46 protein-coding genes (1 of these 46 running past the window's edge) are annotated in these 57,671 nt (G+C 68.1%); 16 read left to right on the top strand and 30 right to left on the bottom strand.

Annotated elements, in window-relative coordinates:
• Positions 1-459, bottom strand: the 5' portion of a protein-coding gene (locus FMQ63_RS22360; protein WP_225909278.1) for a patatin-like phospholipase family protein. 486 nt of this gene lie to the left of the window's left edge; the window shows 459 of its 945 coding nt (coding positions 1-459); it begins with the start codon at positions 457-459; its stop codon lies beyond the left edge, outside the window.
• A 188-nt stretch (positions 460-647) separates the two neighbouring features.
• Here FMQ63_RS22360 and FMQ63_RS22355 point away from each other — a divergent pair, with 188 nt between their 5' ends.
• A complete protein-coding gene (locus FMQ63_RS22355; RefSeq protein ID WP_011553865.1) occupies positions 648-1,271 on the top strand; it encodes a nuclear transport factor 2 family protein in 624 nt (207 codons plus the stop codon).
• On the opposite strand, the gene FMQ63_RS22350 is transcribed toward FMQ63_RS22355, so the two are convergent.
• Genes FMQ63_RS22350 through FMQ63_RS22335 form a run of 4 tightly spaced genes read right to left on the bottom strand, consistent with a single transcriptional unit; the run spans position 1,259 to position 6,471 of the window.
• Positions 1,259-2,758, bottom strand: a complete 1,500-nt coding sequence (locus tag FMQ63_RS22350; RefSeq protein WP_011553866.1) for a phosphatase PAP2 family protein — start codon at positions 2,756-2,758, stop codon at positions 1,259-1,261. The two genes, FMQ63_RS22355 and FMQ63_RS22350, sit on opposite strands and share 13 nt — an antisense overlap.
• Positions 2,758-3,681: a fatty acid desaturase gene (locus FMQ63_RS22345; protein ID WP_020478087.1), complete on the bottom strand. Its 924-nt coding sequence runs from the start codon at positions 3,679-3,681 to the stop codon at positions 2,758-2,760. The genes FMQ63_RS22350 and FMQ63_RS22345 overlap by 1 nt, the downstream gene beginning before the upstream one ends.
• Entirely contained in the window at positions 3,665-4,624 is a 960-nt protein-coding gene (locus FMQ63_RS22340) for a Rieske 2Fe-2S domain-containing protein (RefSeq protein WP_011553868.1), read from the bottom strand. The genes FMQ63_RS22345 and FMQ63_RS22340 overlap by 17 nt, the downstream gene beginning before the upstream one ends.
• Before the next feature lie 53 nt (positions 4,625-4,677).
• On the bottom strand, positions 4,678-6,471 hold the full coding sequence (locus FMQ63_RS22335) for a thiamine pyrophosphate-requiring protein (protein ID WP_011553869.1): 1,794 nt from the start codon (positions 6,469-6,471) through the stop codon (positions 4,678-4,680).
• Positions 6,472-6,696: 225 nt separating this feature from the next.
• Here FMQ63_RS22335 and mbhE point away from each other — a divergent pair, with 225 nt between their 5' ends.
• From mbhE to FMQ63_RS22295, 8 genes are all read left to right on the top strand, one after another.
• The gene (gene mbhE / locus FMQ63_RS22330) at positions 6,697-9,006 is read left to right on the top strand and encodes a hydrogen gas-evolving membrane-bound hydrogenase subunit E (RefSeq protein WP_026114104.1); all 2,310 of its coding nucleotides are present in this window, start codon (positions 6,697-6,699) and stop codon (positions 9,004-9,006) included.
• The gene (locus tag FMQ63_RS22325; RefSeq protein ID WP_020478089.1) at positions 9,003-9,446 is read left to right on the top strand and encodes a Na+/H+ antiporter subunit B; all 444 of its coding nucleotides are present in this window, start codon (positions 9,003-9,005) and stop codon (positions 9,444-9,446) included. The genes mbhE and FMQ63_RS22325 overlap by 4 nt, the downstream gene beginning before the upstream one ends.
• A gap of 2 nt (positions 9,447-9,448) precedes the next feature.
• Positions 9,449-9,808, top strand: coding sequence for an NADH-quinone oxidoreductase subunit K (locus FMQ63_RS22320; RefSeq protein WP_011553870.1), 360 nt, complete (start codon positions 9,449-9,451; stop codon positions 9,806-9,808).
• A complete protein-coding gene (locus FMQ63_RS22315; RefSeq protein WP_011553871.1) occupies positions 9,805-11,310 on the top strand; it encodes a proton-conducting transporter membrane subunit in 1,506 nt (501 codons plus the stop codon). Before FMQ63_RS22320 ends, FMQ63_RS22315 begins: the two co-directional genes overlap by 4 nt.
• Positions 11,307-11,780: a Na+/H+ antiporter subunit E gene (locus FMQ63_RS22310; RefSeq protein ID WP_011553872.1), complete on the top strand. Its 474-nt coding sequence runs from the start codon at positions 11,307-11,309 to the stop codon at positions 11,778-11,780. The genes FMQ63_RS22315 and FMQ63_RS22310 overlap by 4 nt, the downstream gene beginning before the upstream one ends.
• Positions 11,777-12,058 carry a monovalent cation/H+ antiporter complex subunit F gene (locus FMQ63_RS22305; protein WP_011553873.1) on the top strand — a complete coding sequence of 94 codons (282 nt, stop codon included), beginning with the start codon at positions 11,777-11,779 and terminating at the stop codon, positions 12,056-12,058. The genes FMQ63_RS22310 and FMQ63_RS22305 overlap by 4 nt, the downstream gene beginning before the upstream one ends.
• Positions 12,055-12,426 (top strand): monovalent cation/H(+) antiporter subunit G, encoded by a 372-nt coding sequence (gene mnhG / locus FMQ63_RS22300; protein ID WP_011553874.1) that lies wholly within the window; start codon positions 12,055-12,057, stop codon positions 12,424-12,426. The genes FMQ63_RS22305 and mnhG overlap by 4 nt, the downstream gene beginning before the upstream one ends.
• Positions 12,427-12,636: 210 nt before the next feature.
• Entirely contained in the window at positions 12,637-13,194 is a 558-nt protein-coding gene (locus FMQ63_RS22295) for a hypothetical protein (RefSeq protein ID WP_011553875.1), read from the top strand.
• Positions 13,195-13,212: 18 nt separating this feature from the next.
• Here the strand turns inward: FMQ63_RS22295 and FMQ63_RS22290 are convergent, their stop codons facing one another.
• From FMQ63_RS22290 to FMQ63_RS22235, 12 genes are all read right to left on the bottom strand, one after another.
• On the bottom strand, positions 13,213-13,578 hold the full coding sequence (locus FMQ63_RS22290) for a cytochrome C oxidase subunit IV family protein (RefSeq protein WP_011553876.1): 366 nt from the start codon (positions 13,576-13,578) through the stop codon (positions 13,213-13,215).
• A 10-nt stretch (positions 13,579-13,588) separates the two neighbouring features.
• Complete coding sequence (locus FMQ63_RS22285; RefSeq protein WP_020478090.1) at positions 13,589-14,239, bottom strand: cytochrome c oxidase subunit 3; 651 nt, start codon at positions 14,237-14,239, stop codon at positions 13,589-13,591.
• Positions 14,229-15,866 (bottom strand): cytochrome c oxidase subunit I, encoded by a 1,638-nt coding sequence (gene ctaD, locus FMQ63_RS22280; protein WP_011553878.1) that lies wholly within the window; start codon positions 15,864-15,866, stop codon positions 14,229-14,231. Before ctaD ends, FMQ63_RS22285 begins: the two co-directional genes overlap by 11 nt.
• Positions 15,847-16,887: a cytochrome c oxidase subunit II gene (gene coxB / locus FMQ63_RS22275; protein ID WP_011553879.1), complete on the bottom strand. Its 1,041-nt coding sequence runs from the start codon at positions 16,885-16,887 to the stop codon at positions 15,847-15,849. Before coxB ends, ctaD begins: the two co-directional genes overlap by 20 nt.
• Positions 16,884-17,246 (bottom strand): hypothetical protein, encoded by a 363-nt coding sequence (locus FMQ63_RS22270; RefSeq protein ID WP_011553880.1) that lies wholly within the window; start codon positions 17,244-17,246, stop codon positions 16,884-16,886. Before FMQ63_RS22270 ends, coxB begins: the two co-directional genes overlap by 4 nt.
• On the bottom strand, positions 17,243-18,448 hold the full coding sequence (locus tag FMQ63_RS22265; RefSeq protein ID WP_011553881.1) for a hypothetical protein: 1,206 nt from the start codon (positions 18,446-18,448) through the stop codon (positions 17,243-17,245). The genes FMQ63_RS22270 and FMQ63_RS22265 overlap by 4 nt, the downstream gene beginning before the upstream one ends.
• Positions 18,445-19,125: a cytochrome c gene (locus FMQ63_RS22260; protein ID WP_011553882.1), complete on the bottom strand. Its 681-nt coding sequence runs from the start codon at positions 19,123-19,125 to the stop codon at positions 18,445-18,447. The genes FMQ63_RS22265 and FMQ63_RS22260 overlap by 4 nt, the downstream gene beginning before the upstream one ends.
• On the bottom strand, positions 19,122-19,649 hold the full coding sequence (locus FMQ63_RS22255) for a DUF3341 domain-containing protein (RefSeq protein ID WP_011553883.1): 528 nt from the start codon (positions 19,647-19,649) through the stop codon (positions 19,122-19,124). Before FMQ63_RS22255 ends, FMQ63_RS22260 begins: the two co-directional genes overlap by 4 nt.
• Positions 19,646-21,070, bottom strand: a complete 1,425-nt coding sequence (gene nrfD / locus FMQ63_RS22250; RefSeq protein ID WP_011553884.1) for an NrfD/PsrC family molybdoenzyme membrane anchor subunit — start codon at positions 21,068-21,070, stop codon at positions 19,646-19,648. The genes FMQ63_RS22255 and nrfD overlap by 4 nt, the downstream gene beginning before the upstream one ends.
• Positions 21,067-24,024, bottom strand: coding sequence for a Fe-S-cluster-containing hydrogenase (locus FMQ63_RS22245; RefSeq protein ID WP_216608997.1), 2,958 nt, complete (start codon positions 24,022-24,024; stop codon positions 21,067-21,069). Before FMQ63_RS22245 ends, nrfD begins: the two co-directional genes overlap by 4 nt.
• Positions 24,012-24,659 (bottom strand): cytochrome c3 family protein, encoded by a 648-nt coding sequence (locus tag FMQ63_RS22240; protein WP_011553886.1) that lies wholly within the window; start codon positions 24,657-24,659, stop codon positions 24,012-24,014. Before FMQ63_RS22240 ends, FMQ63_RS22245 begins: the two co-directional genes overlap by 13 nt.
• A 146-nt stretch (positions 24,660-24,805) precedes the next feature.
• Entirely contained in the window at positions 24,806-26,086 is a 1,281-nt protein-coding gene (locus FMQ63_RS22235) for a dicarboxylate/amino acid:cation symporter (RefSeq protein WP_011553887.1), read from the bottom strand.
• Positions 26,087-26,281: 195 nt separating this feature from the next.
• On the opposite strand from FMQ63_RS22235, the gene FMQ63_RS22230 reads away from it, so the two are divergent.
• The 4 genes from FMQ63_RS22230 to FMQ63_RS22215 all read left to right on the top strand — a co-directional run bounded on the left by FMQ63_RS22230 (position 26,282) and on the right by FMQ63_RS22215 (position 35,490).
• The gene (locus FMQ63_RS22230) at positions 26,282-27,388 is read left to right on the top strand and encodes an isopenicillin N synthase family oxygenase (RefSeq protein WP_171452284.1); all 1,107 of its coding nucleotides are present in this window, start codon (positions 26,282-26,284) and stop codon (positions 27,386-27,388) included.
• 560 nt (positions 27,389-27,948) lie between these two features.
• Entirely contained in the window at positions 27,949-30,537 is a 2,589-nt protein-coding gene (locus FMQ63_RS22225) for a response regulator (RefSeq protein ID WP_011553889.1), read from the top strand.
• Between the two features lie 87 nt (positions 30,538-30,624).
• Positions 30,625-31,890 carry an MFS transporter gene (locus FMQ63_RS22220; RefSeq protein ID WP_011553890.1) on the top strand — a complete coding sequence of 422 codons (1,266 nt, stop codon included), beginning with the start codon at positions 30,625-30,627 and terminating at the stop codon, positions 31,888-31,890.
• 96 nt (positions 31,891-31,986) lie between these two features.
• Positions 31,987-35,490 carry a pyruvate carboxylase gene (locus FMQ63_RS22215; RefSeq protein WP_020478091.1) on the top strand — a complete coding sequence of 1,168 codons (3,504 nt, stop codon included), beginning with the start codon at positions 31,987-31,989 and terminating at the stop codon, positions 35,488-35,490.
• 16 nt (positions 35,491-35,506) lie between these two features.
• Here the strand turns inward: FMQ63_RS22215 and FMQ63_RS22210 are convergent, their stop codons facing one another.
• The 10 genes from FMQ63_RS22210 to FMQ63_RS22165 form a co-directional block, all read right to left on the bottom strand.
• Entirely contained in the window at positions 35,507-35,977 is a 471-nt protein-coding gene (locus FMQ63_RS22210) for a spore coat U domain-containing protein (RefSeq protein WP_011553892.1), read from the bottom strand.
• Positions 35,955-38,210 carry a fimbria/pilus outer membrane usher protein gene (locus tag FMQ63_RS22205; RefSeq protein ID WP_228556465.1) on the bottom strand — a complete coding sequence of 752 codons (2,256 nt, stop codon included), beginning with the start codon at positions 38,208-38,210 and terminating at the stop codon, positions 35,955-35,957. The genes FMQ63_RS22210 and FMQ63_RS22205 overlap by 23 nt, the downstream gene beginning before the upstream one ends.
• A 109-nt stretch (positions 38,211-38,319) precedes the next feature.
• Positions 38,320-39,021, bottom strand: a complete 702-nt coding sequence (locus FMQ63_RS22200) for a molecular chaperone (RefSeq protein WP_225909280.1) — start codon at positions 39,019-39,021, stop codon at positions 38,320-38,322.
• Positions 39,022-39,103: 82 nt separating this feature from the next.
• Positions 39,104-39,643, bottom strand: a complete 540-nt coding sequence (pru, locus tag FMQ63_RS22195) for a fruiting body spore coat protein U (protein WP_026114105.1) — start codon at positions 39,641-39,643, stop codon at positions 39,104-39,106.
• Between the two features lie 457 nt (positions 39,644-40,100).
• Positions 40,101-41,900, bottom strand: a complete 1,800-nt coding sequence (locus FMQ63_RS22190; protein ID WP_011553896.1) for an N-acetylmuramoyl-L-alanine amidase — start codon at positions 41,898-41,900, stop codon at positions 40,101-40,103.
• Between the two features lie 85 nt (positions 41,901-41,985).
• A complete protein-coding gene (locus FMQ63_RS22185) occupies positions 41,986-42,750 on the bottom strand; it encodes a DUF3592 domain-containing protein (RefSeq protein WP_011553897.1) in 765 nt (254 codons plus the stop codon).
• Between the two features lie 49 nt (positions 42,751-42,799).
• Positions 42,800-43,933 (bottom strand): DUF3616 domain-containing protein, encoded by a 1,134-nt coding sequence (locus tag FMQ63_RS22180; RefSeq protein WP_011553898.1) that lies wholly within the window; start codon positions 43,931-43,933, stop codon positions 42,800-42,802.
• A gap of 106 nt (positions 43,934-44,039) precedes the next feature.
• The gene (locus tag FMQ63_RS22175; protein WP_225909282.1) at positions 44,040-45,407 is read right to left on the bottom strand and encodes a hypothetical protein; all 1,368 of its coding nucleotides are present in this window, start codon (positions 45,405-45,407) and stop codon (positions 44,040-44,042) included.
• Between the two features lie 289 nt (positions 45,408-45,696).
• The gene (locus tag FMQ63_RS37520; RefSeq protein ID WP_171452283.1) at positions 45,697-46,617 is read right to left on the bottom strand and encodes a hypothetical protein; all 921 of its coding nucleotides are present in this window, start codon (positions 46,615-46,617) and stop codon (positions 45,697-45,699) included.
• 43 nt (positions 46,618-46,660) lie between these two features.
• Positions 46,661-48,763 carry a pyridoxal-dependent decarboxylase gene (locus FMQ63_RS22165; RefSeq protein WP_020478093.1) on the bottom strand — a complete coding sequence of 701 codons (2,103 nt, stop codon included), beginning with the start codon at positions 48,761-48,763 and terminating at the stop codon, positions 46,661-46,663.
• Between the two features lie 494 nt (positions 48,764-49,257).
• On the opposite strand from FMQ63_RS22165, the gene FMQ63_RS22160 reads away from it, so the two are divergent.
• The 3 genes from FMQ63_RS22160 (at position 49,258) to acpP (ending at position 50,969) form a co-directional block, all read left to right on the top strand.
• Complete coding sequence (locus FMQ63_RS22160) at positions 49,258-49,815, top strand: sugar O-acetyltransferase (RefSeq protein WP_011553902.1); 558 nt, start codon at positions 49,258-49,260, stop codon at positions 49,813-49,815.
• A gap of 57 nt (positions 49,816-49,872) precedes the next feature.
• Positions 49,873-50,466, top strand: coding sequence for a DUF998 domain-containing protein (locus tag FMQ63_RS22155; RefSeq protein ID WP_011553903.1), 594 nt, complete (start codon positions 49,873-49,875; stop codon positions 50,464-50,466).
• Between the two features lie 170 nt (positions 50,467-50,636).
• Entirely contained in the window at positions 50,637-50,969 is a 333-nt protein-coding gene (gene acpP / locus FMQ63_RS22150) for an acyl carrier protein (protein ID WP_081436820.1), read from the top strand.
• A 74-nt stretch (positions 50,970-51,043) separates the two neighbouring features.
• Here the strand turns inward: acpP and FMQ63_RS22145 are convergent, their stop codons facing one another.
• The 3 genes from FMQ63_RS22145 to mutS all read right to left on the bottom strand — a co-directional run bounded on the left by FMQ63_RS22145 (position 51,044) and on the right by mutS (position 57,541).
• Entirely contained in the window at positions 51,044-51,868 is an 825-nt protein-coding gene (locus FMQ63_RS22145) for a hypothetical protein (protein WP_011553905.1), read from the bottom strand.
• 497 nt (positions 51,869-52,365) lie between these two features.
• The gene (locus FMQ63_RS22140; protein ID WP_225909283.1) at positions 52,366-54,315 is read right to left on the bottom strand and encodes an amidohydrolase; all 1,950 of its coding nucleotides are present in this window, start codon (positions 54,313-54,315) and stop codon (positions 52,366-52,368) included.
• 523 nt (positions 54,316-54,838) lie between these two features.
• The gene (gene mutS, locus FMQ63_RS22135) at positions 54,839-57,541 is read right to left on the bottom strand and encodes a DNA mismatch repair protein MutS (protein WP_171452285.1); all 2,703 of its coding nucleotides are present in this window, start codon (positions 57,539-57,541) and stop codon (positions 54,839-54,841) included.
• Positions 57,542-57,671 lie beyond the last annotated feature (130 nt).

The following is a 57,671-nucleotide window of genomic DNA, read 5'->3' as shown; positions in this document are numbered from 1 at the left end:
CGGCTCCCAGAGGATGGGCAACGTCGAGCTCTGCCAGACGGCGTCCAGGAAGTCCCTCGAGTCGCTGGGCACCAGCTCGTAGTTGCCAGAGACCAGGGACACGCGCCCCACGTGGGCGGGCACCCGAAAGCGGTGTCCGGCGAGGTGCCGCTGGATCAGCTCCCGCATGGGCGTGTTGTCGTACAGCCCCAGTTTGCGGAACAGGCCCACGCGCAGGGCGATGAGCGGCCACGGCAGCTTCCGGTAGAGGTCCGCCTCGCGGATGTTCAACCAGATGTCATTCAGCGCCCGGTAGGAGTGCTGGGCCAGCAGCGCGGCGTTCAGGGCCCCCACGGACACGCCGAAGATGCGCTCCCAGCGGAAGCCGTGGACCTCCCGGAGGACGCGCTCGGCGCCGACCTGGAAGGCTCCCTTGGCCCCACCGCCGGACAGTACGAGCGTTGCGGGACGATCCTTCATGGCACGCCTCCTGGGAAATGGACCTGGCGCAGATGGATAGGGGCGTGCCAGCGCGGCGGGAATCACCCCGGGGCGTGGGCCCCTGTCCACCGTCCCTCGGGTTCCCGGGGCACCTCGGACGGCAACTTCCATGCACCACCGGCCGGAAGCCTCTCTAGGATGGGCGGATTCACTCCTCCGGAGCTTCGATGATCCGCTTGCCTGGCTGTTGTGTGGTGGCGCTGCTGCTCGCGTTCCTGCCGTCCGCGGTGCTGGCCCAGCAGCCCACCGCGGACGCCGCCATCCATGACGCACTGCGCGTCCTCAAGCAGGAGATGGAAGACGCCCTCAACGCCCAGGACATCGACCGGCTGCTGAGCCACCTGCACCCGGATGTCTCCTTCACCACGATGAACAACGACGTGCGCGTGGGGAAGGAATCCATCCGCGCGTACTACGATGAGATGATGCGCGGGCCGAATCGCGTCGTGGACCGCATCCAGGCGAAGTTCGAGGTGGATGACCTGACCCGCCTGTACGGCGACACCGGCATCGCGCGCGGCTCGTCGCGGGACCACTACGTCCTCACGGACGGCACGGACATCGTCATCGACGGCCGGTGGACCTGCACCCTGGTCCGGGAGGGCGACCGCTGGCGGATCGCCGCGTTCCACTACTCCACCAACGTCTTCGACAATCCCCTCCTCACGCGGGTGAAGCACCTCGCGCTCGCGGGAGCGACGGTCATCGGACTTGGCGCGCTCGTGGCGGGCGCGGCCATCGGCCGGAGGCTGCGGCGCCGAAGCCCCGGGCCCACCCCTCACGCGCCCTGAAGCCGGCGGGCCGTCACCTCGGCCAGGAAGGGATGGCGCCGGGGAAGGCGCTTGCGCCAGAACGACTCGATGGAGCGGTGGAAGAGGCGCAGCAACGCCAGCCCCGGACGGCCCTCCAGCGCCGCCAACTGGCCGGCTGTGCCATCCAGCAACGCCCTGGCCCGGACGTGCTCCGCCGTCATCCATGCGCGGCCCGCCTCCGTTCCCAGCAGCGCGTCGATGTCCGTCGGATCCGCGCCGTCGCCACGGACAGCCGCCGCGACCTCTTCCGGAACGTTGTAGAGCCCCTGGGCCAGGTCCTCTCGCAGGTCCCGCATCACCGAGCACCAGCCGAAGGCCTCCATCAGCGCGGGCGCGTCCTCGGCCCGGACGCCCGCCCCGGCGACGTGCAGCATCAAATCCACCGACAAGCAGAACGTGTCGCGTTGCTGCGCGCGAAGCGCCTCCGCGCTCCACCACTGTCCGGCCTTCACCCGCTCCCGGTCCTTGCGCATCGTCCGCACCAGCGCGAAGACCTGGGCGCGGGCCGTGTCGTCTCCCAACTGCTCGAGCAGCACGCGCCCCAGCGTGGCCGCCGTCCCCCGGTCCTCCCCTCGCCCGGACTCCAGCTCCCAGAGGAGCGCGTCCACCCAGTCGAGCGGCTCTCCGTCCACCGCGCGGTCCCCATCCAGCACGTCGTCCACCAGTTGGAGGAAACAGAAGCCCACCCGCGCCCCCCGAGCCTCGCGCCACCACCGGCTCACCGCGTAGCGGTAGAGCACCAGGGCAATCAGCCCGTAACGCAGGTGACGCCGCGCGAAGCGATAGGACTCCCGGGCGCACAAGGCTTCGACTCGCAGGGCCTCGAGGAACGCCGTGCGGCGCGCCCAGGGAGCCACCCACCGCCAGGTGCCCCAGGCCAGCAACGCCCCCGCGACCACGTCCACCACGTGGTGCTCGTGGATGAGCAACGTCGACGCCGCGATGGCCAGCGCCCACAGGCCGAAGAGGATACGCCCCAGCACGCCGGCCCGCTCCGCGTAGGCCAGGGCCGCCGTGCACGCGAAGGCCACGTGGAGGGACGGCAGGTAGTTCCGCTCCAGGTTCAGCGTGTCCGCCAGTTGGAAGACGCCCGCCCAGGCCCCCTCCACGGCGCGCGGCGGCCAGGCCACCTCCACCGGGAAGAGGAGGAAGCACACGGCCGCGAGCGCTGTCTCCACACACAGCGCCAGCGCGAAGGGCACCATGTCCCGCCACGTCCGGAAGACGAAGAGGGACAGCAGGAGCAGCACGTCCATGCTGACGTAGACCAGCGCCCAGGGCGGCATGAACGGGATGTGGCGCTCGAAGGACAGCTCCACCCGGAGGCCCCCGGTGTAGAAGCCCGTGAGCCAGCTCGCGCCGCCGTAGACCGCCACGAAGAACAGGGCGAAGCCCGTGGCCATGGCGGCCGTGAGGGACAGCTCCTCCTTGCGTGGCCACCCGAACAACGCGGGACGTGGGCTCATCACTCCTCCATCGCGGCGGGCAGTGGCCGAGGGCCTCGCCACATGGACAGCCAGATGCGCAGGAAGGACGGTCGCGCCACCTCCGGGTCCACGTAGCGCCCCAGGTAGAGCCAGGGCACGTGCGGGTGCCGGTGATGGGCCCGGTGATAGTGGTAGTTGAGGAACAGCCACCGCACCGGAGCGGCCACGCGCAGGTCCCACGCGCCGTCACGGACATGCAGCGGTGACCACGCATGGTCCGCGTACTGGAGCGCGCTCCAGTTGACGGCGAAGGCCGCGTAGCAGAGCCCCCACCCCATCGCGGACACATCCAGCGCCACCACGAGCCCGGCCTGCACACAGGCCGCCAGCAGCACCTCCGCGCGGATGGCACCTCCGGAAGCGGCTTCCAGGCGTCCGAGGTACGCGTCCGCGCCCGTCTGCTCGCCGTACCGGGTGCCCGTGCCGCGAAGCCGGTGCAGCAATCCGGGAACGAGCGCGAAGACCACCGCCCCCACCGGGACGAACAGCCAGTAGAGCCCGGTGAGGATGGAGTACCACTGCGCCCGCTTCAGGAAGCGGTTGTCTCCGGGCCGGAAGTAGTCGAACTGCTCCAGGTGCGTCCGGTTGTGGCGGTGGTGATTCAGGTGGAAGGCGCGCTGCATCGTGAAGGACGTGGGGAAGAACGCCGCGGCGAACCGGCCCAGCGTGTCGTTCACCCACCGCACGGGGTGCAGCACGCCGTGCGTGGCCTCATGCAGCAGCGAGAACACGGTGTTGTTGACGAACGAGAAGACCACCGCGGCCAGTGCCTGGATCGCGAGCCGCTCCGCGTGTGACGCCAGCCACAAGCATCCGGCACAGGCCGCCATGGCGCAGACCAGGAGCACGGCGTTGAGCGCGGCTGGAATCGGAGTTCCCACGCCCTCACCCTCTGTCGTCATCGGGCGCCTCCGGCAGGCTGTCGGTGAAGTCGAGCACCTGGCGCAGCACCGGGTCCGCCGCCGCCCCCGCCCGGTTGAAGCGCATCCCGTCGAGCACGGACAGGTCGCGCCGCAGGAACGACGTGAACAGCCACCGCGACACCTGGAGCGCCAACCAGTCCACGCCCGGAAGCCGGCTGCGGCGCGCGGCGAAGGCGAGCCGCACGAACAACCCCTCCTCGCTCTGATGAAGGCCCGCGAGCAACGCGCTGCGCGTGCGTCCCAGGTCGCTCTCCACGGACAGGAGCGTTCCGCCATGCAACGTGAGCGTGACACCGATGCGATCGCCGGACAGGAACTTCATCACCCGGTCACTGAGCCCGCTGCCCGTGACGCGGGACGTGTACCGCACGCGCAAGGTGAACGGGTCCGGGCGCTCCACCACTGGCGCGTCCCGCAGCTCACGATGGTGCACCGTGCGCAGGTGCTCCAAGTCGAAGGCATTGGCCACCACGGGCAGCCAGTCACAATGCACCGCGAAGCGAGCCGACGTGCCCCAGCGCAACGCGCCGCTGCCCACCTCCGGCGGAGGGAAGAGCACCACCGGGCCATTGAAGACCAGGATGGCGCCGTACCGCTCCACCACGGGGAAGGCCCGCTGTGCCGTCTTCCCTGGGCAGGCGCCACTGCCGTCGAACTGCCAGTGGTGGAGTGGACACCGCAGCGAATCCCCCACCACGGTGCCACCACCCAGGTGCGCGCCCATGTGGGGACAATGGGCGGCGAGCGCGTGGACCGCGCCGCTCCGTCCCCGGAAGAGAACCAGCTCCCGTGTGCCCGTGCTCCAACGCATCACCTGCCCGGGCCGAAGCGCTTCGGAGGGGCACACGAGGTGCCACGCGCGCAGACGGCCTGGCTCGGGGTGACGCACAGGCTCCAGCCGCGAGGCAATCTTCACCACCATGCTGAAAATCTAACGCAACGGATGATGGGGCTGAAGGATGGACAAGGAATGGTTCAGGACTTGCCACCGCCCCGGGGCAGCAGTGTCTCCACCATGCCTTTGAGCGACTGCTTCAGGATGCCGCCCGTGTCCACGTCGCCCTTCGCCAGCGCCTGGGCATAGTGCTTCGCCTGCTCGAAGGTGATGTGGGGCGGTAGCAGCGGGACGTCCGGGTCCACGTAGGCCTCGAAGACGACGGGCCGGGTTGCGCTCAGTGCCTCATCCCACGCGCGACCCAGCGACTCCGGCCGGTCCACGCGAATGCCCAGGAAGCCCAGGGACTCCGCATAGGCCGCGTACGGGAAGTCCGGCAGGTCCTGGGACGCGGGCAGCTTCGGGTCGCCGGCCAGCACGCGCTGCTCCCACGTCACCATGTTGAGGTCCCGGTTGTTGAGGACCATGACGATGAAGCGCGGGTCCTTCCACTCCTTCCAGTACTTGGCCACGGTGATGAGCTCCGCGTTGCCATTCATCTGCATGGCACCGTCGCCCACCAGCGCGATGACGGGCCGGTGCGGGAAGGCGAACTTGGCGCCGATGGCATAGGGCACGCCGCAGCCCATGCTGGCCAGGTTCCCGGACAGCGAGGCCATCATCCCCTTGCGCATCTTCAGGTGCTGCGCGTACCAGCTCGTGCCCGACCCCGAATCCGCCGTCAGGATGACGCCATCCGGCAGCCGTGACGACAGTTCGAAGAACACGCGCCGGGGGTTGACGGGATTCGCGCGGTCCATCGCGAGCGCCTCCGCCGTCTTCTCCCACTGCCGCACGTTCTTCACCACGCTGTCGCGCCAGCTCCGGTCCTTCTTGTGCTCGAGCATGGGAATCAGCGCCTTCAATGTCTCCTGACTGTCCCCCACCAGCGCCACCTCCATGGGGTAGCGGATGGCCAGCATCCGGCCATCGAGGTCGATTTGAACGCCCCGGGCCTGTCCCTCCTTCGGGAGGAACTCCGAGTACGGAAAGCTGGTGCCCACCATCAGCAACGTGTCGCAGTCCGACATCAGGTCCCAGCTCGCCTTGGTGCCCAGCAGCCCGATGGAGCCGGTGACATAGGGAACGTCATCCGGCAGCACGGCCTTGCCCAGCAGGGCCTTCGCCACACCCGCGCCTAGCAACTCCGCCACGTGCATCACCTCGTCCGCCGCGGCCTGCGCTCCGGCGCCCACCAGCATGGCCACCTTCTTCCCGGCGTTGAGCACGTCCGCCGCCCGCCGCAAGTCCCGCTCGCGAGGCAGCACTCGCGGCACGCTGTAGCCCACGCTTGAATGGACCGTGCCGTGCGCGTGCGGAGGCTTGTGGTAGGCCTCTTCCTGGACGTCGTTGGGGATGATGACGCACGTCACGGTGCGCTCGTAGATGGCGACGCGCATCGCCCGGTCCACCGCGTGGCGGATGGCGGAGGGGCTGGTCACCATCGTGAGGTATTCGCTGGCCACGTCCTTGAAGAGGGACATCAGATCCACCTCCTGCTGGAAGTGGCCGCCCAGCGCTGAGCGCGTCTGCTGTCCGACGATGGCCACCACCGGCTGGTGGTCCAGCTTGGCGTCATAGAGGCCATTGAGCAGATGGATGGCCCCGGGCCCCGACGTGGCCAGACACACGCCCGGCTCGCCGGTGAACTTCGCGTGCGCACAGGCCATGAACGCGGACATCTCTTCATGGCGCGTCTGCACGAAGCGGAACTCCAACGTGCGCCCGAGCGCGCCGAGGATGCCGTTGATGCCGTCACCGGGATAGCCATAGATGCGGCGGACGCCCCACTGGGACAGGCGGTGGAGCAGGTAATCGGAGACGGTGGCGCTCATGACGGCTCCTCGGGTTCAGGGACGCCATCAAGCTAGGCACCCGGGCACCGCTGCCTGCGGCCGAGCTCCCATCCGCCCGTCCAGCGGCCGGGGCAGCGACCGGGCACTTGTGAACACTTCGAGGCCGGGCGAGCGCGGGGAGTGTCCACCACTGCCCCTTGTGGGGAACGTGCAAGGAAGAAGCCTGGAGGCAGCAGCCGGGCAATGGCCTGCTGCCTCCCGGTCATGGCTCTGTGTATCGCCTTCTTCGTTCCATTCATCGCCGCGGCTTTGGCCGTGCTGATCACCCGGCTGTTCAAGCCATGGGCAGGCTGGGTGCTCGCCCTCTTTCCGGCGGGGCTGGCGGTGTGGTTCGGCGCGCAGGTTCCCGCCAGCGTCCAGGGGGAGGTGCTCTCGCTGACGCTGCCGTGGATGCCGGACCTGGGCATCGACTTCGCGCTGCGGCTGGACGGCCTGTCCCTGCTGATGGCGCTGCTCATCACCGGACTGGGCACGCTCGTGGTCATCTACGCGGGGCGCTACCTGGTCCACCATGAGGTGTTGGGCCGCTTCTACGGATGGCTCCTGCTCTTCATGGGCGGGATGCTGGGCATCGTCCTCGCCGACAACACGCTCCTGCTCTTCGTCTGCTGGGAGGTGACGACCTTCAGCTCGTTCATCCTCATCGGCTTCGAGCACAAGGAAGACGCCGCCCGAGAATCCGCGCAGCGGGCCCTGCTCATCACCGCGCTGGGCGGACAGTCCCTGCTGGTGGGCCTGCTCCTGATGGGCGACGTGGTGGGCACGCTGTCCATCTCCGGCACCATCGCCGCCTCGGACACCGTGCGCGACAGCCCCCGCTACCTGGCCATCCTCCTGCTGGTGCTGGGCGGCGCCTTCACCAAATCAGCGCAGATGCCGTTCCACACCTGGCTGCCGGGCGCGATGACAGCGCCCACGCCCGTGAGCGCGTACCTCCACTCCGCCACCATGGTGAAGGCTGGCGTCTTCCTGCTGGCGCGGCTGTCGCCTGTCCTGGGAGGCACACCCCCGTGGGAAACCATCCTCACCATCGTGGGCACGATGACGATGGTGCTGGGCGCCCTGCTGGCGCTGGGGCACACGGACCTCAAACTGGTGCTCGCGTACGCGACGGTGAGTGTCCTGGGGGCCTTGGTGATGTTGCTGGGGCAGGGCACCGCGGCCTCCATCCAGGCCATGGTGACGTTCCTCACCGCGCATGCGCTCTACAAGGGCACGTTGTTCCTGGTGGCGGGGTCGGTGGACCACGAGACGGGCACGCGCGACGTGGCGCACCTGAGCGGGCTGCGCAAGCGCATGCCGATGACGGCCGCGGCCTCCGCGGCCGCCTCCTTGTCGATGATGGGCCTGCCCCCGCTCTTCGGCTTCGTGGGCAAGGAGCTCATCTACGAGGCCTGCCTGGAGGGCCCAGGGGGCTGGCCCCTGGCGATGGGGGCCACGGTGGGCTTCGGCGGCATGGTGGCCGCGGCGCTGCGCGTGGGCGTTCAGCCCTTCGCGGGCAAGACGTTCCGCGCGAGCAAGCCGGAGTCGAAGGTCCACGAAGCGCCTCCGTCCATGTGGATGGGGCCCGCGCTGCTCGGCGCGGCGGGGCTGATGTTGGGCCTGGTGCCCTGGGCCATCCAACCCCTGCTGGCCATGGCGGCGGTGGACATTGGCGGGAGCCAGGCGGGGGGCCTCGAGCTGTCGCTGTGGCACGGCGTGACGCCCGCCCTGGGGTTGAGCGTGGGGAGCCTCGTCATCGGCGGGAGCCTCTTCGCGCTGCGCCAGCCGGTGCTGAAGGGCCTGCGCGCCCTGAATCTGTCCAACCACGGCCCGGAGCGCTTCTACCAGGCCTCCCTGAGCGGCCTGCTCAAGCTGTCCTCGTCGATGACGCGGGTGCTCCAGAACGGCTCGCTGCACCAGTACATCGTCGTCACCCTGGCCACGTTCGGCGGACTGCTTGCGCTGGCCGTCTTCCTGCGGCTGGGGGAATGGCCCCGGGGCGTGTCCAAATACGTGCTGTCTCATGAAGTGGTGGTCCTGGTGGGCATCCTGGCGGCGGCGGTGCTGGCCGTGGTGTCGCGCTCGGCGCTGACGTCCATCCTCGCGCTGGGCGCGCTGGGCCTGGCGGAGGCGCTGCTGTACGTGTTCTTCGGCGCGCCGGACCTGGCCATGACGCAGATCGTGGTGCAGACGCTCACCGTCATCCTGTTCGCGCTCGTCTTCTCGCGCTTCCCGGTGCAGCCGCATGAGCACCGCTTCCGCTGGTGGACGGCGGCCCTGCCCCTGGCCGTGGGCGGGCTCATCACCTGGATCATCTTGCACGTGGCCTCGACGCCCTCGCACACGCGGCTGGCGGACTTCTACGCAACGCAGAGCGTGCCCGCCGGCAAGGGGCTGAACATCGTCAACGTCATCCTGGTGGACTTCCGGGCGTTCGACACCCTGGGAGAGGCCACCGTGCTGGCGACGTCCGGACTGGGTGTCTATCTCCTGTTCCGCACGCGCTCGCAGCGAAAGAAGAGGCAGGTATGAACCCCGTGGTGATGCACACCGTGGCGCGGCTGATGGCCCCGGTGCTGCTGCTCGTGTCCCTGGTGCTGGCCGTGCGTGGCCATGACATCCCCGGTGGCGGCTTCGTCGGCGGGCTGATGGCGGCCACGGCGTTCGCGTTGCTGATGGTGGCGTTTGGCCGGCCCGCGGCGCGCAAGCAATTGCGGGTGCACCCCACCCGGTTGGCCGCGGCGGGCCTGCTGGTGGCGCTCTTCAGCGGCGTCCCTTCGATGATGGAAGGCCGGCCCTTCCTGTCCGGAATCTGGGGGCGGTTGCCCGTGCCGGGGACGGATGGATTGAAGGTGGGCACCCCGCAGCTCTTCGACCTGGGCATCTATCTGGTCGTCCTGGGGACGGCCATGTGCTTCATCCTGGGCATGGCCCGGGGCGAGGACACCACGGCGCCGGAGATGGGGGGCTAGGCATGGAACTGTTCCTCGCCATCACCGTGGGCGGCCTCTTCGCGGCGGGGTTCTACTGCCTGATGCTCCACAGCATCGTCCGCATCGCGCTGGGGCTGGTGCTGCTGGGCAGCGCCACCAACCTCCTGATCTTCACCATCAACGGGCTGCAGCGCGGCTTCGCGCCCCTGGTGCCCGAAGGCCAGGAGGCCCTCACCCCGCCCTTCGCGGACCCGGTGCCCCAGGCCTTCATCCTCACCGCCATCGTCATCAACTTCGGCCTGCTCGCGCTGCTGCTGGTGCTGGTGCACCGCGCCGCGCAGGAGACGGGGACCGATGACACGCGGGCCCTGCGCACCGAGCTGAAGGACTCCCAGCGATGACGCCCTCCACGCTGCTCAGCCTGCCCATGATCCTGTGCCTGGGCGCCGCGGCCGCGGGGCTGCTCGCCCCGTCACGCGCGTGGCCGCGCCGGTGGCTGGCGCTGATGACCATGGTGTCCCTCGCCGTGGTGGGCGCGATGCTGCTGGTGACGGTGCGCCGCGAAGGCATCCAGTCCATGCAGGTGGGCGGGTGGGCGGCGCCCTTTGGCATCACCCTGGTCGCGGACCTGCTGAGCGCCTTGCTGGTGCTCGTCACCGGGGTGATGGGCCTGACGGTGGTCTCCTACTCCGCGGCCACGCTCCCAGCGTCGAAGGAGGCGGGCGCCTACTACCCACTGGTGCTGGTGCTGGTGGGCGGCGTGTGCGGCGCGTTCCTGACCGGAGACCTCTTCAACCTCTTCGTGTGGATCGAGGTCATGCTGGGCGCCTCGTTCGTGCTGCTCGCGCTGGAGGCCCGCCAGGAGCAGCTCGAAGCGTCCATCAAATACATGTCGCTGAGCCTCATGGGCTCGGTGGTGCTGCTGTGCGCGGTGGGCCTGCTGTACGGGGCGGCGGGCACGCTGAACCTGGCGGACCTGGCCGTCACGGTGCCGGGCCTGGGCACGCCGAACCTGATGACGGCCGTGTCCATGTTCTTCCTGGTGGCCTTCGCGCTGAAGGCGGGCGCCTTTCCCCTCTTCTTCTGGCTGCCGGCCTCGTACCACACGCCCCCGGCGGCGGTGACGACGCTCTTCTCCGCGCTCCTCACCAAGGTCGGCGTCTACGCCCTGGCGCGCGTGTTCACCCTGGTCTTCACGCAGGACTCTCAGCTCACCAGCACCCTCCTGCTGGTGATGGGCGGCCTCACCATGGTGACGGGCGTGCTGGGCGCGGTGGCGCAGTACGACATGCGCCGGCTGCTGTCCTTCCACATCATCAGCCAGATTGGCTACCTCATCGCCGCCCTGGGGCTGCTCACCCGGAGCGCGCTGACGGCGCTCATCGCCTTCCTCATCCACTACATCTTCGCGAAGTCGGCGCTCTTCCTGGTGAGCGGGGCCACCGCGCGCGTCACCCGCACCTATGACCTGCACCAGATGGGCAACCTGTACCGGACCCAGCCCCTGCTGGCCGCGCTGTTCTTCATCCCCGCGCTGTCGCTCGCGGGCGTGCCGCCCTTCTCCGGGTTCTTCGCCAAGCTGGCCGTCATCCAGGCCGCGCTGCGGGCCGAAAACTGGATCATCGCGGGAACGGCTGTCGTCGTGGGCCTGCTCACCCTCTTCTCCATGATGAAGATCTGGCGCGAGGCCTTCTGGAAGGCGCCGCCGGAGGACCAGCCGCAGGAACCCACCCGGCCGCTGAGCCTGGGAGACGGCGTGCTCGGGCCCTGCATGGCGATGACACTGTTCATGGTCGTCCTGGGCCTGGGCGCCGAGCCACTGCTGGAGCTGGCGGACGCCGCCGCGGGCCAGTTGCTGGACCCGGAGGAGTACGTGCGGGCGGTGCTGGGGGGACGCCCATGACCGCGTTCCTCTGGAACCTGATGCTGGCGCTCCTCTGGGCCGCGATGCTGGGGAACGTCACTTCGGAGAACCTCCTCACGGGGTTCATCATCGGCTTCGTGCTGCTGGCCCTCATCGACACGCAGCATGTGCCCTCGCGCTATGGGACGCAGGCGTGGAACGTGGTGCGGCTGGTGGCGGGGGTGGGCTGGGACGTGCTGGTCGCCAACGTGCGGGTGGCCTACGAGATTGCGACGCCCAAGCTCCTCACCCGTCCCGCCATCTACCGCTACGACATGGAGGCACGCACGGACGCGGAGATCACGCTGCTGACGCTCATCGTCACCTTCGCGCCGGGCACGCTGGCCCTGGAGGTGTCCGAGGACCGCAAGGCCATCTACGTCCACGTCATGTTCGCCACCACCCGGGAGGCGTTCTGCCAGGAGCTCCGCGAGCGCGTGGAGATTCCACTGTTGAGGGCACTGCGATGAGCGACTGGCTGCAGACCATCACCCAGGGGGCCCTCGGGGCCATCTCCGTCTCGATGCTGTTCTCGCTCCACCGGCTGCTCCGAGGTCCGTCGCTGACGGACCGGGTGGTGGCGCTGGACCTCTTCTCGCTCCAGACGTCGGCGGTCATCACCGTCTATGCCCTTTGGATGGGACAGCCCGAGCTGGTGGACGTGGCCCTGGTGCTGGCCGTCATCGGGTCCATGGGCACCATCGTCATCGCCAGGTACCTCTACAGCGCGCAGAGGGGCACGCCATGAAGGAAATCATCACCGCGGTGTTGCTGGTGTTGGGGGCGTTGCTGATGCTCCTGGCGGGGCTGGGCCTGTTCCGGATGCCGGACCTGTTCCTGCGGCTCCACGGGGCCGCGAAGGCGTCCTCGCTGGGCGTGGGCCTGCTGATGGGCGCGGCGGCGCTGGGCCTGGGAGACGTCAGCGTGGTGGCCCGCGCGGCGCTGGGCGTCACCTTCGTCTTCGTCATGACGCCCGTGGCCACGCTGCTCATCGCGCAGGCGGCGTTTCGCGCCGGCATCCCGCTCTGGGAGCGCACGCACCAGAACGACCTGGAGGAACACCACCCCGCTGGAGGTCCGTACGAGCCACGCCTGGGGCCCGACGGCGAGGAATGAACGCCGTGCCTCCAAGGTCCACCGGGCCACGGCAAGCCGCTCCGCCCGGCGCCTGGGGCTACTGGCCCCCTGGACCGGCACAATGCCCGCCAGGCCGCGAACGACGCGCCCGGGAGACACTACGCGCGGCATGAGCGCGCGAGGAACACTGCCGCCAGGCCCCGGCCCATCCCGTCATGGGCCGGGACGAATCAGAAGGAAGGTGGCGCCATGGACCGCACGCGGCAGCGGGAGCTCCAGGCGAAACACGCGGACGCAGTGGCCCACTGGAGCCTGGTCCGGGACGTGCTCATCGCGGGAGGGCTGGTGGGCACGCTCGGCGCATGGGTCATGGCCGCGCTGGCCTTGTTGCTGGGCAGCATCACCCAGGGCGACCTCTGGTACGCGCCACGGCTGGTGGGCGGCGTGGTCTTCAGGGACGCGCCCGCTGGGACCGCGGCGGTGGTGCTCGGCTTCGCCCTGCACTTCGCGACGGCGGGAGGGCTCGCCACCGCCTTCGCGATGCTGGTGCCTCGAGGTGGCTCGGCACTGACGGCCGTGATGCTGGGCCTGCTCGCGGGCCTGACGCTCCAGGCCGTCATGCCCGTGCTGGTCGTCCCCTGGGCCGCGCCCCCGCTGGAGCGAGCGGGACCGCCCATCGCCGCGTTCCTGCTCCTGCACCTGGTCTTCGGCGCGTGCCTGGGCGTCCTGACGCCTGTCCGGAAGGCCTTGCTCCTCCTGGATGCGAAGCGCCGTGGCGTCCGGGCACTCCCGGTACCGCCGCACTGAGCCCGCGGCTCGGGCGCATCAGGGCAGCGGCAGCCAGGGCGGCGCCACGCGAGGGGGGCCGCTTCGTTCGGTGCCCGGCAACCGCGACACGGGAAAGGGCCCTGGCGGCAACGTCGGCCACGCCCGGGCCGCGGCTTCCGCCAACACCAGCCCCACGAGGATGCCAACGAAGACACCCGCGGTGCCGATGACGAGCCGGGGCCCGCCGGGCCGCTCCACCAGGTGCATGAAGAAGAAGGCAATCAGCACGGCCTTGCACAGCGCGATGCCGAGCGCGACCGGCACCGCCCACACCCCCAGGTGCAGCCTCGACAGCCCGAAGGACAGCGTGGCCAGCGCCAGCAACACGGCTCCGACGGCCAGCACCCGGACCCCGCCCCGCATGCGCGCCTCCTCACGTCAGGTACAGCAATGGCCAGAGGAACAACCAGACGACGTCCACCAGGTGCCAGTACATCCCACCCAGCTCCACGGGCGTGTGGAAGCGGGCCCCGAACTCCCCCGCCAGCGTCCGCAACGCCAGCGTGACGAGCACGCCCACCCCCACGAGCACATGCACCGCGTGCACGCCAGTCATCACCCAGTACAGCGTGAAGTAGAGGTTGGCGCCGGGAAGGGCGAACGCCTCATAGGCGTACCAGGCGCCGGGCAGCGCCCCGTCATGCACGTGCTTCGTGTACTCCGCGGCCTTGATGAACAGGAACGCGATGCCCAGCAGCACCGACAGCGCGAGCAACGCCGCCGCGGCGAAGTCGCGTCCATTCCGGATGGCATCCACCGCGAGCGCCACCAGGATGCTGCTGACCACCAGCACGAAGGTGTTCAGCGTCCCCAGGAACACGTCCATGTGCGCGGGCGCCTGCTGGAACACACCGGGATACGTCAGCCGGTACAGGGCATACGCGGTGAACAACACCGAGAAGAGCAGCACCTCCGTGGCCAGGAAGATCCACATGCCCAGGTGCGCGGCGTCCTGGCGGGACGCCTCGTCTCCAAAGTGGAGGGCACGGGGCTCCACCGGGCGCTGGCTCGCCTCATGCCGCATGCTCCACCTCCGTGTTGGCGCCAGGGTTCGCGTAGTCGTGGGGCGGCCTGGGAAACCAAGGCGGCGCATGGAAATTGAACTCGGGGGGCGGTGAGTCGCTGAGCCACTCATAGCCCTCGCTGCCCCAGGGGTTCCGCCCCGCCGCGCGGCCATGCCGCAGCGACCAGCCCAGGTAGATGGCGACGATGAGGAAGCCGAAGCCCAGCAGGGACGCCCCAGCGGTGGACGCCACGTGCAGCGGCTGGAACTCCTCCGGGTAGTCCGCGTACCGGCGGGGCATGCCCAGATTGCCCAGCAGGAACTGAGGCAGGAAGGTGGCGATGAAGCCGAAGATGATGAGCACCGCCGTCCCGATGCCCATGCCCTCCGGGTACATGCGGCCGCACATCTTCGGGAACCAGTAATGCAGCGCCGCGAGGAAGGCCATCAGCGACGCGCCCACCATGATGAAGTGGAAGTGCGCCACCACGAAGTACGTGTCATGCCAGTGCAGGTCCGCGGACGTGACGGCCACGGCGACCCCGCTCATGCCTCCGAAGAAGAGCAGGAAGATGAAGCCAAGGACGTAGGTGAACGGCGTGGAGACCCACAGGCTCCCTCGGTACATGGTGCCCAGCCAGGTGAAGATCTTCATCGCCGTGAAGATGGCCACCAGCATGGACAGCACGCTGAACGCGCCCGCCCCGAAGGTGGACTGGCCGGAGACGAACATGTGGTGTCCCCAGGTGAGGAACCCCACGAAGGAAATGCCCACCGTGCTCCAGACAATCACCCGGTAGCTGAAGGGGCGCTTGCGGCTGAAGGCGCACACCGTCTCGCTGATGACGCCCATGCCCGGCAGCACCATGATGTAGACGGCCGGGTGGCTGTAGAACCAGAACAGGTGCTGGAAGAGCAGCGGGTCCCCTCCCCGGCTCGGGTCGAACAGCCCCGCGCCCGCCACCCGCTCCAGCGCCACGAGCACCAGCACCATGCCCAGCACCGGCGTCGCGAGCACCTGGATGATGGACGTGCCGTAGATCGCCCACACGAAGAGGGGCACCTTCATCCACGTCACACCGGGGGCCCGCAGGGTGTGAACGGTGGTGATGAAGTTGATGCCGGTGATGATGGTGGAGAACCCCACCACGAAGACGCCCAGAAGCACGGGCATCACCTCCCGCCCGGTGGCGGTGCTGTAGGGCGTGTAGAACGTCCACCCCGTGTCCACGCCGCCCTGGAACACGCCCCACAGCGTCATCACCGCGCCGAGCACGTAGAGGTAGAAGCTGGCCAGGTTGAGCCGGGGGAAGGCCACGTCCCGGGCGCCAATCATCAGCGGCAGCAGGAAGTTGCCGAAGGCCGTGGGGATGGATGGGATGAGGAAGAGCCACACCATGACGACACCGTGCACGGTGAAGGCGCGGTTGTAGGCCAGCCGCCCCATCACCGTTTCACCGGGCGTCAGCAACTCCACGCGCAGGGCCAGGGCGAACACGCCGCCCAACAGGAACATCAGCAGCAGCACGCCCAGGAACATCACGCCAATGCGCTTGTGGTCGCGCGTGGTGAGCCAGGACCAGAGCCCTCGCTCCGCGTCCAGGTAGCTGGGCGCCGCCACGGGGGACTCAGCGTGGGAGGGGGCCATACGTGGGCTCCTGGGAGGATGGTGGCTCCGGAAGTTCCGGCTGAAGCGACTTGATGAACTCGACGAGCGCGCCCACTTCGCCCGCGCTCAGGCGTCCGTGGAACGACGGCATCACCGGCGCGTAGCCCGCGACCACCTTCGCCAGTGGGTCCATCATCGACTCGGTGAGGTACGCCACGTCGACGCGCACGCTGCCTCCAGAGGCCAGCGGCTCATCGCGCCCGTACAACCCCAACCAGGTGGGACCGATGTGCGGCGTACCGTCAATGGTGTGGCACTGGAGACACCCTTGCCGCGCGGCGACGTCCTCCCCCCGCCGGGCAAACGGTCCCTGGGTGCCCGCCTCCTCGGCTGCCGTGTCCGCCACCCACGTCGGCTGGGCCCGCTGCCGGGCTCTCCATGCCTCGAAGGCCGCGGGCTCCAGTGCCACCACCTCGGCGCGCATGTGCGAATGGTCCAGGCCGCAGTACTCCGCGCACAGCACCTGGTAGCGGCCCGGCCTCAGGACCTCCAACCAGATCTCCGTGTAGCGCCCGGGCAACGCATCCATCTTCAAGCGGAAGGCGGGGACGAAGAAGGAGTGGATGACGTCGCGCGACGTGAGCAGCAGGCGCACGGGCGTGCCGGTGGGAACGTGCAGCACGCCCACCATCCCCGGCCCGTCCGGGTAGGCGAACTTCCACATCCACTGCTTGCCAGTGACGTAGACGTCCAGGGCGTCCCGAGGCGGCGTGCGGGCCCACACGTAGTCCCGGAAGCCCAGCGCGCCCCAGAGCAGGAAGAAGGACAGCGGCACGCCGGCGAACGCGGCCTCCATCCAGGTGGGCGCGGCCATCGCCGGCGCCTCCGAGGGCGCACGTCCACGCCGGTAGCGCACCAGGAAGAAGAGTCCGGTGAGGCCAATGCCGGCGCCCACCACGAAGGTGGTGCAGATGATGAAGAAATGCAGCTGGTCCACGCGTGTGGCCAGCGACGAGGCCGCCTCCGGGAGGAACAACATGCGCCGCAGCAGGTCACTCATGGCCGCGCCCCCTCCTCCGTGGAGAGGACCTGCTCCAGGGCCTGCTCCACCGGAATGTGGATGACCCCGGCGTCCCGGTCCACCCAACCGTACCCCCGCAGCCGCGCCCGCTGTGCCTCGCGCAGCCGGGGCGCGGCGTCCTCCCGTTTGAAGAGCCGCTGGTTGACGTCCGCGACCTCGGAGACGCCAAGCGTCGGTGGAAAGCCCGCGGGCGCCCAGGGCGCGTACTCGCGCACGCTCCATCGGATCAAGAGCAACGCGATCCCGACCACGAACAGCCACGCGCACCCCACCCCTGCGATGTGCCGCGTGGGGAGCATCCGGGGCTCTGGCGGCGGTGGAATGAAGCCCTCGCTCATGACCGGGGCACCCGCAGCGAATGAGGCAGGAACGGGTCTCTCACCGGCACCGTGTAGCCGCCGCGCGAGAGCAGCCACCACGCGGCCACCGTCCAGCCCCCAACGCCGGCCCACGCGGTGACGCTGGTCCAGTGGAACGACGCCGTCCCGGGATGAAGCGCGGGAAACACCAGCCAGTAGACGTCCAGCGCCCGCATCAGGAGCAGCCACGCCCCCACGACGGCGAGTGCCCTTGGGTCCTGCTTCAGGCGCCGGAGCAGCAGCAGGAAGAACGGCACGACGAAGTGCCCCACGGCCAGCACCACCGCCACCGCGAGCCAGCCACCGTCGAGGCGCGCGCGGTACCACGTCACCTCCTCCGGAAGCGACGCAATCCATATCAGCAGGAGCTGCGAGAAGGCGCCGTACGCCCACAGGCAGACGAAGGCGAGCAGCAGGGTCCCCAGCCGGAGGAAGTGCGCCGGTCCCATCAACGCGCCGAACTGTCCCGCGCCCCGCGCCGTGGCCGCGACGACGGCCACCAGCGCGAGCGCGCCCACCACGGCCCCACAGCCGAGCGTCAGGGCGTACACGGTGGACTCCCACAGCGGCTCCAGCGACATCAGCCAGTCCAGGCTGGCGAAGGACAGGCACAGCACCATCAGCGGCAGCGAGCCCGCTCCCAGCTTCCGCTGGTACAGCGTGAAGCGCACGGCCCGCTCGGTGATGGCCGGCTCCGCGTCCTGCCGCACCGACCACCGGTAGAGCAGGAGCCCCACCACGCTCCAGACGGCGAAGTAGAAGACCGCCCGGCCCAGGAAGAAAGGCACGTTGAGGTACGGCTTCTTGTGGGCCAGCAGGTGCACGTCATGCGCGCTGAGGTCGGCGGGAATCGCCACCCACGGAAACAGGTGGGGCATCGTCAGGACCACGGGGACGAACAACAGCACGAACACCGGGCTGCTCGCGGCCATGACCTCCAGCGGCCGCCGCAGCACGGTGGGCCACCTGGCGCGGGAAGCGTGAAACGAGGCCAGGATGATGAGGGCCCCCAGACTGAGGGTCAGCCAGAACGCGAAGGCGAACAAATAGCCGTACGCGGCCTCCCGGGGCGCGGCCACGCCCCCCAGCAGGGTGGCGAGGAGCCCCAGGCCTCCCACCGCGACGGCGCCCCACACCACGCGTCGCCCCAGGTTCAGGCGCGTCAGGACCGTGGCCGTCATGGCGTGCCCCCCTCGGGTGCCCGCATGAGCGACTCGCGCGCGTCGTCGGGCGCGGCGGACAACGGCGCGCGCTGGCTGTACGCGAGCACCCGCAGCCAGGCCACGACCTTCCAGCGCGCCTCGGGCGTGAGCGCATCCGCGTAGGAAGGCATCAACCCGTAACCTCCGGTGATGACCGAGTAGTAGAAGCCCGGTGAGTGCGGCAGCGCATCCCATCCAGGGGACACCGGGCGAGCGCCCTCCCCTGCATCCGCGGGCATCACCGCTCCATGCTCGGGATGCGAGTGCGCCTCGCCATACAGCGAAGGGGGCGACCGGGCCCCCATGTTCTGCGCGACGATGCTCTGCCCATCTCCCAGCAGTCCGTGACACGGCGCGCACCAGGTCTCGAAGTGGGCGCGCCCCTCCCGAAGCGTGTCGGGTGTGATCGGCACGGGGAGCTGCTCCACCTCCACCCAGCCTCCGTCCGGAGAGCCCCGGCGGATGTACGCGGCCTCCTGGAAGTACCACTCGCGCGCCACCGTGCCGGGCACGAGGGGCCGCATCGACCGCGCATCCGCGAAGTACGGGTTGGCGACGAACGCCCCGTCACGCGCCTGCACCCGCATCGGGTCCAGGTCCACACATGCGGGCACGCCCACGAGCCCGAAAACCACCAATGCCAGACGTCCGCTCATGAACGTCCCTCCACCGCGAGCACGACCTCGGCGCCGAGCCGCCGGAGCGCGCCTTGCGCCGCGTCCGCGCCCTCCGCGTCGTCGACCGCGACCGCCAGCCAGAACCCATCGATGCTGGCGCTTCGAAACGCCTCCAGGCCGAGGAACGGATGGGTCACCCGCGGCAGGCCACACGCCACGATGACGCCCATGAAGAGGGCGCACGCCGACGCCAGGACCCCGGACTCGAAGGTGATGGGAATGAAGGCGGGGCCGCTGTGCAACGGACGTCCGCCCACGTTCAGCGGCCAGTCGATGGCCTGCGTGAACCACTGCACGACGTAGGCGCCCACCGCGCCCCCCACCCCGGCGATCAACCCCAACAGTGGCAGGCGCGATGGGGGCAGTCCCAGCACCGCCTCCACGTCCTCCACGGGGATTGGAGTGTGCGCATCCAACCGGAGGAAGCCGGACGCCCGCAGCGCCCGGGCAGCCTCCACCATCCGCTCCGACGAGCGGAACTCGCCCAACACCCAGCGGCTCATCGCGCCCCTCCTTCCCGCGCCGACACTTCATGGGCGAAGGCCTCGGAGGCCTCGACCTGGTGCTGAAGCTCCTTCACCTCGCTGATGGGCACCGGCGGCAGGAAGCGGAGGAACAGCAGGAAGCCCAGGCCGAAGAGCCCCACGGTGCCTGACAGCAGGCTCAGGTCCACCCAGGTGGGCGCATAGTGCCGCCAGCTCGAAGGCAGGAAGTCCTCGCTGAGCGAAGACACGATGATGACGAACCGCTCCAGCCACATGCCCACGTTGACGAGCAGCGCCGCGAACCACAGCACCAACGGCCGGGTGCGCATCCGGGCGGACCAGAAGAGCTGGGGCACCAGCACGTTGCAGGTGAAGACGGTCCAGAACGCGGGCGCGTAGGGGCCGGTGCGCAGCATGCCCATCGCGTGCATCTCGTAGGGGTCTCCGCTGTACCAGCCGAAGAAGTGCTCCTGCACGTAGCCGTAGGCCACGAAGAGGCCGGAGACCAGGAGCAGCCGCGCCAGCGCGTCCAGGTGCGCCTGTGTCACCACGGTGTACAGGTGGAGCGCGCGCCGGGCGGGAATCAACAGCGATAGCACCATGGCCAGGCCGGAGAAGATGGCGCCCGCCACGAAGTACGGCGGAAAGATGGTGCTGTGCCAGCCCGGCAGCTGCGCCACGGCGAAGTCGAACGAGACGATGGTGTGCACCGATACGACGAGCGGCGTCGCCAACCCCGCGAGCATCAGGTACCCGATGCGCCAGTGACGCCAGTGGCGGGCGCTCCCCCGCCACCCCAGCGACAGCACGCCCCAGACGCGGCGGCGCCAGAGCTGCTTCGCGGTGTCCCGCGCGGTGGCCAGGTCCGGCACCATGCCCAGGTACCAGAACAGCACCGACACGGTGAGGTACGTGGTGACAGCCACGATGTCCCACGTCAGGGGCGACCGGAACTGCGGCCACATGCGCAACGAGCTGGGATACGGCACCAGGTAGTAGAACTTCCACGGCCGCCCCAGATGCAGCAGGGGGAACAGCGCCGCGCAGATGAGCGCGAACAGCGTCATCGCCTCCGCGATGCGGTTGACGGAGCTGCGCCACTTCATGCCGAACAACAGGAGGATGGCGGAGATGAGCGTGCCCGCGTGGCCAATGCCAATCCACCAGACGAAGTTGATGATGCCGAACGCCCAGGCCACGGGGATGTTGTTGCCCCACGTCCCCACGCCCGTGGCGAACGTGATGGTGATGGCCACCACCAGCAGCCCCGTCAGCGCGGCGCATACGCCGACGAGCGCCCACCACCCCTTGCCCGGCGCGGTGAGCACCGGGCGCAGCAACGCCTCGCTGAGCTGCGCGTCCGGACGACGCTCCTCCAGCAAGGGGTGGACGACCAGTGGGTCCGCCGTCACCGGGGCCAGGGGCAGAGGCTCGCTCATCCGGAGACCTCGCTCGGATTCTTGAGGCGGATCAGGTGGACGGTGCGCGGCCGCGTCCCCAGGTTGTTCAACAGGGCATAGTGGCGCGGGTCCTGATGCAGCCGCGTGACGGGGTCCTCCGGCTGGCTCAGGTCACCGAAGACGATGGCCTCCGTGGGACAGGCCTGCTGACAGGCGGTGCGCACCTCCCCCTGCCGGATGGCGCGCTGCTCCACGCGCGCAGTGATGCGGGCGGATTCGATGCGCTGCACGCAGTACGTGCACTTCTCCATCACCCCGCGCGAGCGCACCGTCACCTGGGGGTTGCGGTACATCCGGTCCAGCAGGCCGCCGCGGTTGTACTCCAGGTAGTTGAAGCGCCGGACCTTGTAGGGACAGTTGTTGGAGCAGTACCGCGTGCCGACACAGCGGTTGTAGACCATCTGGTTGAGCCCCTCGTCCGAGTGGACGGTGGCGGCCACGGGGCACACGTACTCGCAAGGTGCGTACTCACAGTGCACGCACATCAGCGGCTGGGTGATGACGGACGGGTTGTCCGCGTCCCCCATGAAGTAACGGTCGATGCGCAGCCAGTGCATCTCCCGACCGCGCCCCACCTGGTCCTTGCCCACCGCGGGGATGTTGTTCTCCGCCTGGCACGCCACGACGCAGGCGCTACAGCCCGTGCAACGGTGCAGGTCGATGGCCATGCCCCAGCGGTGGCCAGCCTCTTCCGGCGCGGGCCGCGGTGGATACAGGTGTTCCTTCGGAGCCTGGAGGTCGGGGAGTCGCGCATCGCCCTGTGCCGCGAACCGGGCGGCGGTCGTCTGGAGCGCCACGGGCCGGCCCTCCATATGCCAGTGCTCCTGCGTCAGCGCGAAGTCGTGGTGGCCCTGCACGCGCGTGAGCTGTCCCCCGGCAGCCCACCAGGGCGAGTCCTGGAAGCGCAGCGCCTGTGCGTCGAAGCCCACGCCGCGCGCCACTGGACTGCCCATGCGCTGGCCGTACCCCAGCGGCAAGGTCAGCGTGTCATCGGCCTGCCCGGGGACCACCAGCACGGGCGCATCCACGGCGCGGCCTCGCAGCTCCACGCGCACGCGGTTGCCTCGCGCCAGCGACAAGCGCGAAGCCGTGGCGGGGCTCACCCACACGGCATTGTCCCAGGTGAGCTGCGTCACCGGATCCGGCAGTTCCTGGAGCCAGGGATTGGCGCCGTAGCGGCCGTCATGGACCTTGGTGTCCACGGCGAAGTGCAGCTCCAGGCCGTCCCCCGGGGGTGGCAGCGCCCGCACCGCCGCGAGCACCGCCGCGGTGTCCACGGCAACCTGTTGCACGGGGAGCTGCGTCCCGGGGATGACGCCCTCCGCGAGCCAACGCTCCCAGGCATCCTCGAAGCGTCCCGTAGCGCCCGCGTGCTCACGCCACTGGGCGCGCAGCCGCTCGTAAGGCGTGGTCGCCAGTTCACCGGTGAAGGCCGCCAGCACCTCCAACGGCGGCACGGCGCCCTCCAGCAACGGCGCGATGAGGGGCTGCAGGATGGTGGCGGTGCCATCCACCGCGCGCCCGTCCTCCCATGCCTCGAATGGATGCGTGGAGGGCACGGACCAGGACACCCGCGCGGTGGTTTCGTCGTCATGGCGCGCGCAGTACACGGCGTCCTCCACCCTGCCCAGGACCTCCCCGAGCGGAAGGTCCGTGGGCGCGCGGTAGACGGGGTTCCACGCGGTGATGAGCAGCGTGTCCACCGCGCCCGCCTGGATGTCCGCCACGAGCGCTGGCAGGGCCGCTGCATCCGGCGCGGGCGCCAGGAGCGACTCCACGCACCGCACCTTCCCCCCGTGCAACGTCGCGTTGAGCAGGTGCGCCAGCGCATGGACCGCGGCGGGTTGGGACTCCCCCACCACGATGAACGCCCGGCGCCCCTGCTCCATCAGGTCCCGCGCGGCTCCCACCACCCAGCGGCGCTCCGAGTCCTCCAGCGCCGACGCTCCACGTCCGAGCGCCGTCCATTCCTCGCGTCCCAGCATCCGCCCCAGCTCCACCGCGAGCGCCTGGGCCACCCACGGCACGCGGGACGGGCGCGCCCGGAGCCGTTCGTCCGCGAAGGCCCCCGTGAGGCTCAAGCGGCTCTCCACCACCCAGAGGCGGTTGAGCGCCGGAGGCATGCGCGCGGAGACGAACTCACGCGGGGCGCGAAGACCTCCTGTCAGCGTGGACAGGAAGTCGTCATCCAGCGACACCACGGCGCGCGCGGCGCCCCAGTCGGGCATCGCGCACAGCGGCCGGCCCCACGCGAGCCGGGCGCCCGCGAGTGCGTTCCCCGTCTGCGTGGAGCTGAAGGGCACCACCCGGGCCTTCGGGAAGCGTGCCTGGATGCGCTCGAAGGTCCGGGTCCAGAGCGGTGACGCGGTGGGCTCTACCAACAGGCGCAGCCCCGCCCCCGCGTCTTGCCGCGCGGCGCGACGGCGCAGCATCTGGAAGCACTGGGCCAGGGAGGTTGGCGCCCCGCGATGGCGCATGGCCCGGGCACGGTGCGGGTCATAGAGCCCCAGCAATGACGCCTGCTCCTGCGCGCCCGCCGCGCCCAGGCTCTCCGGATGGGAGGGATTGCCCTGCACCAGCGTGGGCCGTCCCTCCTGGCTGCGCACCAGCACACCGCGCACGAACCCGCCCAGCGCGATGCCCGTGGCGTAGTGAAGGGGAATGCCCGGGGTGATCTCCGGCTGCGGCCGGGAATACGGCAGCACCTTCTCCGGCGGCGAGCGGAAGCAGCCCGCCAACCCCGCGGCGGCGCCGCCAAACGCGGCCAACTCCAGCAACACGCGCCGGGACAGCCCCTGGGGGGGCGCATCGGCCTCCTGGGGAAACTCGCCCGGTTCGGGCGCGGGCGCGATGCCCTGGCGCTCCTCCAGGCTGCGCCAGGGCTCGGGCTCCGTCAGGACGGGGAGCGGATATTCCTCGGTCAGCGGTGGCATGTGGAGCACTCGGTCCGGGGCGATACATCCAGGGTCCGCATCACCACGAGCCCTACCTCCCGGGCCGGGCCGGCCGGGCTCCACGTCATGTCCGCGACGTGTTCAGGAGGCCGCAGGTGGGGCGCCGGGTCGCGGTGACACTCCAGGCACCACCCCATGGTGAGCGGAGCCACCTGCTCCACCAGCGGCATCTGGTCCACGCGGCCGTGACAGCTCACGCACCCCACGCCCTTGTGGACGTGGATGGCATGATTGAAGAAGACGTACTGCGGCAGCCGGTGGACGCGGTTCCACGGGATGGGCCGGTCCTCGAAGTAGCTCTGGCGCACGGGCGCCAGGAGCGCGCTCTCGTTCCAAATCTGCGCGTGGCAGCCCATGCACCGGCTGGTGGGCGGAATGCCCGCAGAAGGCCCCCGCCAGGCCCCGTCATGGCAGTAGCGGCAGCCGATGCCCTCGTCCCCCGCGTGGTGGCGGTGGTCGAACTGCACCGGCTGCTGCACGGGCTCGAAGGCGCCGGTCCCCAGCGGATTGCGGGCCAGCAGCAGCAACGCCATGGACGTTGCCACCGGCAGCACGACCATCAGGCCGAGCACGCCCCGCAGTACTCCATCGGTCGCTGGTGGAAAGAGACCCATACACCGCCCAGGCAGTCGCAGGCCTGCCCCTAGCGGACCGGCGACTCAGGGCGATAGGACGGACCTCACGACCTGTCCGTTACTCCAAGTCCGGGAGGACACCCGTCGGCGAACCCACACGCGCGTGCCTCCCGGACCGAGGAGACTCAGTCCACCTTCACCGCGTTCTCCTCCAACGCGACAGCGGGGGATGCGCCGTTGTAGACGGCGGCATCCAGCAGGCCCTCTTCGCGCGCCACCAGCACCGGGACCAGCATCTGGCCCGTGACGTTGGTCATCGTGCGCATCATGTCGAGGATGCGGTCGATGGCGAGCAGGTAGCCCAGCCCCTCCAGCGGCAAGCCCGCGGAGCTGAGCACCACCGTGGCCATGACCACCGCCGTCCCGGGCACGCCCGCGGTACCGAAGCTGCCCAGCACCGAAGCCAGCAGGATGATGAAGTACTGCGACGCGGACAGCTCCAGGCTGAAGTACTGCGCGACGAAGAGCGACGCGATGGCCGGGTAGATGGCACCACACCCATCCATCTTGATGCTGGCCCCCAGCGGCACCGCGAAGGCCGCGTAGTCCTTGTTGACGCCCAGGTTGTTCGTCACGGCGCGCAGGGCCACCGGCATGGACGCGAAGCTCGACGAGCTGACGAAGGCCACCTGCATGCCGGGCGCGGCGCCCCGGAAGAAGCGCAGCGGATTGAGCCCGTGTGTCATCAGGAGGCCGCCGTACACGAAGACGATGTGCAGCGCGCACGCCACGTACAGCGCCAGCACCAGCTTGCCCAGCGGCAACAGGCGCTCGAAGCCGTAGGTGCCCACCAGTGCGGCGATGAGGCCGAAGGTGCCCAGCGGCGTGAGCTCCAGCACGAAGCGGGTGACCTGAATCATCGCGTCGCTGGCCTCGCGGACCAGCTCGCGCAGCCGGGCCGTCTTCTCGCCGAGCTTCACCAGCGCGAAGCCCAGCAGGCCGGCGAAGAAGATGACCTGGAGGATCTTCCCATTCGCGAGCGCCGCGAACGGGTTGGTGGGCACCACATCCAGCAGCACCTGGATGGGGCCGGGCACGTCCCGTGGCTTGTAGGTTTCGGTGGCCATGAGCTGGCCCACTCCCTCCCCGGGGCGCAGCAGCGCGGCGACGCCCAGGCCCACCCCCACCGCCAGCGCGGCGGTGACGCCGAACCAGAGGAACGTCTTGCCGCCGAGCACCGCCATGCTCTTCTGCCCGTGAAGCGCCGCCACCGCGTTGATGACCGCGAAGAACACCAGCGGTGTGGCGATCATCTTGATGAGGTTGACGTAGAGCGTACCCAGCGGCTGGAACCAGGGCCCCGCTGGCTCTCCCACGAGCCACCCGGCCACGGCCCCGAGCACGAACGCCCCCAGGACACGTTGCCAGAAGGGAATGCGGAACCAGGCGGAGACGAGCTTCTTCACGGGGGAGACCTCTCGACAACGGGCGGCGGACGATAACCCCAGGCCCCAGGCCGCGCAGGGCGAGGCGCAGAATTTGCGCCAGGGATGCCCGCGCCGGGGATCCGGGTTTTGCCGCGTCCGACCGGCCCCGGCAGGACGCCACAGAGCAACAGGGCCTCCCATTTATTCCCGAGGAGCGGTACACCTGGGCCCATCATGGCCGAGACCTCTTCGCTCAACATCCCCACTGTCGACCTCGCCGACCTCGCGTCGGATGACTCCGCTCGCGTCGAGCGCGCCGCCGCGGCGATCCGCGAGGCCTTTGGCGTCTTTGGCCTCGTGTACCTGAAGAACCACGGCGTCGACACCCAGGCGCTGAACCGGTTCTATGACGCGTTCGCGGCGTTCATCGCCCGGCCCGCCGAGGAGAAGAAGCCCTACGGCCGCGCGGACATCTGGTACCAGCGCGGCTGGACGCCTCCGAACACCGAGGTCGCGGTCGCCAGCAATGGCCAGCCGGACTTCAAGGAGTGCTATTTCGTCGCGCCCTACCCCAACGACGCGCAGTCCGCGCTCGAGTTCCCGGAGCTGTACCCGGAGAACGTGTGGCCCCAGAACGCGCCGCCCTACTTCGAGGACGGCATCATGACGCTGGGCCGCTCCCTCCATGAGGCCGGCCTGAAGCTGCTCCGTGGCTCCGCGGTGGCCCTGGGCCTGCCGGAGACGCTGTTCACCGACCTGTGCGACCGGGCTGCCCACGTCACCCGCGCGCTCCAGTACCTGCCGCTCACCAACACGCAGGTGAACACGGACATCGTCTGGGGCGAGGAGCACACCGACTTCAATCTGCTCACCCTGCTCCCGGGCGGCCGCTTCCTGGACCCGGACGGCAGCCCCGCGCCCGGCCCCGACAACAAGAGCGGCCTCTACCTCCGCACCCGCGCGACGCCCGAGGCCCCGAACGGACTCAAGGTGCGGGGAACCGCGCCCGCGGGTTGCATCGTGGCGCAGGTGGGCCAGCAGTTGGAGATCCTCACGGGTGGCACCTTCCTCGCCACGCCGCATGTCATCACCGCCCCGGGCGTGCCGGGTTGGCAGCGCCAGTCCGCCGCGCACTTCATGCACGTGCACACGAACACCGTGCTCTTCCCGCTGGAGAAGTTCCGCAGCGCGGATGCCGTCCGGAACTACGCGCCGCCCGTGCTCGCTGGGACGTATGACATCAAGACGCTGGTGGACATCGGCCTTGCGCCCGCGAGCGCGCTCGACAAGCTGGGTTACCGGCACTACGACCGGCTGAACCGCCAGCGCGCTGGCACGTAAACCTGGCGGTACCGCTTGAGGCCCCGGAGACAACCGGGGCCTCGCGTGAAACACAGCCATCAATCACAGACAGATAGACACAGACGTATATTGAATGTCTGTGTTTTATCCGATCCGCATTGGCAAGATCTGTCATTGGCGAAGCCCCTTGGCGTCCGCGCATGGCCTGTCAGAGGGTGCCAAAAACCACTGAAAAGAACTTCATGTAGGCATTGCCTTCCCGGATGCGGCGCATTTCCTCGCGAGGAGGCAGGCCAGCGGCTCCTGAAAAACCACTGATGACCTGTTCATGTAGGCATTGCGCGTCTCCTCCGGCGCCCGGCCGCGCGCAAACGTGTCAGGCGGGCGGGCGACCGGCATTACGACCCGCGAAAACTGCCTGAAGGTTCGTTCATGTAGGCATTGCGCATCCATGCCCCAGGTTCTTGGGACATCCGCCCTGAGGTCGTGCGTCGCCGCCATCCCAGTGTGTCGCCTGTGCGACAGAGATACCGTCCCAGCGGCAGAGGCGATGGCGCCCTGGTGGCAGACCAGTCAAGGGTAGCTCGCCCTGCCCCCGTATGATGCACCCCATCATCGACTTCAAGACGCTGTTCGACGTCTCACCCAACCCGTACATGCTGCTCGACCGCGAGCTGCGCTTCGTCGCCGCCAACCCGGCGTACCTGCGCGTCACGGCCAGCAAGCTGGACGAGCTGCTTGGCCGGAGCGTCTTCGAGGCCTTTCCGGACGACCCCTCGGACCCGAACAACGCCAATCTCCGGCAGCTCCGGGAGTCCTTCCTGCGCGTCCTGGCAAAGCGGGCGCCGGACATCCTGGCCCTGATTCCCTACCGCGTCCCCGAGTTGACGAATCAGGGCGTCGTCCCGACGTACCGGTACTGGAGCGCCACCCACATCCCCCTGCTCGATGCCTCGGGCGAGGTGGCCTACATCCTCCAGCACACCATGGACGTCACGGAGCTCCAGCGGCTGCAGGAGGCCGTCCAGTCCGTGACCGGCGCCACCGGCACCCGCAAGCCTCCACCGTCGCAACTGGAAGCAGGCGTCTTCCAGCGCGCGCTGCAAGTCCAGGAAGCGAACCAGAACCTGGACCAGGAGCGGCGCCACCTCCGCCGACTGTTCGAGCAGGCGCCCGGCTTCATGTGCTTCCTTCGCGGCCAGGGCCATGTCTTCGAGCTGGCGAACACGGCCTACATGCAGCTCGTCGGACACCGGGACATCCTCGGCAAGCACATCCGGGACGCCCTGCCCGAATTGGATGGCCAGGGGTATTTCGAGCTGCTGGACCGTGTCTTCACCACGGGGCAGACCTTCGTCGGCCGGGGCATGAAAGTCTCCCTTCAGCAAACCCCCGATGACACGCTGGCGGAGAGCTACGTCGACCTCGTGTATCAGCCCATCATCGAGCCGGACGGGTCCATCTCCGGCATCTTCGTCCAGGGCCACGACATCACGGAGCAGAAGCGCGCCCAGGACGAACTGCGCCAGTACAAGGACCATCTGGAGGAGCTCGTCCGGGAGCGCACCCGCGCATTGGAGGAGAGCGAGGCCGAACGGCGTCAAGCAGAGGCCGCCCTCCGGCAGGCCCAGAAGATGGAAGCAGTGGGCAAGCTCACCGGCGGCGTGGCGCACGACTTCAACAACCTGCTCCAGGTCATCAGCGGAAACCTGCAGCTCCTGTTCCTGGATGTGGGCGACAACGCCCAGGCGCAGCGCCGGCTGACCACGGCGGTGGGCGCGGTGGAGCGCGGCGCCCGGCTCGCGTCCCAGTTGCTGGCCTTCGCCCGGCGGCAGCCGCTCAATCCCACGGTCATCAACCTGGGCCGCATGGTCCGCGACATGGACGACTTGCTGCGGCGCGCGCTCGGCGAGGACGTGGCGCTGGAGACCATCATCGGCGGCGGGCTTTGGAGCACGTTCGCCGATCCGAACCAGCTCGAAAACGTCATTCTCAACCTGGCCATCAACGCGCGCGACGCCATGGCGAGCGAAGGCAAGCTGACCGTCGAGGCCGGCAACGCCATGCTGGATGACCACTACGCCCAGTTCCACCCGGACGTCGTGCCGGGCCAGCACGTGTTGCTGGCGATCTCCGACACCGGCTGCGGCATGCCGCCCGAGGTGCTGGAGCGCGCCTTCGAGCCGTTCTTCACCACCAAGCCTGAAGGCCACGGCACGGGCCTGGGGCTCAGCATGGTGTATGGCTTCGTCAAGCAGACGGGTGGCCACGTCAAGATCTACAGCGAGGTCGGCCACGGGACGACCATCAAGATCTACCTCCCGCGTTCGCTCCAGGCGGAGATGCCACGCGCCGAGGTCATCCCCGAACAGGTCGAAGGCGGCACCGAGACGCTGCTCGTCGTCGAGGACGACGCGGAGGTGCGCGCCACCGCGGTGGAGATGCTGACGGAGCTGGGCTACCGCGTGCTCAAGGCCTCTGACGGGCAGAGCGCGCTCGCGGTCATCCAGAGCGGCATCCCCATCGACCTGCTCTTCACCGACGTGGTGATGCCCGGCCCGGTCCGCAGCCCCGAACTGGCTCGGCAGGCCAAGGCCCTCTCCCCGGACCTGGAGGTGCTCTTCACGTCCGGCTACACGGAGAACGCCATTGTCCACGGCGGCCGGCTGGATCCGGGTGTCCAACTGCTGAGCAAGCCCTACCGCCGCGAGGACCTGGCGCGGAAGATCCGCCAGCTCCTGGCCGCCCGGCAGCAACGCATCGCCCAGCGCGAGGCCCCCCAGCCGACCCGAGGCGCCACCACGCCGGCACCCGCTCGCGTGAAGCAGACCGGGCTGCGCATCCTCCTGGTGGAGGACGACGAGAACATCCTCCTCCCCGTCTGCGAACTGCTGGAGACGATGGGCCACACAGTGACGGCCGTCGCCTGCGCGGAAGAAGCCACGCCCCTCTTGCGCACACAGGAGTTCGACCTCCTGTTCACCGACGTGAGCCTGCCTGGCAAGTCCGGCATCGAGCTGGCCCACCAGGCCGTCCAGGACGTGCCCGGCCTTCGCGTCATCATCGCGTCCGGCCACGGCGCCAACGTGGACATCGGTGCCAAGGGGCCGCTCGACAGCGCCGTAATCCTGCCCAAGCCCTACGGCCTGTCCCAGATCGAGCAGGCGCTCGCCCAGGCCATGGCCTGAAGGTGAATTCAGGTTCATGCAGTGCGTCATGCATGCCCCTGCGCGGGGCGCTTGCTCCTCGCGCGCCAAAGTCCGTTAATCGGGCGTATGAAATTCCTGAGAGAGCTCCGCTCGGTCCTCAACCTGACCGTGCTGGTGGCCGGGCTCGGCTACTTCGTCGACCTCTTCGACATCACGCTGTTCGGCGTGGTGCGTGTCGCATCGCTCAAGGACATCGGCGTCACCGACCCGGCCGACATCCTCCAGAGCGGCCTGCTCATCTACAACGCGCAGATGGTGGGCATGATGGTGGGCGGCCTGCTGTGGGGCGTGCTCGCCGACAAGCGCGGACGCCTGTCGGTGATGTTCGGCTCCATCCTGCTCTACTCCTTCGCGAACCTGGCCAACGCCTTCGCCTGGGACGTCACCAGCTACGCCGTTCTCCGCTTCCTCGGAGGCGTGGGGCTCGCGGGTGAGCTGGGCGCGGCCATTACCCTGGTGGCGGAGTCCCTGCCCAAGGAGAAGCGCGGCCTGGGGACCACCATCGTCGCCACGCTGGGCATGCTCGGCATCGTCGCCGCGGCCTTCCTGGGCCAGCACATGCACTGGAAGACGGCCTACCTCACCGGCGGCTTCATGGGCCTCGCGCTGCTCTTCGCGCGCTTCAAGGTGTCGGAGTCGGAGCTGTTCAGCAAGAAGATGGACCCCGCGCGCGCCAACCCGCTGCTGCTCCTCACCGGCGGCCGGTTCATCAAGTACATCTGCTGCATCCTCATCGGCGTGCCCATCTACTTCACCACGGGCATCCTCTTCACCTTCGCGCCCGAGCTGACGGCCGGCCTCAACGTCCAGGGCACCGTGACGGCCGGCAACGCCATCCTCTATGGCTCCATCGGCCTGACGCTGGGTGACTTGCTGGCGGGCGTCTTCAGCCAGTGGCTCAAGAGCCGCAAGCGCGCGGTGGCGATGAACCTCACCGCGGGCTTCGTGCTGATGCTCGTCTACGGCCTCACCCCGGGCCTCACCAGCACCATGGTGTACGGGCTGAGCTTCCTGATTGGCATCACCGTGGGCTACTGGGCCGTGCTGGTGACCATGGCCGCCGAGCAGTTCGGCACCAACATCCGCGGCACCGTGGCCACCACCGTCCCCAACTTCGTGCGTGGCTCGGCGGCGCTCGCGGCCAGCGGCTTCGCCTACCTGAAGGGCGAGATGTCGGTGTCCACCGCGGCGCTCATCGTCGGTAGCATCTGCTTCGGCCTGGCGCTGCTGGCCCTCACCCGGCTGGAAGAGACGTTCCACCGGGACCTGGATTACGAAGAGACGGCGAACGGCCCGCAGCCGGCCGCCCAGCCCTCCCAGTCCGGCACCTGACGCACGGCGCGGCGCTCACGGGGCGCCGCGCTTTGAATCGGACGTTCGCCCCGGCAGCCGTTGCTCCGGGGCCGACGGGATGCATACAGCGCGCACATGGAACATGTGTCGCTGCGTCCCATCCAGAAGGTCCTCTGCGCCAACCGCGGTGAGATTGCCATTCGCGTCTTCCGCGCGTGCAACGAGTTGGGCATCCGCACCGTCGCCATCTACAGCGACGAGGACCGCACCCACGAGCACCGCCACAAGGCCGACGAGGCGTACCTCGTGGGCCGGGGCAAGCGGCCCGTGGAGGCCTACCTGGGCATCGACGAAATCCTCGACGTGGCCGTGAAGGCGGGCGTGGACGCCATCCACCCCGGCTACGGCTTCCTGTCGGAGAACGCCGCCTTCGCGGAGGCGTGTGAGCGGCGTGGCATCCGCTTCATCGGCCCGCGCTCGGACGTGGTCCGCACCATGGGCGACAAGGTCGCCGCCAAGCACCTGGCCGACGCGTGCGGCGTCCCGGTGGTTCCCGGCATCACCCTGGAGGGCGACGACGCGCACGTGCTGGAGCAGGCCCGTGCCTTCTTCGCGAAGCAGGGTGGCCCCATCCTGGTGAAGGCGGCCCATGGCGGCGGCGGCCGAGGCATGCGCGTGGTGCGCGAGGCGAAGGCGCTGGAGGATGCGCTGGCCTCCGCGCGTTCGGAGGCGAAGAGCGCCTTCGGTTCGTCGTCGGTGTTCCTGGAGCGCTTCCTGGAGCACGTGCGCCACATCGAGGTACAGCTACTGGGAGATTTGCACGGCAACATCGTCCACCTGCACGAACGGGACTGCTCCGTGCAGCGGCGCCATCAGAAGGTCATTGAGATTGCCCCCGCGCCCAATCTGGCCCCGGCGGTGAAGGAGGCCATCTGCGACGCGGCGGTGCGGCTGGCGCGCAAGGCCGGCTACACCAGCGCTGGCACCGCCGAGTTCCTGGTGGCGGGTGACGCCTTCTACTTCATCGAGTGCAATGCCCGCCTCCAGGTGGAGCACACCGTCACCGAGCAGGTGACGGGCGTGGACCTGGTGCAGAGCCAGCTTCGCATCGCGGAGGGCTTCCGGCTGGACGCGCCGGAGGTGGGCATCTCCCGGCAGGAGGACGTGGTGCCCCGGGGCTACGCGGTGCAACTGCGCGTCACCACCGAGGACCCTGCCAACCAGTTCATGCCCGACGCGGGCGTCATCACCGCCTGGCGCGCGGCCACGGGCTTCGGCATCCGGCTGGACGGCTCCAACGGCTACACCAACGCCGTCATCTCCCCCTACTACGACTCCATGCTGGTGAAGGTCATCGCCTACGCGCCCACGTTCCAGGGCGCGGTGATGAAGGGCCAGCGCGCGCTGCGCGAGTTCCGCATCCGCGGCGTGAAGACGAACCTGCCCTTCCTGGAGAACGTGCTCGCCCACCCCGCCTTCCAGCAGGGAGAGACGTACACGCGCTTCATCGACGAGACGCCGGTGCTGTTCCAGTTGGAGCCCCGCAGGGACAGGGCCACCAAGCTGCTCCAGTACCTGGGCGACGTCATCGTCAACGGGCACCCCACCATCAAGAAGGACCAGCGGCTCAAGCCCACGCAGTTCCTGGAGCCGCGGCTGCCGGTGACGCCTTCGGGCCCGGTGCCTCGGGGCACCGCGCACATCCTGGCGGAGAAGGGCCCGCGCGGACTGGCGGACTGGGTGCTGGCCCAGAAGCGCGTGCTGCTGACGGACACCACCATGCGGGACGCGCACCAGTCCCTGCTGGCCACGCGCATGCGCACGCGGGACATCCTCCGCGTGGCCCCGGCCACCGCCCACCTGGCCTCCGAGCTGTTCAGCCTGGAGAGCTGGGGCGGCGCCACCTTCGACACCACCTACCGCTTCCTCAACGAGGACCCGTGGGCCCGCCTGCGCGCGCTCAAGGCCGCAGCCCCCAACCTGCTCCAACAGATGCTCCTGCGCGGGGCCAACGCCGTGGGCTACACCAGCTACCCGGACAACGTGGTGGAGGCCTTCATCGACGAGGCGGCCGAGGCGGGGGTGGACGTGTTCCGCATCTTCGACAGCCTCAATGATCTGGGCAGCATGGAGGTCTCCACCCGCCGCGTGCTGACGACGGGCAAGGTGGCGGAGGTGTCCATCTGCTACACGGGCGACGTCGCCAACCCCAAGCGCACGAAGTACACGCTGGACTATTACGCGGACCTCGCGAAGCGGATTGAAGACTCCGGCGCGCACTTCCTCTGCATCAAGGACATGGCGGGCCTCTTGCGCCCGCGCGCGGCGGCCATGCTGGTGCGGCGTCTGCGCGAGGTGACGCGCCTGCCCATCCACCTGCACATGCACGACACCTCCGGCAATGGCATCGCCAGCTACCTGGAAGCCATCGAGCAGGGCGTGCACGTGGTGGACGTGGCCCTGGGCAGCATGGCGGGCCTGACGAGCCAGCCCAGCCTCAACGCGCTGGTCAGCGCCCTGCGCGGCCACCCCCGTGAGACGGGCCTGGCCAACGCGCGCCTTCAGCCGCTGGCCAACTACTGGGAGGACGTGCGCGAGTACTACGCCCCCTTCGAGGCCGGCCTCAAGAGCACCACCAGCGAGGTGTACTACCACGAGATTCCTGGCGGCCAGTATTCCAACCTCCGGCCGCAGGTGGCGGAACTGGGCCTGCTGGGCCGGTGGAACGACGTGAAGGACGCCTTCGCGCTCGTGAACGTCCTGGTGGGCGACATCCCGAAGGTGACGCCGTCGTCGAAGATGGTCGGCGACTTCGCCATCTTCCTGCTCAAGAACGACCTCACGGTGCGCGCCTCCACGCTGGCGGAGGCGGCCTCGCTCACGCGCCAGAGGCTGATTGAACAGGCGCCGCGCCTGGACTTCCCCACCAGCGTGGTGGGCTACTTCCGAGGTGAGCTGGGCCAGCCGCCCAACGGCTTCCCCGAGGACCTGCGCGCCGCCGTGCTCAAGGGCCTGCCCCGCGTGGAGGGACGGCCCTCCGCCAGCCTGCCGCCGCTGGACCTGGACGCGCTCCAGCGGGAGCTCTCCGCGAAGACAGGACATGCGCTCACCCGCGTGGACGCCATCTCCAGCGCGCTCTATCCGCGCGTCATCGCCGGCTACCTGGAAGACCTGGGGCGCTACGAGGACGTGTCCATCCTCGACACCCCGAACTACTTCTACGGCATGGAGGTGGGACAGGAGGTCTGGGTGGACCTGGAGCCGGGCAAGACGCTGGTCATCAGCCTGTCCGCGGTGGGCGAGCCGGATGAAGAGGGCGTGCGCACCGTCTACTTCGCCCTCAACGGCCACACCCGCACCGTGCACGTGAGGGACCGCAGCCGCGCCGCCACCGTGGAGACGCGGCGTCAGGCGGACCGCGCCAATCCCAGCCACGTCGCGGCGAGCATGCCGGGCACCGTCATCGCCCTTCATGCCAAATCGGGAGACGCCGTGGAGGCGGGCGCGCCCCTCGTCACCCTCGAGGCGATGAAGATGGAGACGGTGGTGCGGGCCCCGCGCGCCGGCACCGTGGCGGAGGTCGTCCCCGCGCTCAAGGCCTCCGTCCAGGGCGGAGACCTGCTGGCGGTGCTCCAGTGACGGAGGGACCGGCCCCTCAGAAGGTCACCGTCATCACCACGGTGTCCGCATAGGCCCCCGCGGGGATGGCCTGTCCGGCCGGGATGCGCCCGAAGATGGGCACCGTCACCTCCACGCCGAACAAGGGGACGACGGGCCCATAGCGCCCCGTGCCCGACGTGCCGTTCCCCCAGACGATGAGGCGCGTCGCGTCCACGTAGAGGTTGTATTCCAAGCGCTGGGCGCCCGGCCCCGCCATGCTGCGCGCCAGGGGGGTGCCGGAGCCACCGGCGCTGAAGTCGATGGTGATGGGGGTGATCTGCCCTTCACACCGGTAGGTGATGCTCCCGGCGGAGTCCCGGGGCAGCAGGTCGGTGGTGAGGTAGGTGCCGAAGCTCACCCCTATCGTGCTGCGTATCTGGCAGACGGCACCCGCGAGTCCTGGCAGCAACCCGCATACGCCAGCCACCGCGAACGCGGCCGCCCTATTTCGCCTCGTCATGGACACACCTCACGGTTCCCAGGTCAATGACCTTGCCCTCGAGGGATGGAACCTCCAGCGAGGTCGCGCAACGGCCCTTGGGGTAGACGACTGTCGCCGGCAGACGCCCTTCGGGCAGGCCCACCAGTTCGAACTCACCATTCCACCCAATGGGCGAACTCCACTTCTCTCCGTCCTTCTCGGCGCGAATCTCACCGTAGGACAGCCAGCGCGTGTCCTCCGCCGAGTCGATGGTCACCTTGCCCCGGTAGGCGCGGATCGTCTGCGTCTTGAAGTCCAGCACCACGCCGCCTCGCTGGTACGTGGCCACCACCTGCTCCGTGGAGGGGATGTAGACGTCCAGCGGCACCTGATGGTCCGCCAGCGAGAGCCGGTTGGCGTTGTAGGCCTGGAGCCGCGTCACCACCAGCTCGCCGCTGGCGTCCGTGCGCCCGATTTCGTGGTTGTTGAGCCGCACGCCCACGCCTTCCACGCCCTTCACGCGAACCAGCGCGTAGCCCTGGTCCACCGCGCGCGTGGGACGCACGCGTCCGCCAATCAGCACCAGGCCGCCGGCGACCTCGGCCATGCCCGCCATCCGTCCTTCGACCCACTCCGCGCCCGCGCTGACGCGGCCCACGTTGGAGTCGAAGTCGGCGCGCGCCATCGCCTGGTCCACCGCCCCCACCCGGCCCTGCACCTGGTAGCCCAGGCCGCCCTCCATGGGCACCGAGCGCGCGATGTCCACCGATGTGGTGCCTTTCCCGCGCAGCGCCTGGGAGTGCCCCACCGTGCCCGTGGTGCGGGAATCGAAGATGGCGTTCAGGTACACCATCCCCTCGATGGCGGAGCCGCCTCGTTCGGAGTTGCTGCGGCTTGCGGAGAAGGACAACGTCGACCAGTCGGTCAGCCGCGCGGAGGTGGTGGCGCCCAGCCACGTCGTCCACCCGTCCCGCTGGTAGCGTGACAGCATCGCCTGCCCGCCCACGCTGACACTCTCCCCCAACGCCAGGAACAACGAGCCGCCCGTCTCCAGGGTCGGGTGGTCGTCATCCAGCTTGAGGCTGGTGTGCGTGTAGGACGCGTTCATGCCCCGTCCGAAGACGGAGCCACCCACCCAGCGGCGCTGGAGCCCGTACACGATGCCCGCCGCCAGCCCCGTTCGCCGCTCACTGCGGCTGATGGCCTGTGACAGCTCCAATTGGCCGAAAGGCAACTGGATGAGCTGCATGGCGCCGGTGCTGACGACGTTGGGCGCCAGCTCCAACCGCACGCCCGGCGTCAGCCACGAAGTGAGGCCCATGCGGAAGTTGCCCAGGAGCAGGGGCCGGCCGAAGTCGAAGTTGTAGAGATTGACGGACTCCCGCTCGATGCCCGCGGAAAGCCGGTAGTCGACCACGCCCGGAGAGAGCTGCTGCCCGCTGAGATAGTAGGACGTGTTCACCTCGCTCGCCCGACCGAACGCGTCCCGGATGACGTAGCGCGTGTTGCCCTCGCCCCGGGGCACCGTGAGGTTCTCCAGCCGGAAGGGGCCGGGCGGGAGCTCGGTGCGCTTCACCAGGTGGTTGTTGACGTAGACCTCCAACGTGGACGGCGTGGCGACGTCACCCGCGAAGTCCTGCATCGGGTTGCGCACGAAGTACGGATTCAGCTCGAAAGTGCGCATGAGGTGGAAGCCGGCCACCACCGCGCCGCCACCCAGCACGCCGCCAAATCCCGTGGACTCACCCGCGATGGCGCGCACCATGTGCTTGGGGAAGTCCAACGACAACTGCGTGAGCCCCCGCAGGGGCACGGAGCCGGGCCGCCATCGCGCCTGCGTCGTCAACAGGCCCCGCCCCACCGACGCGCCGGCCTCTCCAAAGAAGGTCAGCGAGGTGTTGCGGGCGTGGGCCGCGTAGTTGATGAAGCCGCTGGGGCTGCCGCGGACGGAGTAGTCCGACGGCGCCTGCGGCCCGAGGTTGATGCGCGTCTGTCCGAAGGCGGACGCGGGCAGCTCGCACGACAGGCTGACGGTCCGCTCGTTCAGGGTGCAGCGCCCTTCGGGCTCCAGGGACCGCGCGGCGATGTATGTCTTTCCTTCGATGACTTCCTGGCGGCCCCCGAGCGCCACCAGGTCCACGCCATGGGCCTCGAGCGTGGCCGCGGGGAGCAGCACGTCGCTGCCGCGCAGCATGGGAAACGTGGCGCCGCGGGGCACGCCGTTCAAGGTGAAGTCCGCGACGATGGGCATCGGCGGCGCGGAGGGGTTGGCGGCCACGGGGTCTTGCGCGGCCGCCGACAGGGCCCCCAACGACAAGGATAACGCCAGCACCGTGCATGAGGGCGCGCGGGTTATTGCAAGCCGGGAGGGGGCCATGGTGCGTCGGTCAGCGAGCGCAGGGAGCGGGAGACTCCACGGGGGAGGTCTGACGGAGCACGCCCTGGTCGGTCTCCATCTCCACTTCCACCGTGCGGACCTTGCGGCAGACCTTGCCCGCGATCTCCATGGCATACACCTGCGCGTCGCCCGCCAGGACGTACCAGCCGGGTTCCTCTTTCTCGACCAGCCGCTTGCCCTTGGCGTCGAGCCCCCGGACCCGAAGGTTCCGGATGAAGAAGTTCACCGTGCCCGGGTTCTGCACCCGGACGTGGAACTTCGACTCGCGCAGCACGGCTTCCGCGATCTGGCCTTGAACGGTCTTCTTCTTGGGCGCGACAAAGACAGGCACTGAGATTCGGGTGAGGACATTCAACCCCGTTGTCGGGGTGGACGGTTGCAGCGGGGGAAGCTCCTCCACGACGATTCGGAAGGAGCGTTCGGTATCCTGTGGAGCCGAGGAGCTCCCCACCCGGATGGGGCGGGACTCCCCGGGCTCCAACGTCAACATGGACGGGAAGAAGAACAAATCCTGAGTCGGCGCGAGCGACATGCGCCCTTCTTCGTCCTGAACCCATGAATAGACAGAGGCTTGGAAGCGTGTGGATTCGCTGCTCTTGTTCCTCACGTTCATCACCACGCCACGGGCGCTTGAATCCAATTCAAGCCGAACCGGACTGACATCGAGCTCAGCCGCGCTCACGGTCCCCATGGCCATCCATTCCAAGGCAGCCGAACACATCAGGCCGCCAGTCCAAGACAGAAGACGGTTACGCATGTGTTATCGCCCCGAATCAGAAGGTGATGGTGGCGACGACGGTGTCGTTGTACGTGCCAGAGGGAACGTTCTGACCGCGCGGAACCGTGCCGTAGACCAGCACGGGGACGGGCAGGCCCGTGCCCAGGAACGGCAGGCCGGAGCCCGCGGTGTTACCCCACCCGATGAGGCGGGTGACGTCCTGGTTCAGGCCGTACGCAAGGTAGTCCGCCGACGCCGTGTTGCGCATCCGGCGCTGCGGGGCCGCGTCCGTCGAGCCCGAGGCCGGGTGCAGGCCCTGGCCCAGGGTGATGACCGCGGTGCCGAGCAGGGTGCACTGCACGCTCAGCGTGCCCGTGCCGAACAGGTCGATGCCCAGCGCGGAGTTGACGATGATGGGATCGTACGTGCCGAAGTTCAGCGTTCCGCCGCCGCCGCCGGAGCCAATGGCGCAGGAGCCACCGACGTTGGCGGTGACGTTCAGGTTGGCGGTGGCGGTGGCGGCCTCAGCGGACGAGAAGGCGACGAGAGACGCGGCAGCGGTGACAGCGGCAACGGTAGTCTTGATTGCGTTCATTTGAGTTGCGTGCTCCATCGAGCGGCCGGTTGATTCCGGCTGCGTCAGGGCATTGCAACCCGCTCGCCGCCCGCTGAGCGGTCCGGCGCACCCCTCCCTTCAGCGCATGTCGCACCAATGCCTCGCGTGCGCTTCCAGGCAATACGTGGAAATAGCCTCTTGTTTGTTTTTAAAGCGAAACGCACACATGTCCCTGAGGGGAGCCCTTCAGGGAGGGACGGACAGGCTTCGCGGTCCGCGCCAGGTCCTTGGCATGTGGCATCGTGTGACAGGATGTGCCCAGGGGGCGTAAGTTCATTGCCCACGCTGGGCAAGGCTCTACCCATCCCTGGAACGAGAAGCGCGAGGGTGTCCGGCGGCGTCTACCCGGTGACACGCGCGTTCCCCAGCCGAACGGAACTGAACTACCCAGCGCGTCCGTCCTTGCTACCCACTTCTGGCGAAGCGCCGGACGCGCTCAGTCCACCTTCGCCACGCGGCGGCGGTCTCCGAGGAACTCCTCCACGCCATGGGCAATCGCCTTGGCGACCTCGGTCTGGTAGACATTGGACTTGAGACGTGCCTCTTCGTCTGGATTGGAGAGGAACGAAGTCTCCACCAGGATGGCCGGCATCTTCACGCCCAACAACACATAGAAGAGCGCTTCCTTGTGGCCCAGGTCGCGGATGCCCTTGTACTTGCGGGAGAGGCCCCCCACGAGGCTGCGCTGCACCTGGGTGGCGAGCCGCGTCGACTCCTCCGTGTTCGCCTTGGTGGCCAGGTCGGCCAGGATGAACTGGAGGTCGCTGATGCCCTTCTCCGAGGACGCGTTCTCCCGCGCGGCCAGGCGGATGGAGTAGCGGTCCGCCGACGTGTTGAGGGTGTACGTCTCGATGCCACGCAGCGTGCGCTTCTCCGCGGCGTTGCAGTGGACGGAGATGAACAGGTCACCGTGCTCGGCGTTGGCGTACTTGGCGCGGTCCTCCAGGCGGATGAACCGGTCATCGTCGCGGGTGAGCACCACCTCCAGGCCCTTCTCACGCAGCTCCTCCGCCAGCTTGAGGGAGATGGACAGCGCCACGTCCTTCTCGCGCGTCCCCCCCTTGCCGATGGCGCCCGTGTCGTGACCGCCGTGGCCGGGATCGATGACCACGCGCCGCACCTTCAGGCCGAGCTGCTCCGCCAGCGTCAGCTCCATGCTGCGCGACTGCTTGGCCACGGCCTTCAGCCGGGCCTGCGCCACCTTGTCGTCCACCGGACGGGTGATGGGACGCGGCGGCTCCGCGGCAGCGGGCTTCGAGGCCATGGCGGCGGCGACGGCCGCGTCCAGGCTGCCTTCGCGCGCGTCCTCCTTCACGGGCGCGCTCGGCTCCTTCTGGGGAATCCTGGGCGACGGCTCGCGCGCCATCTTCTCGATGGCGGCCACCAGGCTGGACGAAGGCCGCTCCGCGGGCCCCGACGCCTCCACGGCCGGCGCCGGCTGCGCGTCCTTGGACGTGTCGGTCGAGGCAACGGCCTTGGACGTGTCGCTGGTGCCCGCGCTGGAGGTATCGTCCGGGGCGGAGCCCTTCCCGGACGCGGACGTCTCCGCCGAAGCGACGGCCTTGCTCGACACGGAGCCCTTGGCGGAGGCATCCACCGACGCGGAGCTCTTGCCGGAGTCGGCCATGGCGGTCGCTTTGCCAGCGGTGCTCGTCTTGCCCGACGCGGAGGAATCACTCTTCGCCACGACAGGCGCGGCCTTGCGAGGGGGCGGCGGCGGGGCCTTGGGCGACGGCAGCGAGGCCAGCAGCTCCCGCATCTCCCGAGCCCGGTCACCCTTGCTGTTGACGGCCAGCGTCTCCGTCAGGACCTTGCGCGCGGACTCCGGCTGGTCCAGCCGGTGGACGTGAATCTTCGCGAGCGCCAGCGCACCGTCATCCGACAGCCGGTGCTTCGGGTAGCCCTCCAGCAGCTTGGTGTAGTCGGTGATGGAGGCCTTGAGGTCGTCCTCCACGAAGGAGATGCGGCTCAGCTCCTGGAGCATCTCCGCCGCCGTGAACAGGGCATCCGGCGCGCGGTCCGACTTCGGGAAGCGCGCGGCCACGGACTCGAAGCGCGCCACCACGTTCAGCCAGTGATGACGCAGCTTGCGCCGGGCCGCGTCGTCCTTCAGCGCGTAGTAGACCTTGCGAGCACCCTGATAGGCCTCCTCGGCCTCGTCTCGCTTGGCGGCCCCCACCGCGCTCGGGACGAGCAGCAGCAGCACGGGCAGCACGATGACGAGGCGCGAGTGCATGGGGTTCCTCCGGGTGGGCGCGAGCTACAGGCGTGTGTCACACAGCCCCACCTCCCCGGCAAATTTTCGGCCCCTACCATCTGTCTCAGCGCAGCCACCCCAGCACCCCCGCGAGGTCCTGGTCGATGACGCGCGCCCACCCAGGCTGCCGGGGCACCACCGCGGCCAGCACCTTCTCCCCGTTGCGCACGGGCGCCCGCCCCGGCCGGACCCGGGCGCGAACCGCGTGCTTCACGTCCTGCCGGAAATAGTGGGCCGGAAAGGACACCTCGCTCCGGGCCTCCGGCAGGGGCCCGTCCGGCGTCAGCCACACCAGCGCGCCCAGCCGCAGCGGCTCCACCTCCGAGCGCCACAGCCGCCGCATCTCCCACGCGAAGTACCCCACGGCCACCAGCACGCCCAGTCCGATGCCCCAGGGGAGCAGCCCCACGCGCATCGCGCGGGAGCGGGCGAAGCCGGCCTCGCGCGGCCGGTCCGGCATCGCGGGGTCCACCAGCAGTGTCACCCGAGCGCCCCGCCCCAGGCCCTCGGCGTACTCCGCGAAGGTCCGGATGCCGGACACGGAGTGCTCCGCCTCCGCGAAGGTGTAGAGCACCTCCAGGGTGGCTTCCGCGCCATCCCGGGCGTCCAGGGGGGGAAGGCGGGAGGCCACCACCAGCCCCTCCACTTCCTCCGCCCGCGCGGCGAAGCCCTGCTCTTCGACGAAGTAGCGTCCAGCCCAGCCGGCGCCGGTGCCCAGGAACGCCACGGCCACCAGTCCCAGGAGGACGCCTCGTACCACGCGCCCCACGGCGCCGGGCACCTGCGTCAGTCGGACCTGCCGGGGAGCATGCGGAATGGCCAGCTGCATATGGACGCGCAGCCTACCCCAAGCGCGGCGGACGGACGCACACGCCGCCTCACGGCGATTCTGGCAGCCGCACCCAGACGCCCCGGAAGCGCTTGCGCGACGGGTCCTTCAGCCGCTTGCACTCAACGCCGTCCACGGGCGCGGCGCCGTCGTCGCTGAGCAGCAGGATTTCCTCGGTGTCCTCCGGCGTGAAGAAGGCCTCCGGGTTCAGGCCCGCCAGGTCCACCGATTCCACGGCGACCGGGGCGTCCTCACCGCCGCGCCAGGTGAACAGCCGCGAGGTGCCCTCTCCCGCCGTGCCACCGCTGATGATGACGTAGCGGCCGCGCCACCAGGACAGCGAACGGATGCCCAAGCCGCCCAGGTCCAGTTGCACGGGCTCGCCCAACTGGGCCCGAGCGCCCTCTTCCACCAACGCAACCGGATTGAGCAGCGGCACCAGCAGCGCCTTCCCGTCGGGCACGGGGCTGCGGAAGCCCACGAGGATGGTGCGTCCATCCGCCATGGCCGTCATGCCCTCGATGTTGAGCCCACCCGGTGCCTTGGGCGCCTTCGTCTCCGCCCCGTCCAGCCCGAAGCGCGCCAGTTGGGGCGCCGCGAGCATGTCATCCAGGAGTTGCGTGTACGGCCGGCCCACCAGCCGGGGCCCCGCGTCCGTCTCCTTGGTGGCGAAGAAGCGCAGCCGGCTGGGCGCCTTCTTCCCGGAGCTCTTGCGGCCGTGGGACGTCAGCCAGAAGGACAGCGAGCCCAGCCCGGTGGCTGCCTCGATGTCCGCCTCCGGGGGCTTCTTCTTCGCCGCGGGCAGCTCCAGGTCCGGGGACAGGTCCACGCTCTGCACGGGTGGACCGCCCCGGCGCGCGTCGTAGACACGGAGGATGTTGTCCTCATCGTCGCCCACGACGAACAGGCTGCCGCCGAGCGCCACCGCGCCGGAGGCGTCACACATGCCCTCGAAGCGCAGCACCTCGCGGCCATCCATGGACGCGGCGGTGACGGCGTCTGGCCGCTCCCCCACGCCGTGCGCCGCGCACCCACAGACCAGGACTCCCATGCAGACAGGCAGCATCCTCATGGCCCCACTCTTGGCCACTCCCCGGCCATGCGGGGAGTGGCGTGGCGCCGTTTGTGTGCTGCGAGACACAGGACCCTGCGCTTGCATTGAGCAGTGGGCGCCATCACTCAATGCGCGGAAACCATGAAGTGGAGGCTGCTCACCGGCGGCAGTGACGATGCCCCGGTGAGACAGCTTACCGCATCAGACATTCCGGCACTTTGCTTTGCGTGCTCAATCACACCCGATGGCGTGGGTATGGATAGAGAAAGTGCGGCGCAACGTCGCTGCGGTGCCGGATGAAGAGCGGCCCCCAGGACGGGTTCCGATCGTGCATCTGCTTCAGCAGCCGAATCATTCGGTCGAAGATTCGCCGGACGTCCGCCTCCGCGGCCAGCGCGGCGGTGACACCCGCCGCCACGAGGTGCGCGGCGTAGATGCCTTCGGTCACAGCATCAGGAAGAGCCCCAAGGCCGGACACAAGAAGGCGCCGCATCTCCTGCACCTTCTCCTCGTCGCTATTGCGCCAGGTCTGGATGGAGCCCAGTGAGTGCCCTTCAAGAGCGTTCAGCTTGCTGGAAACAATCACCTCCGCAACCAGCTCGGCGGATCTCCGCGCATCCTCGGGGTCCACCTTCTTTCCTGCCAGCACCAGCTCCTCAGGCACCACATCCATTCTCACCTCATTGAGAATCACCTGAGACCACTCCGCCGCGTGGTCGAAGCGCAGGCGCGCAACAACGTAGGCCGCCAGGAACCCCCGAAGGATACCCGCGGGATGGGGATCCGAAGCGCGCCCACCGTTACGCAGTCTTCCCTCTCCACGGAATGCGAGATTCAACCCTCGAAAGTAGCCAATGAGCCCGATGCCCGCGGCCGGCCCCATGTTGAGAATGCCGAGGACATCGGACGCTGTTTCGTCGATGCGTTCACTCCAGTAGTGACCCAATGAAGCGAGCTTTCCCGCTTGCAAGTGCTCATTCACAGCAATGGCAAGCTCCTCCGGCAATCCATCATCGGCATGCAGGATGTCGTGCCCTCCCACCTCATGACCGATCGCAGACCACGCCAGCAGCCCCACCCTGGCATGCGCGGGAGGAAGGCTCACGATACCAGCGCCCATCCCCAGGACGGACCTCGTTACATCCACCGGCCACGTATAAGGCCCGAATTGAGGGCTCCCCCACTTCACCAGAGGCGGGATGACTCCCCGATCTGGGGGCTTGACGTTCCGCCGGTCCTCCGCGCTCAAGAACCCGTCATACAGATCGCTCACGACCTCCTCAAATGCATCCGTCGCGACGAGTTGATAGTTCTCCCCGTTCTGAAGGATGGTGTGCGCAGCGTCGATCACGAGCCCCGCCTCGCGCTCGCGCGTGGGGTCCCGCAGAAGCACTTCCGCAAACCCCTGGGACCCGAGCTTGTCCAGGATGCGGAGAAAGGGAACCAGGACCTCGTCGCGATAGAGCGGCGGAAGTGTCACACGAGCCGCTTCGATGCGGCCCCGGAGTTGGTGATAATCGAGGGGCTCCGGCGGTCCCGGGTCGGTATCCTGTGCGGCCAGCACAATGTCCTGAATACAGGCAGGCAGGTTCCGAATGTCCACGCCCTGAGACTCGCTCTCTCCCAGCGCGCCGTTCCTGGTACGCCTCACAGCGGTACGCCCCGCTGGAGTCCCCCCGCGCGCCACCTTCCGCCCCTTCTCTGTCCTTGCCATCAACACCTCCCAGCAAGTGCAAACGATGCGCAGTGGAGCGTCGTGGGTCCACTGCTTCATGGGACGAGAAGGGCGCGCTGGTCCGCACGGCTGGGCGAACGTGCCGTGGCTGGTCGCCCAGGAAGACAGTGGACAGCGCCGACGCGGGTGGGCGCCATCCGCGTGTGCTGCCACCAGCCTATGACGCGGGCATTCGCGCCAGATTCTGCCAGAATCGGTTCAAGCTCGTGAGGCCACCAAAAGCCGAGCTCCAGATGGTGGCGTCGCAGACGAGCAGGTGCCCAGCACGAGTCGCATCGGGCGGCATCCACAGCATGGCATTGAACCGGTCATGACCGCGTTCGACAAAAGGATGAGGCGGCGCTGAGGGGTGAATCAACTGGCGCGCCAGCACGCTCACGCGGCCTTCCAGCGCAGGTGGTACCCACAAGTGTGGCAGATGCGCGTGGAGGTTGAACGTCTCTACGCCCACAAGAAACCCAGGCGTGTCGAGGTGGGTAGCCACATCGAGCGGCGCGGGTCCACCATCGGGCGCGGCCGCCGGGCTGAGCCCGTAGCGATTCTCCACGGGGAAGCCCAGTTCCGCGAGCAGGGATCTCGCCACACCACCGAGCCGCTGCTGAGAAGAGACAAGGCGGTCACCGTGGTGCAGGAGCTCGACCTCTCGCGCCGACTGCTCTGGAGGCGCCCCTACGTCATGATGAGGACAGACGATGAGCGCCGTGCCCGAGCGCATCAGGAACCGCCGAACCGCGGCCACCTCGTTCGCATCGACCGTCTGCTCCGTCACCAGATGGTCGAGACTCACAACGATAACGGTGTCTGCACTACTGAGCAGCCGGTCATCCAGGGGACTGCAGCCCCCTTCTGCGCTCTGACGCTCCACGAGCGTTACGGCGTTGCCGGTGGCCTCGAGAATGACCTGGATGAACCGCTGAAAATCAAAGAGAATGACGTGCTCAAGAAAACCTGCGATGCCCTGCCGATAGCGCTCTCCATCTGCCGCCCACTCATAGTGAGGCCAGATGGCACGCCGCAGCTCAAAAAGCGCTGGATAGCGGTTTTCCAGAGTACCCAGCGACGCCTTCTCTTCGAGCACGCGACTCCATGCAAAGTACAATAGAAAGCGACGCCCGGCCATCTCAGTAGCCCCTGTCTCGAGTGGGAATGAGTTCCTCAAGAGCCGCACACACCACCTTGCGGAACTCAACCTCCAACACGTCGATAAAGGATCCCTCCTTCGTTTCGGTAACCCAGGGGTCCATCGTCACCGAACGCAGCACCGTGATGTTGTCGCCCGGCGAGCCACCTACTCCGAGCCGGGCCTTGTAGTTCTCGATGAAGCCACGACCGTAACCCGGGCCAGACAAATCCGTCGTGCTGACGATCAAGTCATAGCCATAGATGTCCGATCCCGGATCGATGCTAAGCCGATCATAAATTGCCTTGTTGAGCTGGTTGGCCAGCGCAAGGTCCCGGTTGAGCTCCCCCGTGGCAGTCCGGAAGTTGAACGCGTATGCAAGGATATTCTCATCCGGGCCGAGCTCTCGCAGCAACGCCATTGCCTCCGGATCCTTCTCCAGTTGCGCAGACGTCGCCCGATCAATGCGCTCACGAAGAAATTGGAGCTGCTCTACTATATTTCCACCGTTTGCCTCTGCCGGAAGCCGCGACACCGGAACGACCACGAATGGGTCCCCTTCCTTCGCCATGCAGAGCAGACGCACATAGAGGCGTTTGCAACTGAAGAGCGCCTGCCCAATGATCTTCCCGTATCCACTTCGGGTGGGACGAATGACCCGGTGGCTCAAATACACGGCCGCAGCGGCAGCGCCCGGCTTTGAGCCCTCGAGCCCGTAGATGCCAACTGTGGGCTCTGCGTCTCCGTGAAAGACCACGGGGGCGCTGAAGGTGACCAGATCGCGCATGGCCGAGTTGCGGTAGCAGAGCGCGCCAGCTGGATAAGGGATGTAGCCCGACTTGTGTGGGTCCACGGTAATGGAGTCCGCGCCCTCTAGTGCGCGGAGCTGCTCCGTCGCATACCGGCTCAGTGGCATGGCGGGAGGTGGAGCGGCGGCGAAGCCACGCGTCAAGGGCTCCAGCATTGCGAAATCCTCGCGGATACAGGACGCATGATATCCCCCCCAGGCTGCGTCCGCATGAACGTGGAAGTCGAGTCCTCGGCTTCGGTACTCGTCACGCAAAGCCAGGAGCTCCTTCAATGGATCAATGGCGCTCTCTTCGGTACTGCCAATGACCGCAACGACGGCGTAAACCGGCCTTCGCCGCGTGAGGCAGTCCTCCAGGATTCGACGCACGGCGGTGAGATCCATGCGCGCATCGAGGTCCACGGGCACATCGATCATATTCGAGGCGCCGATCCCCAGCACCGCCGCGGCCTTCGGGAACGAATAGTGACGCGTGCCCGGCACCAGGAATACTGGAGGCTCGGGAACGTCTCCCAAGAAGCGGCGTGAGAACTCGATCATGCCGAGGTTTTGCAGCGAGAAGCGAGCCAGCACCTCAGTGAGGGTATCTCGGGGGATCTGGAACTCCCGAGTCAGTCGTCCGAAAAGGGCCAGCACGGTGTCTTCTGGAAGGTTCAACAGGGACCAGGTGTCGAGCTCCACGAGCTTCGCTGTTCCTCCTTGAGGAACGGGCACCGTGAGGTCTCTGCCGAGCGCAATCGATGCGTCCTCCCGAAGCGCGGCCTGGAGGGCAACGGGCAGAAGCTTCAGGTTTCGCGCCGCCCAGATGGCCTCGATGTTGGCCACCGACCCATCGCACGTAATGTGGCCCCAGGGTCGGAGGGCACCGGCAGCCAGGCCGCCGGTGTCCGGAATGGTATAGCCAAGCATCCGGCACAAGTCGTCACCGACGAGGATTTCGAGCAGCGTCGTTGCCGTGGAGCCCTCGAAGGCAACGTTGTTCGGATTGTACAGCATCGCGGAGAAGTACCCGACAACCCCTGGCAGCGTGAGGTCCCAATTCATATGCCCCTGGTAGCGCATGCTGAAAAAGGGAACGGACTTCTTCAGGAATGCCAACAGCGAGCGGTGTCCGGCAACGAGCGCATCAAGGGCCTCGATATATTCGGGGCTGCGTTTTATCTCCTCTGTGATGTGAGTCGGGTCTCCCGGGTGAAAGTTGCGGCGCCAGAACACCTGGTCCCGAATGGCCTCTACAATGAGAGACTCCAAGACATCCGCGTTTTCGCCCTTGGGCCCCAAGAACCACGCTTCCACTGCGCGGGTACCAGCTCCATCCAGTCCTGAAATGTTGCTGGCGGTCGCTACCTGCCGCATTCCCTCACGGAGCCTCGCAAAGCTCGGACCTCTGAAATCCCGTCGTGATTTCATGACCAGCTCCCTTGCTACAGAACCGCGACCGAATGAGCGCCCGCTCGTCTCTCAGCCCTCACAACCCAAGGCCATCCAAACCTAGTGTCGTAAGTCCAGAGGACACACCACCTGCCGGGGCATGAGGAATGTCCTCAATTCCCTTGCAAGGTCTTCAAGCGCTCCATGGTGGTGCCCGTCCATGCGGACGGGGTCCAGCGGCGCGTGGAACGGGCTCGCGCACGGCTGCTGCGGGGAGGGAGTTGTCCACCGGCGAGGTCGCCCTGAGCGACGCTCCGCGTCGGAAAGTGGACGCACAGGAACCACTCCGCTTCCTGCGACCGCCATGTCGTGGCCACAAGTCCCATCCCTGCCAACAAGGCCCATCAGGAGGAACGCCCATGAAGACCGAACGCCAGAAGATGCTGGACGGGGAACTCTACGACCCGTTTGACGCGGAGCTCGTGGCGGCCCGAAATCGCGCGCGGGACCTCTGCCAGGTGCTCAACGCCACCCGTGAGGGTGAGCAGGAGGAGCGGCGGCGCATCCTTCAAGCATTGGTGGGGGTGGGTGGCGACACGGTGTGGATGCAGCCGCCCTTCTTCTGTGACTATGGCTCGAACATCGAGCTGGGCCAGCGCGTGTTCTTCAACTTCAACTGCATCGTGCTGGACGTGTGCCGGGTGAGCATCGGCGACTACACACTGTTCGGGCCTGGGGTGCAGATCTACACGCCCATGCACCCGTTCAACGCGGAGCTGCGGCGGAAGGAGGAGTTCGGCAAGCCCGTCACGATCGGTTCAGACGTCTGGGTGGGAGGCGGCGCCATCATCCTCCCGGGCGTTCGGATCGGCTCACGCGCGGTCATCGGCGCGGGCAGCATCGTCACCAGGGACGTTCCGGATGGCGTATTCGCGGCCGGGAACCCCTGCCGCGTCATCCGCGAGATTACCGAGTAACCGTCGAGCCCGACGGCGCGCTTTTGCCAGAGGGAGCGCGCGCTTAGAGGCTGGAGAATGAGCCTCTGGGTCCTCGTCGCGGCGGTCTTCGCGGGTCTGCTGGCCGCCGTACCGCCGTGGTGGTTCGCACGTCGTCGCCCTGGCTACAGCCACGTGCGAAACACCATCAGCGAGCTGGGAGAAACGGGGGCACCCGACGCGGCCCGAGTTGCCTGGCTCGCCTTCGCGCCACTGGGCCTCGCGGTCTGGGTATTCGTGGCGATGCTCAGAGGGCAGTTGCAGGATGACACCCAAACGGGCCTCGTATTGCTTTCCTTCCTGGGCGTCAGCTACGTCGGCGCCGCGGTGTTCCCATGTGACGCTGGCGCGCCATTCTGGGGGACCTGGAGGAACCAGGTTCACAACATCGTCGCCGCCATCGGCTACTTCGGCGCGGGCGCCGGCCTGATTGAGCTCGGGCGCGCCTTCGAGGACACGGCGATGCTGTCCGGTCTTGCGATGCTCACTGCCGCGCTGGGCAAGGGAGTCCTCGCCGGAATCTTCGTGCTGTCCTTCGAATCGCCCGTGCGAGGACTCGTTCAGCGACTCATCGAGGCGACGGTTTTCGGCTGGATGGTCCTGGTGGGCGTGTGGCTGGTGGTCGGGGCCTGAGCCAATCCCTGCACCATCAGGGCTTTGCGAAAGAACAGCAAGATTCCAAAGTCAGCAAGCAAGCATCTTGACATGAGCTGTGGCCGAAAGAATCCTGTGTTCTCCTTCCAGCCAAGGAGATTCTTGTGTTCCGGTCCGCTGCTCACCATGCCGTCCTGCCGTGTCTCGTAATGATTTCCCTGCTCGCTTCGACAGAGGGGCGCACGTCCAGCGCAATTCCGGCAGAAGCCGCTCAACTCGTCGGACAACGCTCCATCAACTCCGTGCCGCACGTGTGCGACATCGTAAAGTTGATCGTCAAGGATCATTCGGGTGCCGATTTCGAATCGATCACCCCCGAAGCCCGGCTCATCGAGGACCTGGGGATGGACTACCTCGACCACATTGAGTTCGTCATGGATCTCGAGGACACCTTCGTCATCGAAATCCCAGACGAGGAAGCCGAGAAGATCATAACGGTTGGGGACGCGTGCGATTACGTCATCAAAAACCTTCCCGACTGAACAACGCGGGTCCTGACCAGAGCGTGCCTTGGAGGCACGGAGAGGGCCACGCAGCCCTCTCCGTGCAGCCAGGCTCAGGGGAACTCGGGCGGGCAGAAAATCGCGCACTCGCCCGGGATGACGGGGCTGCAATCCTCGGGGCAGGTAAATCGGTTCTCTGAGCCATTGCAGATGCCGTCGCCGCATTGATTGCAGTCGGCCGGACAGGTCTCACCGGCCTCACAGATGTTGTCGCCACACGTCATCTTCCGGAGCCGGAAGGTCTGGTAGCAACCGCCGAAACGATTGTCCATGTCGAGCGTCAGGGTGACGGCATTGCTCGAAGTCACCGTGTGCATCCCAGCGTTCAGGCACTGACCATTGTGTCGGTCCGCGTCGAACCGCACATCCAGCGCCACGTCACTGCGCCCGGAGATGCTGAACGTCTGCACGCAGCCACCATAGGCGTCGGTGGTATCGATTCCCCAGGGACCGGCCCAGTTGAGCACAGGGCCCACGGGGACGACGTACGTCCCCGGGTTGTCGCACTGCCCGTTGGAGGTCGGGTTGCCCTGCCCGAAGAAGCTGACCGTCAGCGACAGCCCGCTCAGCTCACCGTAGGGGTCATAGATGCCGAACTTCTGCCAGCACCCCTGCGGCCGGGAGTCGGTGTCCAGGCGAACCTGGCTCGTCCACTGCCCCAGGCCCCGGCCTTCGGAGACATTGAATCCGTTACACTCGTCCGACACGCCGCTGTACGCGCGAAAGTCGTGCCAGAACTGGATGCTCTCCAGCGCGTCACTGCGCGTGCCGAGCGCGTCAGCCTCAAGGCTTTCTTCTGGAACGTCGGAGCCACAGCCGGTGGCAAGGACAGCAGTGGTCGCAAGAATCGCAGCACGGGCGATGCAGTTCTTGAACATGTGATTCCCTGGGTTGTAGTGGACTCAGAGGGTCGGATCGCGATGCAACGCTTTGCGGCAAACGCTCCTTGCCCTCGGGCAGCGAACTATTCCCGCAAACAGCTACATCGCAGCGGCCAGTCTACGCGCAGCCCAAACACAAAGTCGAGCAAGCCACCTGTCTGCCAGGCGTGTCAAAAATGACATCCAGCAAAACCCCTCCATGCCCGATTTTAATTCCAACGGCAGACATGGATATTGACGCGCCTCGACAGGCCGCATTCGCCGTATGGCAATATCCACAGTCCACGTCGTTCAACAGCTCGCTGTTCGGAATTGTCGGGAGATTTCGCGGCGCAAAACCCCCGACATTTCCGAACAGCGAGCTACGGGAGTGACTCCGGCTCCCCCCGGCTCGAGGAGCATCCGGTGGGCACGCGGTCCGTTCAGTATGAAATCAGACGCCTCCCACAGGAGTCCCCTGTGGGAGGCGTCTGGACTGGGCGCTTGAGCGCTAATCAGTGCTGGCTGCCGCTGGTGGGCCGTCCGTTGAGGTACGTCTGGAGCACCTGAATCTGGCTGATCTTCGTCGGGTCTCCCCCGTTGGCCGGGTCGAAATCGAGCGGGTTGGCGCTCAGCACGACGAAGTCAGCCACCTTGCCTTGCTCGATGCTGCCAATCAGCTTGTCGAGCTCATGGTGACGGGCCGGCACGATGGTAATCGCGCGCAGCGCCTCATCGACGGTCGCCGCGTGCTTGGCGCCCAGCACGTACTCCTTCGAGAAGTCCGGATAGGACCAGGTGCGCCGCGTGACGGCCTGCTCCACGAACCAGAGCGGACGCGTCGGCGTCACCATCGAATCGCTGTGGAGCGAGAACGGGATCTTGTTCTCACGGTCATAGGCGATCGGATCGATCTCGCTCGCGGCCTCGTGCCCCAGCATTCCCACGAAGGCATCACCCCAATACGCCACGTGTCCAATGAGGTGCGTCACCTGGACGTCGAGCGTCGGTACCGGCTTCGTATCCATCACCCCCGCACCATTGCGCAGGTCACCGATGCGCTTGGAAATCGCGGGCCGGCCCACCGTGTTGTGGATGAGGAGGACGGGGCGCGTGTTCGTCTTCGTCTGCTGGAGCCGAGACAGCGCATCGATCGCCCAGTTGTTCGCCCCATTGCCGTTGGCGTGGAGCTGGAACCGCCAATCGCCCTGGGTCCAGAGTTCGCTCAAATCCTCGGTGAGCGCCTGCACGTTGTCGTAGTCGGCCCGGCCCTCGCCATCACCCGAGCAGTGCCCGCCGGCCAGGTAGTGGTAGGGCGCCTCGAGCTTCGCGGTGCAACCTTGCGTCGAGCCGTCGACCCAGACCTTGATGCCACCGGCGCCCAGCCACTTCGGCAGCGCGCAGTCATTCCCTGCCTTCGGCTCACAGGCAGGAGCCGTCGGCTTCAGCTTCGCTGTCTTCGCGGCCTCGGCGACCACGACGCCCGTGATTCGGAAGGGAAAACCGGGCAGCTCGGTGAACCGCTTCACCGCGTTGATCTGCGCCACCGATTGGAGGCCGCCGTCCGCGATGGTGGTGACGCCCGCGTCGCGCAGCCCCCGAATGACGCGCTCGACGTCCGCGCCCCCCGTCTCCGCGAACTTGACCGGATCGGAGAACACCTGCGCCACGGGCAGGTTCTTCTGCAACGCCGTCAGGAACGGCCCGAACGCGGAAGGCTCCTGAAGCAGGCCCACGAAGTTCTTCGCCGAATCCGTGACCCAGTCGCCGCCGCCACTCTTGACGGAATCGGGGATCGTACAGGTGTTGGCGTTGGCGTTCTGAACGCCACAGACGACATCGAAGGCCTTCTGGTTCACGTAGCCCAGGTGTCCCGACTGATCCAGGATGATCACCGGACGATCCTTGCTCACGCACGCCTCGATGTAGAACTTCGGCTGCGCCGTGAAGGGCGAAGGTCCACCCACCCCGCACCCCTTCGTGTTGTCGAACACCTGCCTCGACGGGTCCAGGTTCATCCCCAGGACGAAGGCGTTGCCGCCGACGGCACTCGTGCCCTCCAGCGCCATCGCGGAGAGCGCGCCCAGCACTTCGCTACGGGCCTTGCAGTCCACGGACGGATCCACCCTGTAGGGAGGAGGCAGGCAGGGCGCCAGGTCGTGGGTGCCCAGCGTGCTCTGAAGGAGCGTGGGCATGAAATGCAGGTGCGGATCAAAGAAGCCCGGCATCAAGACCTGCCCGGGCGCGAGCTGGACGATTTGCACCGAGGTGTCCAGGCCCTTCTGCACCTCGTCCGCGGTGCCGACCTTCAGGATCTGGCCTCGCTCATCCACCAGCACGGCGCCAGCGACCGTCCCACTGTCGTCCATGGTGAGCACCTTCCCGAGGAACAGGGTGGCGCCAGGCTTTGCGGGACCGCGCTCGACGGGCGCCGCGCAGGACGACAGGAGGGCGAGTGCAGCCACGAGCTTGGAGCCACGGGGGAATGCACGGGGAGGACATGAGGCATCTCGACGCAGAGGTCCAGACATAGGACTCCTTTAAATGAGGTGAGACACCATACACAGAAATTCAATCAAACCCACACACACCAAAGGAGCAAAAACAGACGCGTCAAGACATCGTCCGACGCGTCAGCAGGTGTCACTGACACGTCAGACGCGGCCCGTCCCCAGGGAGCATCAGCCGTGAGGCTGTGAACTGACACGACGGACTGTCCGTTGACACGTCAGCGCCGGACCGACGCGTCAGCGCGAGCCGCGCCCTGCAACCGTCCGGTCCGCCATTGGGTGATACACGCTAGTAGACGCGAGCATTGAGTCCCTGCCGTGAGCCCCATCCACCCCACCCGATCCGTATCAACGGACTCCGATTCGGGAGGTGACGGGGCCCTCGGGACACAACCTGATACGGGCGGGTGCGGCGAGGCCCTGCGCCCGAGCGAGGGCCTCACCGAGGAACAGCACAGGCGTCCCAGGCGGGCGCGCCCTACTCCAGCTCGCGCTGGAGCTTCGCCAGCAGGTTGAGCGCGTCCAGGGGCGTCATCCGGTCGATGCTCGCCCCCTTCAACGCGTCCAGCGCCTTCTGCTGCGCGGGCGTCACCCCGGTGCCACCCTGCGCCGGCTCCATGCCGAACAGTCCAAGCTGCCCGGTCGAAGCCCCACGCCGGCCGCCCTGGGGCTGCCGCACGGCCACCCGGGGCCGGCCCGCGTCATCCAGCTCCCCGGACTCCAGGTTCTGGAGCAACTCACGCGCGCGCCCCACGACCTCCGGAGGCAGGCCCGCCAGCTTCGCCACCTCGATGCCATAGGAGCGGCTGGCCCCACCCGGCACCAGCTTGCGCAGGAAGATGACCTTGCCGTTCTGCTCCTTCACGGCGACGCACAGGTTCTTCACCCGGGGCCGCTCGCGGGCCAGGTCCACCAGCTCGTGGTAGTGCGTGGCGAACAGCGCGCGAGCCCCCACCGTGTCGTGCAGGTGCTCCGCCACCGCCCAGGCGATGGAGAGCCCGTCGAAGGTGGACGTGCCACGTCCAATCTCATCCAGGATGATGAGGCTCTTGTTCGTGGCGTGGTGGAGGATGTGGCTGGTCTCCGTCATCTCCACCATGAAGGTGGACTGACCGCGCGCCAGGTTGTCCGCCGCGCCCACGCGCGTGAAGATGCGATCGCACAGGCCGATGCGCGCCGCCTTCGCCGGAACGAACGAGCCCGCCTGCGCCATCAGCGCCGTCAGCGCGACCTGCCGCATCACCGTGCTCTTGCCGGCCATGTTCGGACCGGTAATCACCATCAGCTGCGCGTCCTCCGCCGGATCCAGGCGGACGTCGTTGGGAACGAACGAATCCCCCGCCCCCAGCATGCGCTCCACCACCGGGTGCCGCCCGGCGGTGATGCTGAGCGCCACGGACGCGTCCACCTCCGGCCGCGTGTAGCCGTACTCCGCCGCGCACCGCGCGAAGGACAGCAGCGCGTCCCCAGTGGCCACCGCCTCCGCGGCGGACCGGATGCGCGGCGCCGCCGACACCACCTGCGCGCGCAGCTCCTCGAAGAGCTGAATTTCCAGCGCGCACCGCCGCTCCTCGGCGGTGAGCACCTGCTCCTCGTACTCCTTCAGCTCCGGGGTGACGAAGCGCTCGGAGTTCACCGTTGTCTGCTTGCGGATGTAATCCTTGGGCACCCGGTCGAGGTTCGACTTCGTCACCTCCAGGTAGTAGCCGAAGACCTTGTTGTAGCGGACCTTCAGCGAGGAGATGCCGGTGCGCTCCTTCTCCCGCTGCTCGATCTGAAGCAGCAGGTCCTTTCCGGACGTGGACAGCGCCACCAGCTTGTCCAGCTCCGCGTGGAAGCCGGCGCGAATCATGCCGCCGTCCTTCAGCGTCACCGGCGGCTCTTCCGCCACGGCGCGCGACAGCAGCTCCGCCAGCTCCGGCAGCGCGGAAAGGGGCCCCGTCAGGGACTTGAGCAGCGGGGACTCACACCGCGCCAGCACCGCCACCACCCGGGGAAGCTGCGCCAGCGACAAGCCCAGCGCGCGCAAGTCCCGTGCATTGCCCGCGCCCAGCGACAGCCGGCCGCACAGCCGCTCCAGGTCTCCTACTTCCTTGAGGATGCCAGCGAGCTCCTCGCGCCACACGCTGCGCCCGGACAGCTCCTCCACCGCGTCCAGCCGCGCGTGGATTTCCGGCAGGGAGCCCAGCGGAGACGCCAGCCACCGCGCCAGCTTGCGCGCGCCCAGGCTCGTCACCGTCTTGTCCAACACGCCCAGCAGCGAGCCCTTGCGCCCACCGTCCCGCAGCGAGCGCAGTACCTCCAGGTTGGCCCGGGAGGACTCATCCATGAGGAGGTTGCCGCCGCGCTCCTGCCGGCTCAGCCGGTCCACGTGCGCCGCCGCCGTCTTCTGCGTGTCCTTCAGGTAGCGCAGCGCAGCGCCCGCGGCGCCCGCGGCCAGGGGCGCGTCATCCAGCCCGAATGCGGACAGCGACTGCACCGCGAAATGGCTGCGCAGGTAGCCCGCCGCCCGCGTGGGTTCGAATGACGCGGCCTCGCCCTCCGCTACCGCCGGCGTGCGTACCAGCCGGGCGAGCAGCTGCGCCACCTCCGGCGCGTCCCGCTTCCCGTCCGGCACCAGCAGTTCACGGGGCTCCACGCGCGACAGCGACTCCGCCAGCTCCGCGATGCCCGGGGCCTCCAGGGCCATGAACTCGCCGGTGGACGCCTCCAGCAGCGCCGCGCCCCAGCCCTTGTCGTTCCAGGACACGGCGGCCAGGAAGTTGCTGGCCTGCGGCTCCAGCACCTCTTCGTCCAGCACCATGCCCGGGGTAATCACCCGCGTGACTTCCCGGCGGACGATGCCCGGCCCGTTGCCCGGCTCCTCCACCTGTTCGCAGATGGCGACCTTCAGCCCTTCCGACACGAGCCGGCCGATGTAGCGCCGCGCGGCATGATAGGGCACCCCACACATGGGCACCTTGTCCGCGCCCTTGGACCTCGCGGTGAGCGTGATCTGGAGGATCTCCGAGGCCTTCACCGCGTCCTCGAAGAACATCTCGTAGAAGTCACCCAACCGGAAGAACAGCAGCGAGTCCGGGTGGAGCGCCTTCACCTCCATGTACTGGCGCATCATGGGGGTCAGGGAGGCAATCTCCCGGGCGCCCGCACCCTCGTTCACCGGCCCCACCTCGGGCGTCATGTCCCCGGGGAGCTCCACCGCTACGGTCCTGCCTGCCTTCGCCTGCTGCGTCACGGCCATCCTTGCCCTTCTCTCATGGCCCCACCCCTGGATCAACGAACCGGCGCCCTACCCGCCGAGTTCCCTTACC

The organism is Myxococcus sp. CA005, from assembly GCF_006518205.1.
Lineage (GTDB): Bacteria > Myxococcota > Myxococcia > Myxococcales > Myxococcaceae > Myxococcus > Myxococcus xanthus.
Note: the sequence above shows the minus strand (reverse complement) of the source record. Positions and strands in the feature narration are given on the sequence as shown.

Bases quoted from the DNA above. Each gene is read 5' to 3' on its own strand.
- FMQ63_RS22355 (WP_011553865.1), top strand. From the start codon at position 648: ATGATCCGCTTGCCTGGCTGTTGTGTGGTGGCGCTGCTGCTCGCGTTC.
- FMQ63_RS22350 (WP_011553866.1), bottom strand. From the start codon at position 2,758: ATGAGCCCACGTCCCGCGTTGTTCGGGTGGCCACGCAAGGAGGAGCTG.
- FMQ63_RS22345 (WP_020478087.1), bottom strand. From the start codon at position 3,681: ATGACGACAGAGGGTGAGGGCGTGGGAACTCCGATTCCAGCCGCGCTC.
- FMQ63_RS22340 (WP_011553868.1), bottom strand. From the start codon at position 4,624: ATGGTGGTGAAGATTGCCTCGCGGCTGGAGCCTGTGCGTCACCCCGAG.
- FMQ63_RS22335 (WP_011553869.1), bottom strand. From the start codon at position 6,471: ATGAGCGCCACCGTCTCCGATTACCTGCTCCACCGCCTGTCCCAGTGG.
- mbhE (WP_026114104.1), top strand. From the start codon at position 6,697: ATGGCTCTGTGTATCGCCTTCTTCGTTCCATTCATCGCCGCGGCTTTG.
- FMQ63_RS22325 (WP_020478089.1), top strand. From the start codon at position 9,003: ATGAACCCCGTGGTGATGCACACCGTGGCGCGGCTGATGGCCCCGGTG.
- FMQ63_RS22320 (WP_011553870.1), top strand. From the start codon at position 9,449: ATGGAACTGTTCCTCGCCATCACCGTGGGCGGCCTCTTCGCGGCGGGG.
- FMQ63_RS22315 (WP_011553871.1), top strand. From the start codon at position 9,805: ATGACGCCCTCCACGCTGCTCAGCCTGCCCATGATCCTGTGCCTGGGC.
- FMQ63_RS22310 (WP_011553872.1), top strand. From the start codon at position 11,307: ATGACCGCGTTCCTCTGGAACCTGATGCTGGCGCTCCTCTGGGCCGCG.
- FMQ63_RS22305 (WP_011553873.1), top strand. From the start codon at position 11,777: ATGAGCGACTGGCTGCAGACCATCACCCAGGGGGCCCTCGGGGCCATC.
- mnhG (WP_011553874.1), top strand. From the start codon at position 12,055: ATGAAGGAAATCATCACCGCGGTGTTGCTGGTGTTGGGGGCGTTGCTG.
- FMQ63_RS22295 (WP_011553875.1), top strand. From the start codon at position 12,637: ATGGACCGCACGCGGCAGCGGGAGCTCCAGGCGAAACACGCGGACGCA.
- FMQ63_RS22290 (WP_011553876.1), bottom strand. From the start codon at position 13,578: ATGCGGGGCGGGGTCCGGGTGCTGGCCGTCGGAGCCGTGTTGCTGGCG.
- FMQ63_RS22285 (WP_020478090.1), bottom strand. From the start codon at position 14,239: ATGCGGCATGAGGCGAGCCAGCGCCCGGTGGAGCCCCGTGCCCTCCAC.
- ctaD (WP_011553878.1), bottom strand. From the start codon at position 15,866: ATGGCCCCCTCCCACGCTGAGTCCCCCGTGGCGGCGCCCAGCTACCTG.
- coxB (WP_011553879.1), bottom strand. From the start codon at position 16,887: ATGAGTGACCTGCTGCGGCGCATGTTGTTCCTCCCGGAGGCGGCCTCG.
- FMQ63_RS22270 (WP_011553880.1), bottom strand. From the start codon at position 17,246: ATGAGCGAGGGCTTCATTCCACCGCCGCCAGAGCCCCGGATGCTCCCC.
- FMQ63_RS22265 (WP_011553881.1), bottom strand. From the start codon at position 18,448: ATGACGGCCACGGTCCTGACGCGCCTGAACCTGGGGCGACGCGTGGTG.
- FMQ63_RS22260 (WP_011553882.1), bottom strand. From the start codon at position 19,125: ATGAGCGGACGTCTGGCATTGGTGGTTTTCGGGCTCGTGGGCGTGCCC.
- FMQ63_RS22255 (WP_011553883.1), bottom strand. From the start codon at position 19,649: ATGAGCCGCTGGGTGTTGGGCGAGTTCCGCTCGTCGGAGCGGATGGTG.
- nrfD (WP_011553884.1), bottom strand. From the start codon at position 21,070: ATGAGCGAGCCTCTGCCCCTGGCCCCGGTGACGGCGGACCCACTGGTC.
- FMQ63_RS22245 (WP_216608997.1), bottom strand. From the start codon at position 24,024: ATGCCACCGCTGACCGAGGAATATCCGCTCCCCGTCCTGACGGAGCCC.
- FMQ63_RS22240 (WP_011553886.1), bottom strand. From the start codon at position 24,659: ATGGGTCTCTTTCCACCAGCGACCGATGGAGTACTGCGGGGCGTGCTC.
- FMQ63_RS22230 (WP_171452284.1), top strand. From the start codon at position 26,282: ATGGCCGAGACCTCTTCGCTCAACATCCCCACTGTCGACCTCGCCGAC.
- FMQ63_RS22225 (WP_011553889.1), top strand. From the start codon at position 27,949: ATGATGCACCCCATCATCGACTTCAAGACGCTGTTCGACGTCTCACCC.
- FMQ63_RS22220 (WP_011553890.1), top strand. From the start codon at position 30,625: ATGAAATTCCTGAGAGAGCTCCGCTCGGTCCTCAACCTGACCGTGCTG.
- FMQ63_RS22215 (WP_020478091.1), top strand. From the start codon at position 31,987: ATGGAACATGTGTCGCTGCGTCCCATCCAGAAGGTCCTCTGCGCCAAC.
- FMQ63_RS22200 (WP_225909280.1), bottom strand. From the start codon at position 39,021: ATGGGGACCGTGAGCGCGGCTGAGCTCGATGTCAGTCCGGTTCGGCTT.
- pru (WP_026114105.1), bottom strand. From the start codon at position 39,643: ATGAACGCAATCAAGACTACCGTTGCCGCTGTCACCGCTGCCGCGTCT.
- FMQ63_RS22190 (WP_011553896.1), bottom strand. From the start codon at position 41,900: ATGCACTCGCGCCTCGTCATCGTGCTGCCCGTGCTGCTGCTGCTCGTC.
- FMQ63_RS22185 (WP_011553897.1), bottom strand. From the start codon at position 42,750: ATGCAGCTGGCCATTCCGCATGCTCCCCGGCAGGTCCGACTGACGCAG.
- FMQ63_RS22160 (WP_011553902.1), top strand. From the start codon at position 49,258: ATGAAGACCGAACGCCAGAAGATGCTGGACGGGGAACTCTACGACCCG.
- FMQ63_RS22155 (WP_011553903.1), top strand. From the start codon at position 49,873: ATGAGCCTCTGGGTCCTCGTCGCGGCGGTCTTCGCGGGTCTGCTGGCC.
- acpP (WP_081436820.1), top strand. From the start codon at position 50,637: ATGATTTCCCTGCTCGCTTCGACAGAGGGGCGCACGTCCAGCGCAATT.
- FMQ63_RS22145 (WP_011553905.1), bottom strand. From the start codon at position 51,868: ATGTTCAAGAACTGCATCGCCCGTGCTGCGATTCTTGCGACCACTGCT.
- mutS (WP_171452285.1), bottom strand. From the start codon at position 57,541: ATGACGCCCGAGGTGGGGCCGGTGAACGAGGGTGCGGGCGCCCGGGAG.